Genomic DNA, 57,063 nt, shown 5'->3' with positions numbered 1-57,063 from the left:
GTCGAAGTACGCGGCGAAATGCGCCGTGAACTGGTCCAGCGCATGATGCTGCGCCTGCAACAGCTGAGCCCCGCTCAACTGGACCAGTTGCAACAGACCGCCGACGCTCGCGCCAAGGCCGAAGCCGAAGCGCTGGAAGCGGCACGCAAGGCTGAGGCGGAAACCCCGCAACAGTCGCCGTTGCAGATCCCGGCTCAATAAGCCTTGCGGGGCGCTTCGGCGCCCCGCTCGCCTGCGCCTATGAAACTCGCTCCCGCTCAACTCGGCAAACATCTGCAAGGCGCGCTCGCGCCCGTCTATATCATCAGCGGCGATGACCCGCTGCTGTGCCAGGAAGCCGCCGACGCCATCCGCTCTGCCGCCCGCCAGCAAGGTTTCGACGAACGCCAGGTGTTCGCCGCCGACGCCAGCTTCGATTGGGGTACGTTACTGCAGGCCGGGGCAAGCATGTCGCTGTTCGCCGAGAAACGCCTGCTGGAACTACGCTTGCCCTCCGGTAAACCCGGTGACAAGGGCGCCGCCGCGCTGATCGAATACTGCTCGCGGCCCGCCGAGGACACGGTACTGCTGATCAGCCTGCCGAAACTCGACGGCAGCGCGCAGAAAACCAAGTGGGGCAAGGCGCTGGTCGAAGGCCAGCAGACTCAGTTCGTGCAGATCTGGCCGGTGGATGTCAGTCAGTTGCCCAGCTGGATCCGCCAGCGCCTGTCCCAGGCCGGCCTGTCGGCCAGCCAGGACGCGGTTGAGCTGATTGCCGCCCGGGTCGAAGGCAACCTGTTGGCCGCCGCCCAGGAAATCGAAAAACTCAAGCTGATGGCCGAGGGTGGCCAGATCACGGTGGAAACGGTCCAGGCGGCCGTGGCCGACAGCGCACGCTTCGATGTCTTCGGGCTGACCGACGCGATCCTCAACGGTGAAGCCGCCCACGCCTTGCGCATGCTTGAAGGCCTGCGGGGCGAGGGCGTCGAACCGCCAGTGATTCTCTGGGCGCTGGCCCGGGAGTTGCGCCTGCTCGCGAACCTGTCGTTGCAATACAGTCAGGGCGTGCCGCTGGACAAAGCCTTCAGCCAGGCCCGGCCGCCGGTATGGGACAAACGCAAACCGTTGATGAGCAAGGCGCTGCAACGTTACTCGGCATCACGCTGGGCGCAATTGCTGCTCGAAGCCCAGCGCATCGACGCACAGATCAAGGGCCAGGCCGCAGGTTCACCGTGGATGAGCCTGAGCCGGTTGTCGCTGTTGATGGCCGGCCAACGGCTGTCATTACCCGCTGAATAAACCGGTACCTGTGGTGAGGGGACTTGCTCCCTCGCGACAAAATCTCTCCATCCAGACAACATAACCAGCACGGTCCAGGGACTGGACAAAAACCCAGCTCTGTCCCATGATTGCCTCGCGAAAAACCATCCCCAGGAGAGATCTGATCATGAGCAAAAAGCCATCCAGGCATGGCCCCAACAAGGCCAAGTCCATCGTCGCCCAGCCCCTGTTCCGCAGCCGCCAGGAACGACCCGCCAAGGGCAAAGGCAGCTACCGCCGCGAAGCCTTCCAGTCTGACAACTGGGAGGCTTCTTGCTTTCTGGCAGCCTGAAACACTCGAACAAGCTCTACAGCCCCTGCCCATGTTAAGGTCAGCACTTGATTCGTTTATCTGGACCCGTGCATGCCCCTTTGCCTTTCCCGTCGTTGGCCACTGCGCCAATTGATAGCTGCCGCAAGCGTTGCGTTATTGGTCGCCTGCGCTGAAAAACCCACCGCCGCCGACGCCCAACCGCTCAAGACCCTGCCTGCCGTGACCGCACCGGCCATCGTGCCGCCCGTAGTGCCGACCGGGGAGAACCTGGATATTGCGCCGACCCAGACCTTCGCCGAATGGCAAGCCGGGTTTCGCAAGGAAGCACTGGCCGCCGGGATCCGGGCCGACCTGTTCGACCGTGCCTTCATCGGCGTCAGCCCGGACATGAGCGTGATCAAGGCGGATCGCAGCCAACCTGAATTCAGCCGGCCGGTATGGGAATACCTCGATGGCGCCTTGTCACCTTTGCGGGTGCGCAAAGGCCAGGCCTTGCTCCAGCAGCACGCCGACATCCTGCAAAGCATCGAACAGCGCTACGGCGTTGATCGCCAGGCGCTGGTAGCGGTGTGGGGCATGGAGAGCAATTTCGGCCAGTTCCAGGGGACCAAGTCAGTGATCAATTCCCTGGCCACCCTCGCCTACGAAGGACGGCGCCCGGGCTTTGCCCACGCACAACTGATTGCCGCGCTGCAAATTCTGCAACAGGGCGATATCACCCCGGAAAAAATGCTCGGCTCCTGGGCCGGCGCCATGGGCCAAACCCAGTTCATTCCAACCACCTACAACACCCATGCAGTGGACTTCGATGGCGATGGGCGTCGTGATATCTGGGGCAGCGCCACCGACGCCCTGGCCTCGACCGCGCATTACCTGCAAAGCTCCGGCTGGCAGCGCGGCCAACCATGGGGATTCGAGGTCTCGCTCGGTGAAGGCTTCGACTACACCCTGGCCGATGGCACGATTCGCAAAGCCGTCTCCGAATGGGAGCGCCTGGGCGTTTCCGAATATGGCGGTTTGCCGATTGCCCCGGATGAGAAACAGCTCTCGGCTTCCCTTCTCCTGCCGGCAGGCCATCGCGGCCCGGCATTCCTGATATTCGACAACTTCCGAGCCATCCTCAAGTACAACAACTCATCGTCCTACGCCTTGGCGGTTGGGCTGTTGTCACAGCGCTTCGCCGGCGCAGGCCTGGTCTACGGCCAGTGGCCAAAGGAAGACCTTCCCCTGAGTCGCAGCGAACGTATCGAACTGCAGACCCTGCTGGGCAAGCACAACTACGATGCGGGCACGCCCGACGGCATTATCGGCGCCAACACCCGTAAGGCGATCCGCAGCGCCCAGCAGTCGTTTGGCTGGCCGGCGGATGGGTATCCGACGCACAAGTTGCTGGAGGCGTTGCGTAGTCGCTGAATCGATGTATGGCGGCTGACGCCATCGCGAGCAAGCTCGCTCCCACAGTGGCTGCGTTCCGTCAGGGAAACTCGGTCGAATGTGGGAGCGAGCTTGCTCGCGATGACTGACTTGCAGGCGCTACAAGACTAGCGGCTGACCACCACATCCTGCTCCAGCACCAACCTCTTCTCCCCCGCATCCAGCGTCACCAGCGCGCCCATCGGCAACGTCAGGTTCGGATCACAATGCCCGCTGCGCCAGCCGGACAACACCGGAATACGCAGTGGTTCGAAGGTCTGCTTGAACAAGCGGTTCAGCGCCTCGCCATCCACACCGGCGACATCCCCCAATAGCACGCCTCGCAGCTTCGCCAGGGTGCCTGCCAGCCGCAATTGGGTCAGCAGACGGTCGATGCGATAGAGCGGCTCATTGACGTCCTCGACCAGCAGGATTACACCTTCGGCATCAATTTCGTAGGGCGTGCCCATGGTTGCGGCGATCATCGACAGATTGCCGCCCAGCAGGCGCCCTTGGGCAATGCCGGGTTCCACGGTGGTCAATGGATAGGCTGCGGGATGGCTCAGTACGTCGCCCGCCTTCAATTGGCCGCGCAGCAGGCTGAAGAACGACGTGACGGTCGGGGGCTCCTTGTCGCCCAGCAGGTCGGCGTTGAGCAACGGTCCGTGGAAGGTCACGAAGCCGGCGTAACGGCTGATTGCCAGATGCAGTGCGGTGATGTCGCTGTAGCCGACGAAGGGCTTGGGGTTTCGTTTAATAAGCTCGAAGTCGATGCGATCGAGCAGGCGTGGGGTGCCGTAGCCGCCGCGCAGGCAGATGATCGCGTTTACCTCTGGGTCGGCGAAGGCGGCGTGCAGGTCGTTCAGTCGTGTATCGTCGCTGCCGGCCAGGTAGCCGTCTTTTTCGTAGACGCCGGGGAAAATTCGCAGATCATGGCCCCTGGCGCGCATCCATTGGATGGCTTTTTCGGTGTCCAATGGGGCTGGGCCGGCGGGGGCGATCACGGCGATCAGGCCTTCGGGCGGGAGGGCTGGGACGGGGTGATGGGGGGTTAGGGTCATGGGCTTCCCAGGTTGTTGCGTATTTAGTGTGTATATCCGTTTTCTTTGTTACGGCTAATGGCGGTTCCGCTCTTACAGCGGGTCACTTTTGAGAAGCGCAAAAGTAACCAAAACGCTCTTGCCCCACCACTCGGCACCTCGCCTGGGCTCGGTGTGCCCTCACTCCGGCATTGCTCCGTGGGCCCGCCGCGAAGGGCCATCCATGGCCCAGCGCGGCTATCCCGGCATCCATGCCGGGATGCCCACTGCGCAATGCCTGCGTTCGGCCAGCGTGGTTTAACGGGGCGCTCAGATCAAGATCAAGATCAAGAGCAGAAGCAAAAGCGGTCGGGGCTGGTATTTATGTGGCTGAACCACCGCCTTCGCGAGCAGGCTCGCTCCCACAGGAGAAACGCGATCCATCAGAAACCAGCTCGGCCCCAAAGGCCGCCTCGCTTGGCTTTTGCTTTTGCTTTTGCTTTTGCTCTGGACCGCCCCGTTAACCACGATGGCTGAACGAAGGTATTGCGCAGTGGGTAACCCGGCATGGATGCCCAGCCTAGGCGAGGCACCGAGTGGTGGGGCAAAGCCTTTTGGGTTACTTTTTTGGCGTCTGAAAAAAGTGACCCGCCGTAAGGGCGGAACCCTAAGCCGCCGTTACGCGTAAAACGGATCTACCCACCACCCAAAGCTAAAAATCAGGATCCCAAAAGCTCAGCCTTGACCAACTTAGCCTGCTCATCCGCATGATAAGAAGACCGCACCAACGGCCCCGAAGCAACGTTCTTGAAGCCCATCTTGTACCCCTCCTCCGCAAACCAGGCAAAGGTATCCGGATGCACAAAACGCTGCACCGGCAAATGGCTACGGGAAGGCTGCAGATATTGGCCCAGGGTCAGCATGTCGATGTCGTGCTCACGCATGCGCTTCATGACCTCGATGACTTCCTCATCAGTCTCACCCAGGCCCAGCATCAAGCCAGACTTGGTCGGAATATGCGGCATCATCTGCTTGAAACGCTGCAGCAGGGTCAGCGACCACTGGTAGTCCGAACCAGGACGCGCAGCCTTGTACAGGCGTGGCACGGTTTCCAGGTTGTGGTTGAAGACATCCGGCGGCTCGGCGGCGGTGATTTCCAGGGCAATGTCCATGCGGCCACGGTAATCAGGCACCAGGGTTTCCAGCTGCACGTTCGGCGACAGCTTGCGAATCTCGCGGATGCAGTCGGCGAAGTGCTGGGCACCGCCGTCACGCAGGTCGTCACGGTCCACCGAGGTGATGACCACGTATTTCAGCTTCAGGTCGGCGATGGCGATGGCCAGGCTTTCCGGCTCGTTGGTATCCAATGGCTTCGGACGGCCATGGCCGACGTCGCAGAACGGGCAACGACGGGTGCAGATGTCGCCCATGATCATGAACGTCGCGGTGCCCCCGGAGAAGCACTCGCCCAGGTTCGGGCAGGAGGCTTCTTCGCAGACGCTGTGCAGCTTGTGCTTGCGCAGCAGGGCCTTGATCCGGTCGACTTCCGGAGAGACCGGGATGCGCACGCGGATCCAGTCGGGTTTCTTCGGCAGTTCGGTGGTCGGGATGATCTTGACCGGAATGCGTGCAACCTTCTCGGCGCCGCGCAGCTTGACGCCGGCTTCTACCTTGGCACGCGGGGCCGGACGTTCGGTGACGTCCAGCGTCGGGATCATGGTTTGCACTGCATCAGTAGTCATATCAGTCGATTCCGCCCGTGAGGGTCGTCTGCTCAGCATAGTCGAGGTGTTTGACGAGCTGCGCGCGCAGCCGGGCACTTACCTCGGCAAATTCAATCGATCCTGTGTGATCGCGCAGCTGGGTCATTGCCAGCCCTGCATAGCCACAGGGATTAATCCGTCTAAACGGTTCAAGATTCATGTCCACGTTCAGCGCCAGGCCATGGAACGAACAGCCATGGCGGATGCGCAAGCCGAGCGAGGCGATCTTCGCCCCGTCGACGTAGACGCCCGGTGCATCCGGCTTGGCCGCCGCGGTCACGCCGTAGCTGGCGAGCAGCTCGATCAGGCATGTTTCCATGCGAGTGACCAGCTCGCGCACGCCGAACCCCAGCTTGCGCACATCCAGCAACAGGTAGGCAACCAGTTGGCCGGGGCCATGGTAAGTCACCTGCCCGCCCCGGTCGACCTTCACCACCGGGATATCGCCCGGCAGCAGCAAATGCTCGGCCTTGCCGGCCTGGCCCTGGGTGAACACCGGCGGGTGTTCCACCAGCCAGACTTCGTCGTCGGCGCTGGTGCCACGTTCGTTCGTGAAGCGCTGCATGGCGTGCCAGACCGGCTCGTAAGCCATACTGCCCAGCTCGCGAAAGCCCAGCGTGCCCGGCATCACAACACCATATGCACGAAACCGGTCGCTCGCAGCTCGCTGTTGATGTCGTAGAGCTGTTCCTGGCCGGTGGCAATGATGTGCAACTGGATGGTCGTGTATTTGCCGTTGGTACTCTGGCGTTCGGCCAGGGTGTTGTGGTCAACGGTGGCGTGTTTTTCAAGGATCGCGATGATCTTGTCCTTGAAGCCCACACCGGTATCGCCGATTACCTTGATCGGATAATCCGCGCAGGGAAATTCGATCTTTGGCGCTTTTACTTCGGAGTCTGTCATGGCGTAACGGCCTCGCAAGCCGTGATAACGAACATGGCCCCGCACCGGAAAGGAACGGGGCCATGCAGGTCAACACTCGAAATCAGTTGAACAAGCCGTAGAAGAATAGACGGATGCTATCCCACATGCGGCGGAAAATACCACCTTCCTCGACCGCGTCCAGCGCGATCAGGTCGGCGCTGTGCACCACCTTGTCGTCCAGCTTGACTTCGACCTTGCCGATCACGTCACCCTTGGCGATAGGCGCGGTCAGCTGAGGGTTCATGGTCATGCTGGCGGCAAGCTTCTTGAGCTGGCCTTTAGGCAAGGTCATGGTCAGGTCCTGCGCCAGGCCGGCTTTCACCTGGTTGCTGGTGCCTTTCCACACCTGGGCCTGGGCCAGTTCGGTGCCCTTCTGGTAGAAGGTCTGGGTTTCGAAGAAACGGAAACCGTAGGTCAGCAGCTTCTGGGTCTCGGCGGCGCGGGCCACTTCGCTGTTGGTGCCGAACACCACGGCGATCAGGCGCATGCCGTCACGAACCGCCGAAGACACCATGCAGTAGCCAGCCTCCTCGGTGTGGCCGGTCTTCAGGCCATCGACGGTCTTGTCGCGCCACAGCAACAGGTTGCGGTTAGGCTGCTTGATGCCGTTCCAGAAGAATTCCTTCTGGGAGTAGATGGCGTAATGCGCAGGGTCTTCGTGGATAATTGCCCGGGCCAGGATCGCCATGTCGTGAGCCGAGGAATAATGCTCGGGGTTCGGCAGGCCGGTCGGGTTCATGAAGTGGCTGTTGGTCATGCCCAGGTCGGCGACCGTCTTGTTCATCATGTCGGCGAACGCGTCTTCGCTGCCGGCGATGTGCTCGGCGAGGGCGACGCTGGCGTCGTTGCCGGACTGGATGATGATGCCGTGCAGCAGGTCGCTGACGGTCACTTGCGAACCGACCTTGATGAACATCCGCGAACCGCCGGTGCGCCAGGCGTTTTCGCTGACGGTCACCGGATCGTTTTCACCGATCTGGCCGCGACGGATCTCCAGCGTGGCGATGTACGCGGTCATCAGCTTGGTCAGGCTGGCCGGTGGCAGGCGCTGGTCACCATTGTTCTCTACCAGCACATTGCCGCTGCTGGCATCCATGAGGACATAGGCTTTGGCCGCCAGTTGCGGAGGCGAAGGCATCATCTCGACCGCGAACGCGGCCGGAGAAAGAAGCAGCGGGACTAGCAGGCAAAGGCGTTTGGCAAAGGTGGTGATGTTCATCCGTCTCTCGAAATCGCTAATGGGACTGCCCGAAGGCAAAAACTGAACTGGCAATTCTACAAGGATCTGCCGCGTATTTAAGTTGCTCACTCACAACCCCTGCCGGGCTTTTGTTATTCGTGGAGCCAACAACCTGACCCGCCCAAACCACGAGCGGGCCCTCAATCAATCATTCGGACGTGACCAGGCTCGGCGAACCGAGATTGGCCAGGCGCACGCTATTCTGTACCTGCTGGACCTCACCCGGAGAACCGATCGGCCCCAGGCGCACCCGATGCAGGGTCTGCTGGTTGCGCACGATCGAGCTGATGAACACCGGCGCGCTGACCATCGAGCTCAGCTTCGACCTCAACAGTTCTGCAGCGTCCGGGTTGGCGAACGCGCCCACTTGCAGATACTGGCCAGAGGCTGTTGCAGAAGCGTTTTTTTTTGCATCGATCTGCACCGGCACCACGGCCGCGGCGTGTTGCTGCGGCGGCGGCGTCCATTGCTCGACCGTGCCGGTGGAGGCCGTCACGGTCGGCGCGGCATTTTGCGCCACTTTTGGTTCGTTGAGCATCAAAGGCGCCGGACGGCCACGCTGGGCCCACCATTCCTGCGGATCGATGCCTTCGACCTTGACCCGGGCGGTGCCGGTTTCAGCGTAACCGAGCTTTTTCGCCGCTGCATACGACAAGTCGATGATGCGGTCGGAATAGAACGGCCCACGGTCGTTGACCCGCAGGATCACGCTCTTGTTGTTGTCCAGGTTGGTCACCCGCACATAACTGGGCAGCGGCAGGGTCTTGTGCGCGGCGCTCATGCCATACAGGTCGTAGACCTCGCCATTGGCGGTGTTCTGGCCGTGGAACTTGGTGCCATACCAGGAAGCCGTGCCCGAGGCGACATAGCGCTTGGAATCGGCCATCGGGAAATAGGTCTTGCCCAGCACCGTATACGGGTTGGCCTTGTAGGGGCCGGTGTGCAGGGTCGGTGTCGCGTCGGGAATGCGCGAGACATCGACATCCCACCACGGCGCGCCATCCTTGTGGGCCCGGTTGATGTCCAGGCCCGGTGTGGCCCGCACGACGTTGGGACTTTTCTGGGTCGGTGCGCGACTGGTCGAACAGCTCACGACCAGCAAAGACAGCGCCGCCAATGCCACCAGCTTGAGGGGCCTGGCTTTCAGGGGTTGATAGGTAGGCATTGCCCGCATTATTTGACGCCCCGTGCTTTGACCAGCTCTTCAGACAGTTGATATACGGCCATGGCGTACATCACGCTGCGGTTATAACGCGTAATCGCGTAGAAATTCTTCAGGCCCATCCAGTATTCGGGGCCCTGCTCGCCTTCCAGGCGCATCGCGGTGACCGGCATGTCGTCACGCAGCGCATCATGACTCGACCAGCCCAGCGCTCGCAACTCCCCGACGGTTTTTGTCGGCTCGATGCCCGTGGTCAGGCCTTGGTCCACCTGGTCGCCACGCACGTCCGCAAGGCTGACCACAGGCTCGCCGGCCTCCCAGCCATGCCGTTTGAAATAACTGGCAACACTGCCGATGGCATCGGTCGGGTTGGTCCAGATATTGATGTGGCCGTCGCCGTCGAAGTCCACCGCATAGGCGCGGAAACTGCTGGGCATAAATTGTGGCAAGCCCATGGCCCCGGCGTAGGAGCCCTTGAGGGTCAGCGGATCGACCTGCTCTTCGCGGGCCAGCAGGAGGAACTCGCGTAGCTCCTTGCGGAAGAACTCGGCGCGCGGCGGGTAATCGAAGCCCAGGGTCGACAAGGCGTCGATCACCCGGAAATTCCCGGTGTTGCGGCCGAAGAAGGTCTCGACGCCGATGATCGATACGATGACCTGGGCCGGTACGCCATATTCCTGCTCGGCGCGGGCCAGGGCGGCTTCGTGCTGGCGCCAGAAGTCCACACCCCGGGCGATACGCGCCTCGGTGATGAACATCGGCCGGTACTCGCTCCACTGCTTGACCCGCTCGGCGGGCCGGGAAATCGCGTCGAGGATCGACTGCTTGCGCTCGGCCTCGCGAAACACGCCCATCAGCTGTTCACCGGCAAAACCGTAGTCGCGAGTCATCTCACCGACGAATTCGGCCACCTGCGGCGAGCCTTCGTATTCGCCGGCCAGGGCCTGCGGCGCACAGCCCAGGAAGCCGACCAGGCCGACCCACGGCGCATATCGCGTCGACCAGCCACGCATTGCTTGCATTGAACTCTTCACCTTATTCAAACCTGCGCGATCCACTTGCGATGCGTATGGATCGACATCAAAACCCCAAACGCTGACAGTAGCGTCACCAGCGAAGTTCCTCCGTAGCTAATGAACGGCAACGGCACCCCCACCACCGGCAGCAGGCCACTGACCATACCGATGTTGACGAAAACATAAACAAAAAACGTCATGGTCAGGCTGCCCGCCAGCAACTTGCCGAACAGCGTCTGGGCCTGGGCGGTAATCACCAGCCCGCGCCCGATCAACAGCAGATAGATCAGCAACAGCACGCAAATGCCCACCAGGCCGAACTCCTCGCCCATCACAGCGATGATGAAGTCGGTGTGGCTTTCCGGCAAAAAGTCCAGGTGCGACTGGGTGCCCATCAGCCAGCCTTTGCCGAACACCCCGCCGGAACCGATGGCGGCCTTGGACTGGATAATGTTCCAGCCGGTGCCCAGCGGATCGCTTTCCGGGTCGAGGAAGGTCAGTACCCGCTGCTTCTGGTAGTCGTGCATCACGAAATACCACATGGCCACCGACACCGGCACGGCGGCGGCGATCACGCTGAGGATCCAGCGCCAGCGCAACCCGCCCATGAACAGCACGAACGCACCCCCGGCGAGGATCAGCAGCGAGGTGCCGAGGTCCGGCTGGCGGACGATGAGAATGAACGGAATGCCGATCAGCAACAGACTGATACACACATGCTTGAGCTGCGGCGGCAAGGACCGCTTGGACAGGTACCAGGCAATGGTCGCCGGCATGATGATCTTGAGAAATTCCGAAGGCTGGAAGCGGATCACCCCGGGGATGTTGATCCAGCGGGTGGCGCCCATGGCGTTGTGGCCCATGATGTCGACCACTACCAGCAAACCCACGCCGACCACGTAGGCCAGCGGCACCCAGCGCGCCATGAACCGTGGTTCGAGCTGGGCGATGACGATCATCGACACCAGGCCGATGCCGAACGAGGTGGCCTGCTTCGCCAGCAGGTCCCAGCTCTTGCCACTGGCCGAATACAGCACGAACAGGCTGCCGGCGGCCAGCGTCAGCAACAGGATCAGCAACGGACCGTCAATGTGCATGCGCTGCAGCAAGGTGGCGCGACGGCGCATCACATCTTCGCTGGAGAGGATACGGTCGAAATTATTCTTCACGGGCCGTAGCCTCCGCGCTGATGGGGCTTGCGAATTCGGGCTTGAGCTGGCCGTGCTCATCCAGCAGCCAGGCGTCCATGATCTGGCGCACCACCGGCGCGGCGACGCCGGAGCCGGATTCACCGTTCTCGACCATCACCGACACGACGATCTTCGGGTTCTCGGCGGGCGCGAAGCCAACGAACAAGGCGTGGTCGCGATGGCGTTCCTGGACCTTGGAGCGGTCGTACTTCTCGCCCTGCTTGATCGCTACCACCTGGGCGGTACCGCTCTTGCCGGCAATGCGGTATTGCGCACCGATGGCCGCCTTGCGCGCGGTACCCCGGGCGCCGTGCATGACCTGCTGCATGCCGTTGTTGACCTTCTGCCAGTCCGACGGGTTGCGCAGGATGATGTCCGGCATCGGGTCCGGGTCCACCGGTTTCTGGCCTTCGATGGTCTTCGCCAGGTGCGGCCGATACCATTTGCCTTTGCTCGCCACCAGCGCCGTGGCCTGGGCCAGTTGCAGCGGCGTGGCCTGCATGTAGCCCTGGCCGATCCCCAGGATCAGCGTTTCGCCGGGGAACCAGGCCTGGCGGCGGGTCGCCCGCTTCCATTCCCGGGACGGCATCAGGCCCGGGGACTCTTCGAACATGTCCAGGGAGACTTTCTGACCAAGGCCGAACTTGTTCATGTAGGACGACAACCGATCGATCCCCAGCTTGTGGGCCAAGTCATAGAAGTAGGTGTCGTTGGACCGCATGATCGCCGCTTCCAGGTCCACGTAGCCGTCTCCGGTGCGGTTCCAGTTACGGTACTTGTGGTCGTAGTTGGGCAATTGGTAATAACCCGGGTCATAGACCCGGCTCGACGCGGTCACCACTCCGGCATCCAGCCCGGCAATCGCCACGGCCGGCTTGATGGTCGAACCTGGCGGATAAAGGCCACGCAGCACGCGGTTGAACAACGGCCGGTCGATGGAATCGCGCAGCTCGGCGTAGGCCTTGAAGCTGATGCCGGTGACGAACAGGTTCGGGTCGAAACTCGGCTGGCTGACCATCGCCAGGACTTCGCCGGTGTTCGGGTCCAGCGCAACCACCGCGCCACGTCGTCCACCCAGCGCCGCTTCGGCGGCTTCCTGCAACTTGATGTCGAGGCTCAGGACGATGTCCTTGCCTGGAATCGGGTCGGTACGCTTGAGCACGCGCAGCACGCGGCCGCGAGCGTTGGTCTCGACCTCCTCGTAGCCGACCTGGCCGTGCAGCTCGGCCTCGTAGAAGCGCTCGATGCCGGTCTTGCCGATATGGTGGGTGCCGCTGTAGTTGACCGGGTCGAGGGTCTTGAGCTCTTTTTCGTTGATTCGCCCCATGTAGCCGACCGAGTGGGCGAAGTGCGGTCCCTGGGGATAATGCCGCACCAGCTGCGCCACCACCTCGACGCCCGGCAGGCGGAACTGGTTAACCGCGATCAGGGCGATCTGTTCTTCGGTCAGCTCGAACATGATCGGCACCGGCTCGAAGGGGCGCCGGCCCTGGCGCATGCGCTTCTCGAAGATCGCCCGGTCCTCGGGGGTCAGTTGCAGCACTTCGACGATCACGTCGAGGACTTTCTGCCAGTCACCGGACCGCTCGCGGGTCATGCTCAGGCTGAAGCTCGGCCGGTTATCGGCCACCACCACGCCATTGCGGTCGAAAATCAGCCCGCGGGTCGGCGGGATCGGCTGCACATGCACGCGGTTACTTTCCGACAGGGTCGAGTGGTACTCGTACTGGATCACCTGGAGGAAATACAGCCGCGCGATCAGCACGCCGATCAGCGTGACCACGGTAATGGCGCCGAACACGACGCGGCCCCGCACCAGGCGGGCGTCTTTTTCGTGGTCCTTGATGCGGATCGGCTGAGGCATGAGGGCAGGATTACTTGTGATAAGGGTGCCCGGACAGGACTGTCCAGGCACGATACAACTGTTCACCGATCAGGATCCGCACCAGCGGATGCGGCAACGTCAGGGGCGACAACGACCAGCGTTGATCGGCACGGGCGCAGACTTCCGGCGCCAGCCCCTCCGGACCGCCGACCATGAAATTGACCGTGCGCGAATCCAGCCGCCAGCGATCGAGCTCCACCGCCAGTTGCTCGGTACTCCAGGGCTTGCCATGAACTTCGAGTGTGACGATGCGCTCGTTCGGCCCGACCTTGGCCAGCATGGCTTCACCTTCCTGGCGGATAAAGCGCGCCACGTCGGCGTTCTTGCCGCGGGTATTGAGCGGAATTTCCACCAGTTCCAAAGCCAGCTCGGACGGAAGACGCTTGGCATATTCATGCCAGCCTTCTTCCACCCACCTGGGCATGCGAGAACCGACGGCGATCAGGCGCAGTCGCACAGCGATCCCTTATTGCTGGTCTTTGTTGAGCTTGGTGAAGTGCTCATGGGTGTTTTCCGGGCTGTGGTGCGCGGCGCTGGCCGAACGGCTCTGCTCGGCACCGGCCCACAGGCGCTCCAGGTCATAGAACTGGCGCGCCGAGGCGGTCATCATGTGCACGATGACGTCGTCCATGTCCAGCAGGACCCAGTCGCTGTCGCCCTTGCCTTCTTCGCCCAACGGCTTGACGCCCTGGGCCTTCACCGCTTCGCGGACCTTGTCGAGCATCGCGCCGATCTGGCGGTTCGAAGTACCGGTGGCGATGATCATGTAGTCGGTGATGCTCTGCTTTTCGCGAACGTCGATCACCTGGATGTCCTGGGCCTTGACGTCTTCCAGGGCCGCCACGGCCACCTTGACCAGTTCTTCACCGACCAGCGCCACGCCGGTTGGCGCTTCTACCGGCAGCGGGGCGCTCTTGAAAGTGCCCTTGCGCTTTACTTTGTTCAGGTCTTTGTCAGTCATATAAAACTCGTTTTGCTCGTATGTTCGGGCGCTTCGGTACACGTTGATTCGTGTCGGCGGAGCACGCCTTGTTCAGTTCGACGCACGGTACAGACCGTGCGCATCGATGTAGGCCAGGACCGCGTCGGGCACCAGGAAACGTACCGACTTACCGCTGGCCAGCAGTTGACGGATCTGGGTGGCGGATACCGCGAGCGGCGTCTGCCAGACGAATGCAATCTGTCCGCTCGGCCCCTTGAGGGCCAGCGGGTCGCTCACCGAGCGCGCCGCCAGCAGGTTGCGCAAGGCATCCGGCGGTTCGCTGTCGGCATCCGGGCGTTGCAGCACCAGGATGTGGCAATGCTGGAGCAACTCTTCCCAGCGGTGCCAAGTGGGCAGGCCGCAAAATGCGTCCCAGCCCAGAAGCAGGAAAACCTGGGCATCGGCGGCCAGCTCGGCGCGCATCAGCTCCAGGGTATCAATGGTGTAGGACGGTTTGTCCCGCTGCAATTCGCGGGCGTCCACCACCAACGGCGCCACACCGGCCACCGCGCACTCGACCATCGCCAGGCGATCCTGCGCCGACACCTGCGGCGTATCCCGATGAGGTGGCCGGGCGCTGGGCGTCAGGCGCAGCTCATCGAGGGCCAGGGCATCGGCGACTTCCAGCGCACCGCGCAAATGGCCGATGTGCACCGGGTCGAACGTACCGCCCAGGATACCGATGCGCTTTGGCGCGGTCGCCGTCACAGCGGGCGTAGTCATGGAGGCCAGTGGGTCGAGGTCGCCCAAGTCAGGCTGGCTCCTGTCCGCGCAACTGGCCGTCGCCGACCACGATGTACTTCTCGCAGGTCAGGCCTTCCAGGCCCACCGGGCCACGGGCGTGCAGCTTATCAGTAGAAATGCCGATCTCGGCACCCAATCCGTATTCGAAGCCGTCGGCAAAACAGGTCGGGGTGTTGATCATCACCGAGGCCGAGTCCACTTCAGCCACGAAGCGCCGGGTTTCGCCCTGGTGCTCGCTGACGATGGAATCGGTGTGGTGGGAACCGTGGCGATTGATGTGCTCGATGGCCTGGTCCAGCCCGTCCACCACGCGGATCGACAGGATCGGCGCGAGGTATTCGGTGTTCCAGTCCTCTGGCGTGGCGACTGCGGCCTCGATGATCGCCCGGGTGCGCTCGCAGCCACGCAGCTCGACGCCTTTTTCGCGGAACTGGGCCGCCATCGATGGCAGGAAATCCCCGGCAACGGCCTGGTCCACCAGCAGGGTCTCCATCGCGCCGCAGATGCCATAACGGTAGGTCTTGGCATTGAAGGCGATGCGCTGGGCCTTGGGCAATTCGGCGTGAGCGCTGACGTAGACATGGCAGATGCCGTCCAGGTGCTTGATCACCGGTACGCGGGCGTCGCGGCTGACTCGTTCGATCAGGCCCTTGCCGCCACGCGGGACGATGACGTCGACGAACTCGGGCATGGTGATCAACGCGCCGACCGCGGCGCGATCAGTGGTTTCCACCACTTGCACGACCGCCGCCGGCAGGTTGGCTTCGGCCAGCCCGCGCTGGATGCAGGCGGCAATCGCACGGTTCGAATGGATCGCCTCGGAACCGCCGCGCAGGATGGTCGCGTTACCCGACTTCAGGCACAGGCTCGCGGCGTCGATGGTCACGTTCGGCCGCGACTCGTAGATGATCCCGACCACACCCAGCGGCACGCGCATCTTGCCGACCTGGATACCCGATGGCCGATAGCTCATGTCGCGGATCGCCCCGACCGGGTCCGGCAGAGCCGCCACCTGACGCAGACCGACGATCATGCCGTCGATGCGTGCCGGAGTCAGCGCCAGGCGTTCGAGCATGGCCGGCTCGAGCCCATTGGCCCGGCCGGCGGCCAGGTCCAGTTCGTTGGCGGCGGACAGCTCGGCGCGCGCAGCGTCCAGCGCATTGGCGGCGGCCTGCAGGGCGCGGTTTTTCTGCGCGGTGCTGGCACGACCGATGATGCGCGACGCTTCGCGGGCGGCGCGACCCAGGCGGGTCATGTAGTCAAGAACGGACTCAGTCATGGTCTGTGTGGTCTTGGCAAAGAGGAAAGCGGCAGATTATAGCTGTCGTAACCCGCGACTAACAGCATGGACTGACAGCGGTGACCGGCGGAGAAGCAAAACCGGCATGAATCGCTAGTGTTTCCGTGAATGTTCAGCGGTAATTAAGCTTTCCATTGTTATCATCTCGCTACTTTTGGCCCTGTTCCGTCCATGACCATGACCGATTCGCCTCCGATGCCCACTGCTTTGCCACACGCTTTTTTTGACCGCGACGCCCAGGAGCTTGCCAAGGATCTGCTGGGCAAGGTGATTCGCCACAAGGTTGGCGACCTGTGGCTGAGCGCGAGGATCATCGAGACCGAAGCGTATTACTTCGCCGAAAAGGGCAGCCACTCCTCGTTGGGCTACACGGAAAAGCGTAAGGCTTTGTTTCTGGATGGTGGCCACATCTATATGTACTACGCGCGGGGCGGCGATTCTCTGAATTTCAGCGCCCAAGGCCCGGGCAATGCCGTATTGATCAAATCGGCGTATCCCTGGGTGGACGCCATAAGCGGCCCGGCAAGCCTGGCGCAGATGTTGTTGAACAACCCCGATGCCCAAGACCGGCCACGCACGCCGCAGAAACTTTGTGCCGGACAGACCTTGCTGTGCAAGGCGCTGGGCCTGAAAGTGCCGGACTGGGACGCCAGACGCTTCGATCCTGAACGGCTGCTGGTGGAGGATGTGGGGGTGCCGACGGTCAATGTGATCCAGACCACTCGCCTGGGCATCCCGCTGGGGCGAGATGAGCACCTGCTTTACCGCTTCGTCGACGCCGCCTATGCGCCATGGTGCACCCGCAACCCGTTGCGACGCGGGCAGGTCGAGGGACGGGATTATTTTCTGCTTTCGTGAATCGAAAATTGCCCTGTGGGAGCGAGCCTGCTCGCGAAGAGGACAGTCCTGCACCATTGATGTTGACTGATACGCCGCCATCGCGAGCAAGCTCGCTCCCACATTGGATTTCCTGTGGACGCAGATTTTGGCTACACCCGGAATTACCCTGTGGAAGCGAGCTTGCTCGCGATGGCGTCAGGCTTGTGAAGTGAAGGCTGGCTGACACGCCGCTTTCGCGAGCAGGCTCGCTCCCACAGTAAAAACATGCGGTTTGAACAATAAATGGAGTTGTCCTTATGGGCCCTTGGCTCGATAGTATTACCGGCTGGCTGACCGTCAACCCGCAATGGCTGGCGGTGGCGGTGTTTGTCGTTGCTTGTATTGAATGCCTGGCCATCGCCGGGTTGATCGTGCCGGGCACCGTGCTGTTATTCGCGATTGCGGTGCTGGCCGGCAGCGGCGCCTTGTCCTTGGGCGAGACATTGCTGCTGGGCCTTTTGGGGGGACTGCTGGGGGATCTGGTGTCCTATTTCCTCGGCCGGCATTTCCACCAGAACATCCGGCGCCTGCCGGGGCTGCGGCAACATCCGGAATGGATGAGCGCGGCCGAGAGCTACTTCCAGCGCTATGGCATCGCCAGCCTGCTGGTGGGGCGGTTTATCGGGCCGTTGAGGCCGATGCTGCCGATGGTAGCCGGGATGTGCGACATGCCGTTCCCACGCTTCGCCGCCGTCAGCGTGCTCGCCGCGGCGGGCTGGACCGTAGCCTACCTGCTGCCGGGCTGGGCCACCGGCGCGGCGTTCCGCCTGCCGTTGCCCGAAGGTTTCTGGCCGCAGGCCGGCGTGGTCATCGGCAGCATCGCCGTGATGCTCGGGCTGAGTGTCAATAGCAGCCTGCGTCGTCATCGCCATGCCTCAGCGATCATCGCAAGTGTCGGCCTGGCGATCCTGATCGGCCTGTTTGTCGGCTTTCGTTACCTCACAGCCTTCGACCAGGGCCTGATCGCCCTGGTGCAGGAGCATCGCAGCGCGACCCTGGACGAGATCGCCGTGACGTTCACGCTGATCGGTGAATTCCGCTACATGTTGATCGTCTGCAGCCTGGTGACCGTGTTGCTGCTGCTTGCACGACAATGGCGGCAGGCAATCTTTGCCGGCGGCACGATGCTGCTCACGGCCCTGGCCAACACTGGATTGAAACTGTTTTTCGCCCGCGTGCGCCCTGAGATCCTCAGCGAACCCTTGACCAGCTACAGCATGCCCAGCGGCCACGCCTCCGGCGCTTTCGCCCTGTTCCTGAGCCTGGCGATACTGGCCGGTCGCGGCCAACCACCGCGCCTGCGCCTGACCTGGCTACTGCTCGGCTCGTTGCCGGCGCTGGCGATTGCGTTGTCGCGGGTGTACCTCGGCGCCCACTGGCCGAGCGACATTGTTGCCGGGGCCGTGCTCGCCGCCACGGTCTGCGCCACTGTCCTGTGGCTGAGCCAGCGCCAGGAACCGTTGCGCGCCATGTCGCCGAAAGTCTGGTGGCTGGTCCTGCCGGCGCTGGCGGCGGCGTTCAGCTTCTTCGCCCTGCGGCACCTTCCGCATGCGATGTTGCGGTATGCCTACTAAAGCGCAGGCGCCGCCCCCCTGTGGGAGCGAGCCTGCTCGCGAAAGCGGAGTTTCATTCAGCACATCTGCCAGCTGATCCACCGCCTTCGCGAGCAGGCTCGCTCCCACAGAGGTCCGCATTGATCTGACGGTATCAGCACCTTAGGCAAACAGCTCACCCTGCAACTCATCCAGCAAGGCCTGGATCGCATCCAGGCGCTGCTGCGGGTCGTCGAGCTGCAGCAGGTCGATCTTGTCCAGTTCGTTGAATGGCAGCAAATAGGCCAGTTGATTGGCCAGTGACTGCTGACCGGTAGCCTCGGTGCCCATGTTCAGCGCCTCGACCATCGGGTGTTCCGCCAGGGCCCTGAGCAGCGCCACCAGGTCAGCATCCTCGTCCTGCAGCGGTTGCTCCGGCTCGTCTTCCAGCCACTCGATTTCAGCGACAGTCAGTTGATCCGGCTGGACACTGCTGGCATGCACGATGAAGCGCCGGCCGCCTTGCACACGAATCCCCAGCAGGCCGTTGTCCTGTTGGGAGAAGTCGGTAATCAGCGCCTCGCAGCCCACCCGGGCATAACCGTCGGGCGCGATACCGACCTCTTCGCCGTCAAAGATGCAGACCACCCCGAAGCCTTCGCCTTTTTTCATGCAGCGCCCGATCATATCGAGGTAACGCGCCTCGAATATCTGCAGGTCGAGGATGCAACCGGGAAACAGCACGGTGTTCAATGGGAAAAGCGGCAAGCTCATAACCTGTTCCTTAGACCGTCATCGACACCACCAGCGGCAGCAGCACCGCCGTGGCCACGCCCATCAGACTCATCGCCAGCGCCGCGAAGGCACCGGACTCCTCGCTTTCCTGCAAGGCCACCGACGTACCCACCGCATGGGCAGTCAGCCCCAGGGCGATGCCCCGGGCCTCAGGGCTATGGACACCGAGCCGGGTCAGAATACTCGGGCCGAGGATCGCGCCGAGCACCCCGGTGATCAGCACGAACACCGCTGCCATCGCCGCAACGCCGCCGATCTGCTCGGCCACCAGCATGGCGATCGGCGAGGTGACCGATTTCGGCGCCATGGTCATCAGAATCATGTGCTCGGCGCCAAAAGCCCATCCCAGCACCACCGCTGAGCCGGTGGCAAACACCCCGCCTATCACCAGCGTAGTAAAAATCGGCCAGAACAATTGCCGGATTCGCCGCAGGTTCAGGTACAACGGCACCGCCAGCGCCACGGTGGCCGGGCCCAGCAGGATGCTGAGAATCTCGGTGCTTTTGCGATATTCCGCGTAGCTGATGCCGCAGCCGACCAGCACGACAATCAACAGCACCATCGACATCAATACCGGCTGCAGGAACACCCAACGGGTCTTTTCGTACGCCGCCAGCACTAACTGGTAGGCGCCCAAGGTAATGCCGATGCCGAACAGTGGATGGTGAATCACCGACGTCCAGGCCCCCTGCCAATCGAACATCATCGAGCATCCTCCGGCTCGACGATATGGCGCCGGGCCAAACGTTGCATCAGCACGCCCGTCAGCGCCACGGAGAGCACCAGCGACAACACCAGCGCGCCAACGATGGCCCAGAAATCGGCAGCGATCGCCCGGGCATAGACCATCACCCCCACCGCCGGCGGCACCAGCAGCAACGGCAGATAACGCAGCAGGCTGCTGGCGGCAAGGTTCAACGGCTCGCTGACTTCGCCACGGGCGATCAGATAGCCCAGCAACAGCAGCAGCCCGATGATCGGCCCCGGCAGAATTGGCAGGAACAAATGATTGATGGCGGTGCCCAGCAATTGGAACAGCACCAGCCAGGTCAGGCCCCGTAGCAACATCCGTTCTCTCCCCTGTAACACGTGTTCAAGCATGCGCGCGCATTATAAACACGCCCGCGCTATGGGTCGGCATTCGTAAAAAGCATGGTCGATGACCTGCCCCGCCGGTCATGTTGATCTACAGTGGTTTGCGGGGACCCAGATCCCCGTTCCAGAAAAAATAGAACAGATGACCCAGGAGAGTCTCAATGCCCTACGTTCCCGTTGCAGAGCTCAAGGATTATGTCGGCAAGGAACTTGGATACTCCGACTGGCTGACCATCGACCAGGAGCGTATCGACCTGTTCGCCGAAGCCACCGGCGACTTCCAGTTCATCCACGTCGATCCGGTCAAGGCCGCGCAGACCCCGTTCGGCAGCACGATTGCCCACGGGTTCCTGTCGCTGTCGCTGATGCCCAAGTTGATGGAAGACATCCTGCTCCTTCCTGAGGGGGTGAAGATGGTGATCAACTACGGGCTGGACAGCGTGCGCTTCATCCAGCCAGTGAAGGTCGATTCCAAGGTCCGGCTCAAGGTCGACCTGGTGGACGTTACCGAGAAGAAACCTGGCCAATGGCTGCTCAAGGCCACCGCCACCCTGGAAATCGAAGGCTCGGAAAAACCGGCCTACATCGCCGAGCCGCTGTCACTCTGCTTCGTATAGGCCCTTGCGGTCGCGAAACCGCTCATGCAGTTTCGCATCGCTTCAACGCGCATAGCTGCGGCATACTCGTCGCCTGATTACCTGGATCCCGTTATGCGCGCACTTGTACCCCTGACCCTGACCCTCCTGCTCACCGCCTGCGGAAACGGCGAATCACCGCTGCCCCCAGACGCACGCCTACCCGATGGCGGACGCTATCGCGGCGATCTGGTAGACGGGCTGTTGCAGGGCCAGGGACGCATCGACTATCCCAACGGCAGCTGGTACGCCGGGCAGTTCGACAAGGGCCAGTGGCACGGCACCGGGGAATGGCATGGCAGCAATGGCGAGGTCTATCGCGGCCAGTTCCAGCATGGCCTGTTCCACGGCCAGGGCAGCCTGACCACACCGACCAGCAGCTACACCGGCGGTTTCAAGTTGGGCCGGCGGGACGGTGAAGGCACGCTCAAGGAAAACGGCGTGACCTACCGGGGCGAGTTCAAGGCCGACCGCTACTCCGGTCTCGGCCGCCTGGAACTCGACGACGGCAGCCAGTACCAAGGCCCGTTCGTCAACGGCAAGCCCAACGGCGAAGGCCAGCGCTTCGACGCCAGCGGCAACCAGTTCACCGGCCATTTCGTCGACGGCCAGCTCCAGGGCAAGGGCACGTTCAACAGCGCCGAAGGCGACGTCTACATCGGCGGCTTCAGGAATAACCAGCTCAACGGCCGCGGTCGCTACGAAAACGCCGATGGCGATGTCTGGATTGGCCAGTTCAAGGACGGTGCGCTGACCGGCAAGGGTGAACTGATCGGAGCCGATGGCAGCCACTACCGCGGGCGCTTCAATGACTGGCGCTTCACCGGCGAAGGTCGCCTGAACCTGCCCGACGGCAGCTTCTACATCGGCCAGTTCGAAGGCGACAGCTACCACGGGCGCGGCACGCTGGTGCTGACCGACGGCACCGTACAGAGCGGCACCTGGGCCAACGGCCAACGAATACGTGACGCCGACGGCAGGCTGTTGCCCGATGTGCTCGAACTCGGCCTGCTGGCCCAGGGTCGCCTGCTGGACGAGGCCCTCGCCAACATCCCGGCCTCGACGTCGGCGGTGGAACTGTACAGCCTGACCCTGGGCGGCGATGGCAAGCAAAGCGTGTTCCTGCGTGAGTCCGACTATGTCGCCAACATGCTCGCCAGCCGTTTTGGCGCATTCGGCCAGATTCGCCTGGTGAACCATCGCGATCACCTCGGCGACCGGCCCATGGCCACTCGCGAAAACCTGCGCCGTGCCGCCGCCACGCTGGCCGAACGCAGCGGCCCGGAAGACCTGGTGTTTATCTACCTGACCAGCCACGGCAGCAGCGAACATGAACTGGTACTCGACCAGCCGCGCATGGAACTGGCCGACCTGCCCGCCGACGAGTTGGCCGCGGTGCTGGCGCCGCTGAAGAATCGCGACAAGATCATCGTGATCTCGGCCTGTTATTCCGGCGGTTTCATCCCCGCGCTCAAGGACGAACGGACCCTGGTCATGACCGCCTCCCGGGCCGACCGAGTGTCTTTCGGCTGCTCCGAGGAGGCCAACTTCACCTACTTCGGCGATGCCTTGTTCGCCCAGGCGCTGAACCAGACCGACGATCTGGAACAAGCCTTCAAGCGGGCCAAGGGCATCGTTGCCGAACGGGAGCAGGCGGACAATTTCGAAGCGTCCGAACCACAGATGTGGGCGCCCCGGACCGTGCTTTCTCACTGGCAGCTGTTGCGCAAGCAACAGGCGCGAAAAGCATTGCAAAGTGCTGCGTTGAACGACGAGGCTAAAAAGAGCAACTAAGCTGAACCGTATCAAGGGGGAAACACTATGTACTTGACGCCTCAGCATGTTTTGCTCGCCGGCGCGACCGGATTGACCGGGGAACATCTACTGGACCGGCTGCTGAACGAGCCGACCATCACGCGGGTACTGGCGCCTTCCCGCCGGCCATTGGCCGAGCACCCGCATCTGGAAAACCCGGTTGGGGAACCGGCCGAACTGCTGCCACGGCTTGGCGGCCAGGTCGACATCGCCTTCTGCTGCCTCGGCACGACCATCAAGAAAGCCGGCTCCGAATCGGCCTTCCGCGCGGTGGACCTGGATCTGGTGGTGACCTTCGCCAAACGCGCGCGTGAATTGGGCGCACGGCACCTGGTGGTGATCAGCGCCCTCGGGGCCGACCCGAAATCTTCGATTTTCTACAACCGGGTCAAGGGTGAAATGGAAGCTGCGCTCCGCGCGCAGGATTGGCCGCAACTGACCATCTGCCGACCTTCGTTGCTGTTGGGCGACCGGGTTGAACCCCGCCTGGCCGAGCAATTGGCCGGCCCGTTGTCCAAGCTGATCCCAGGCAAATACCACGGCATCGAAGCCTGCCAACTGGCCCGGGCCATGTGGCGACTTGCGCTGGAGGAGCAGGATGGGGTGCGGGTAGTGGAGTCGGATGAGTTGCGCAAGCTGGGCAAATGATCATGTGGTGCCTGGCCGGGCGCCTTCGCGAGCAGGCTCGCTCCCACAAGGATCGCATTCAACTCGGCCCTGTGGGAGCGAGCCTGCTCGCGAAGGGCGCAGCACCGATCCAAAGCCAGGTATTCATCGTGGTGTCTATTACATCCCACCGGTCGCTTGAAACCCCACGCCAATCACCGTCAGCAACGACAACGGCAACAACAACGTATCCAGCAGCGCACTCCCCGGCAAATCGAGACCCGGATAGCTCGGCGCCTCGGCGCCAAAACGGTCCTTGGCGCAGCAACCGCCGTTGAGCGCGTACATGTCCAGCCGCGTCCCCGCATACACCACCGGCGCTCCCGGCTTGGCGGCGTCAAGGGTGCGCGCGGTGGCACAGCCAGTCAGCTGCAGGACCAGCAACACCGCCAGCAGCTTATTCATCGCTGCCCGGATGATGCTCGCCCCAACGTGGCAACATGTCTTGCGGCAGGTTCAGCAAGTTGAGGATCCGCGCGACCACAAAATCGATCAGGTCGTCAATGGTCTGCGGCTGATGGTAGAAGCCCGGCGAGGCCGGCAGGATGGTTACGCCCATGTTCGACAGCTTGAGCATGTGCTCCAGGTGAATGCTCGAATACGGCGCTTCCCGCGGCACCAGGATCAACTGACGGCGCTCCTTGAGCGTGACGTCCGCCGCCCGCTCGATCAGGTTGTTGCAGGCCCCGGTGGCGATCGCCGACAGCGTACCGGTGGAACACGGCACCACGACCATCGCCGCCGGCGCGCCGGAGCCCGAAGCCACCGGTGACATCCAGTCTTCCTTGCCATACACACGAATCTGCCCTGCCGCCGCACCGGTGTACTCGGTGAGAAAGGCCTGCATCATCTGCGTCTTGGGTGGCAACGTCACGTCGGTCTCGGTGGCCATCACCAACTGAGCGGCCTTGGAGATGAGGAAGTGCACCTCGCGATCCTCACGCACCAGGCAATCGAGCAGGCGCAAGCCGTACTGGGCGCCGGAAGCGCCGGTCATTGCCAGCGTGATGCGTTCGGGGCCGTTGCTCTCCAAGCGAGTATTCATTTCAGTGCCTCGGCGAGTTTGCCGTGCAGGCCGCCGAAGCCGCCATTGCTCATGATCACCACATGGGTGCCGGGCTGGGCCTGGCTCTTCACGCGCTCGATGATGCCCTCCAGGGAATCGCTGACAATCGACGGCACCGTGCACAGCGCAGCCGTGGCGCCGAGGTCCCAACCGAGGTTGGCCGGCGCGTACCAGATCACCTGGTCGGCATCGACCACGCTTTCCGGCAGGCCGTCGCGGTGAGCGCCGAGTTTCATGGAATTGGAGCGCGGCTCGATGATCGCAATCAGCGGCGCATCGCCGATGCGCTTGCGCAGACCGTCGAGGGTGGTGGCAATGGCGGTCGGATGGTGGGCGAAGTCGTCATAAATGGTGATGCCGTTCACCTCGGCGACTTTTTCCATCCGCCGTTTCACACTCTTGAACGCACTCAACGCGGCGATGCCCATGGGCGGCACCACCCCGACGTGCCGGGCCGCCGCCAGCGTCGCCAAGGCGTTGGCCACGTTGTGCTGGCCGGTCATGTCCCATTCGACCACGCCTTGGGACTGTCCTTCGAACATGACTTCGAACGCCGAACCGTCATCCTTGAGCAGCTTGACCTGCCACTGACCGCCCGCACCGGTGGTCTGCACCGGGGTCCAGCAGCCCATTTCAATGACCCGCTGCAAGGCCGGCTCGGTGGTCGGATGGATAACCAGGCCTTCACTTGGGATGGTCCGCACCAAATGGTGGAATTGGCGCTCGATGGCCGGCAGATCGGGGAAGATGTCAGCGTGGTCGAACTCAAGGTTATTGAGGATCGCCGTGCGCGGACGGTAGTGGACGAATTTCGAGCGTTTATCGAAAAACGCGCTGTCGTACTCATCGGCCTCGATCACGAAGAATGGCGTGCCACCGAGGCGCGCCGACACCGAAAAATTCTGCGGCACGCCACCGATCAGGAAACCCGGGCTCATGCCCGCATGTTCCAGCACCCAGGCGAGCATACTGCTGGTGGTCGTCTTGCCGTGAGTGCCGGCGACGGCCAGGACCCAACGGCCCTGCAGCACATGATCGGCCAGCCATTGCGGCCCCGACACGTACGGCAAGCCTTTGTTGAGCACGTATTCCACCGCCGGGTTGCCACGGGACATGGCGTTGCCGATAACCACCAGGTCCGGCGCCGGGTCCAGTTGCGCCGGGTCGTAACCTTGGGTCAGCTCAATGCCCTGAGCCTCCAGCTGTGTGCTCATCGGCGGGTAGACGTTGGCGTCGGAACCGGTCACATGATGGCCCAGTTCCTTGGCCAGGACCGCCATCGAACCCATGAAAGTGCCGCAAATACCGAGAATATGGATGTGCATAGTCGACCTCGTAAAACATGGCCGCAGGTTAGCGTAGGGAGGGGGAAATCGCACCTTGTGTTTCGAACTTATCCGCGCCAGAACACCGCAGATTCCTGCTGGAGCACAGGTTTTTGTGGCGAGGGAGCTTGCTCCCGCTGGGCTGCAAAGCAGCCCCCAAGCTTCCTTCACTCTGAAACCAAAGGCGACTGCTGCGCAGCCGAGCGGGAGCAAGCTCCCTCGCCACAAAAGCAGTCCGTGGCTCAGCGGGCAATCGCGTGCTTGCGCAGCTTGCGGTAGAGGGTATTGCGGCTAATCCCCAGCTGTTCGGCGGTGTGGGTCATGTGCCAACGCTGACGTTCCAGCGCATCGAGCAACGCTAGGCGCTCGGCATCTTCCAACGGATGCTCGGTCGGGGTTTCGACCACCGCAACCGGGCGTTGGCGAATCATCGCCGGCAGATCCTCCAGCCCAATCCGCCCGCCGTCGCACAGCGCCGCAAGAGTCCGCAGCACGTTGCGCAACTGCCGCACGTTGCCCGGCCAGTCGAACGCCAGCAGCGCCTGGCGCGCCGGTTCATCGATGGACACCGTCTCGGCACCGCTCTCCTCGGCCAGAAGGAAATCCAGCAACTGGGATTTGTCGCTGCGCTCGCGCAATGCCGGAAGCGGGATTTCCAGGCCGTTGAGGCGGTAGTACAAATCCTCGCGAAAACTGCCGTCGGCCACGCGGTCGAGTAATTGCCGGTGAGTGGCGCTGATGATGCGCACGTTCACCGCCTCGGGTTCGCCGCCGATGGGTACTACCTGACGATCCTCCAGCACCCGTAGCAAACGGGTCTGCAAGGCCAGGGGCATATCGCCGATCTCATCGAGAAACAGCGTGCCGCCGTCGGCCTGTTGCAGCTTGCCGCGCATGCCTTCCTTGCGCGCGCCGGTGAAGCTGCCGCCGCGATAACCGAACAACTCGCTCTCGATCAGACTTTCCGGAATCGCGGCGCAATTGAGCGCGACAAAGTTTTTCCCGGCGCGCTGGCTGGCGTGGTGCACGGCCTTGGCAAACGCCTCCTTGCCGGAACCGGTTTCGCCCTGGATCAGCAGCGGCACATCGCGCTCGAACACCCGCAAAGCCTTGCGAAAATGTTCCTGCAACGCCGCGTCCCCCAGGCAGATGCCCGGCAGACGGGCGGGCTCGACAGCCTTGAGCGCAGGCGCGACCGCAGCCGGCACGCTACGAGCTTGCCCACGCAGGACCGCGAACAAGTGCCGACCGTCACGGGTGCGCAGCGGCCAACTGGCACTGGCCTGGGCGCTGGCCCGGCCCAGCAACTCATCCAGCGAACAGTCGAAGAAGTCCTCGACCCGCTGGCCGAGCAAGCCACCGCGAAGGTGCCCGAGCAGGTTCAGCGCGCTCTGGTTGACTGCACAGATGCGTCCTTCGCCGTCGAACGCCATAAGCCCTTCGCTGAACAACCCCACGGACTCGGCCTGCAGATGAAAGCGCAGCAGCCATTGATTATCGAAACAGCGAAGGAAATAACAGCTCTCGATCATCTTCGCCGAGAGATTGACCAGGGCCATGGTGTGAAACTGGCTCTGGCGCGATACGTCCGGCCGCGCCGAAGACACGTCGAGCACCGCCAGCAGCTCGCCATGGGGGTCGAACACCGGGCTCGCCGAGCAGGTCAGGCCGGTGTGGCGGCCGCGAAAATGTTCTTCCTGGTGGATGGTCAGGGCCTGGCGTTCCACCAGGCAGGTACCGATGCCGTTGGTGCCTTCACAGGCTTCGCTCCAGTCGGCGCCGAGCCAGAGGCCGGCCCGTTCGAAAATCTTCCGTTCGCTGGGGGCGGTGACGCAATTGAGGATCACGCCCCGGGCATCGGTCAACAGCACCGCATGGCCGGCGCCGGACAGTTGCTGGTGCAAGCTGGTCATTTCGGTACCGGCGATATGCAGAACCTGCTGCAAGCGCTCGCGGCTTTCCAGCAACCGGCCATGTTCGAGCACGGTCGGCGCCAGGTTCTGCGCCGGGTCGAGGTGATAGTCCTCGAGGCAGCGCAGCCAGGAACGGGCAATCGACGGATCGCTGCCAGGCCCCTGCAAATGGGCCTTGCCCTGGGTGACCGTGAGGACTTGCCGGGCATGGCGACTCAAATGGTTGCTGTGCATTTCTTATTGTTCTCCCGAAGGACCCTTTGGACCTGCCGACCCCTTCCCCGTGGCGGGGGACCTTGCTCCCGCTGGGCTGCGCAGCAGACCCAAAACCTGAGCACGCGGTGCATCAGGCTGACCGAGTTGGCTTTGGGGGGACCGCTTCGCGGTCCAGCGGGAGCAAGCTGCCTCGCCACGAAAAGCGGTCCGTCCATAGACTTGGCTTCGACGCCAGCATCCTCCAGCCCACCGACCTTTGCAATGCTGGCGCGACCTGCCAGTCACAGACTGTCTCGCCGATGGCACAAACTGTCACACCCGCCGTATCGCAACCGTGACACAGCCCCTCCGTTTGTCCGACCAGCTCCTCCCAAAGTCTTGATTTCCGGGCCCCACAAGGCAATGGCCCGACCTTTGCTCTAGGCTTGAGTACCAGCGCGTTTTTTGCGCGGCTCCCTAATAAGCACAAAAGCCAAGGAGAACTCATCATGCGTTACGCTCACCCCGGTACTGAAGGCGCTATCGTTTCGTTCAAGGCCAAATACGGTAACTACATCGGCGGCGAGTTCGTCGCGCCTGTCAAAGGCCAGTACTTCACCAACACTTCCCCGGTCAATGGCCAGCCCATTGCAGAATTTCCGCGTTCCACCGCCGAAGACATCGACAAAGCCCTCGACGCTGCCCACGCGGCCGCTGATGCCTGGGGCACCACGTCGGTCCAGGCGCGTTCGCTGATCCTGCTGAAAATCGCCGACCGCATCGAACAGAACCTCGAAACCCTGGCGATCACCGAATCCTGGGACAACGGCAAGGCCGTGCGCGAAACCCTCAACGCCGACATCCCCCTGGCCGCCGACCACTTCCGCTACTTCGCCGGATGCCTGCGAGCCCAGGAAGGCGCCGCCGCCGAAATCGACGGCAACACCGTGGCCTATCACATCCATGAACCGCTGGGCGTGGTCGGGCAGATCATCCCGTGGAACTTCCCGCTGTTGATGGCCGCCTGGAAACTCGCGCCGGCCCTGGCCGCTGGCAACTGCGTGGTGCTCAAGCCCGCCGAACAGACCCCGCTGGGCATCTGCGTGCTCATGGAGCTGATCGGCGACCTGCTGCCGCCGGGCGTGCTGAACGTTGTGCAAGGTTTCGGCAAGGAAGCCGGCGAAGCCCTCGCCACCAGCAAACGCATCGCCAAGATTGCCTTCACCGGCTCGACACCGGTCGGCTCGCACATCATGAAATGCGCCGCCGAAAACATCATCCCGTCCACCGTGGAACTGGGCGGCAAGTCGCCGAACATCTTCTTCGAAGACATCATGCAGGCCGAGCCGAGCTTCATCGAAAAAGCCGCCGAAGGCCTGGTGCTGGCGTTCTTCAACCAGGGTGAAGTCTGCACCTGCCCATCCCGGGCACTGGTGCAAGAGTCGATCTACGACGAATTCATGCAAGTGGTGATGAAGAAGATCCAGCAGATCAAGCGCGGCGACCCGCTGGACACCGACACCATGGTCGGCGCCCAGGCGTCCGAGCAGCAATTCGACAAGATCCTGTCTTACCTGGAAATCGCCCGAGGCGAAGGCGCCGAGCTGCTGACCGGCGGCAAGGTGGAAAAACTCGAAGGCAACCTGGCGAGCGGTTATTACATCCAGCCGACCCTGCTCAAGGGCACCAACAAGATGCGCGTGTTCCAGGAAGAAATCTTCGGCCCGGTGGTGAGCATCACCACCTTCAAGGATGAAGCCGAAGCCCTGGCGATCGCCAACGACACCGAGTTCGGCCTCGGCGCCGGCCTCTGGACCCGCGACATCAACCGCGCCTACCGCATGGGCCGGGCGATCAAGGCGGGTCGCGTCTGGACCAACTGCTACCACCTGTACCCGGCGCATGCCGCGTTTGGCGGCTACAAGAAGTCCGGCGTGGGGCGTGAGACGCACAAGATGATGCTCGATCATTACCAGCAAACCAAGAATCTGCTGGTGAGCTACGACATCAATCCGTTGGGGTTCTTCTAAGCCAGAGAGGGCGAGACAGGCTTTCCTGCTTCGCCCTCTGGATTGCTTTCGCGAGCAGGCTCGCTCCCACAGGGATCTGTGGATAACTCTTCTTTGGGTTGGCATAGATCCACTGTGGGAGCGAGCCTGCTCGCGAAGGCGGCGGTCCAGCTTGCATCCATGCTGCATGCAACACACCGGTTCCAAGAGCAGCCCCGCTCCAACAGGGCCAAAAAACAATAAAAACAGGTAAACCCTTATGCCAAGCGATCATGCAAACCCGCAACCGGCAACGGCCTCGGTCGACTTTGAAAAAGTCGGCTCCGAATATTTCCAACAACGCGAGCTGAAAAAAGGCGCGGCAGGCTGGGTCCTGCTCGTGGGGCTGGGGGTGGCATATGTCATCTCCGGCGACTACGCCGGCTGGAACTTCGGCCTGGCCCAGGGCGGCTGGGGCGGGATGTTCCTCGCCACGCTGCTGATGGCCGCGATGTACCTGTGCATGTGTTTTTCCCTCGCCGAACTGTCCTCGATGATCCCCACCGCTGGCGGCGGCTACGGCTTTGCCCGCAGCGCATTCGGGCCCTGGGGCGGATTTCTCACCGGCACGGCGATCCTGATCGAATACGCCATCGCCCCGGCGGCGATTGCCGTGTTCATCGGCGCTTATTGCCAATCGCTGTTCGGGATTGGCGGCTGGATGATCTACCTGGCGTTCTACATCATCTTCATCGCCATCCACATATTCGGGGTCGGCGAAGCCCTCAAGCTGATGTTCATCATCACTGCTGTCGCCGCCTTGGCGCTGGGGGTTTTCCTGGTGGCGATGGTGCCGCACTTCAACGTCGCCAACCTGCTGGACATCCCGGTCACCGAGGCCAAGGGCGCCAGCCCGTTCTTGCCCTTCGGCTACGTCGGCGTCTGGGCAGCCATTCCTTATGCGATCTGGTTTTTCCTCGCCGTCGAGGGCGTGCCACTGGCCGCAGAAGAAACCAAGAACCCCAAGCGCGACCTGCCGCGCGGCCTGATTGGCGCCATGCTGGTGCTGGTGGCGTTCGCCCTGCTGATCCTGGTGATCGGCCCCGGCGGCGCAGGCTCCAACGCGCTGATGGCGTCCGGCAACCCACTGGTGGAAGCCCTGGCCAAGGCCTATGGCGGCTCGACCTGGATGGGCAGCTTCGTCAACCTCGTCGGCCTGGCCGGTCTGATCGCCAGTTTCTTCTCGATCATTTACGCCTACTCGCGGCAGATCTTCGCCTTGTCCCGCGCCGGCTACCTGCCGCGCAAACTCTCGGAAACCAATAAAAGCAAAGCACCGGTGTTGGCGCTGGTGATTCCCGGCATCATCGGTTTCGGCCTGTCCCTGACTGGCCAGGGCGACCTGCTGATTCTGGTGGCGGTGTTTGGCGCGACCATTTCCTACGTGCTGATGATGGCCGCGCACATCACCCTGCGCATCCGCCGCCCCAAAATGGACCGGCCATACCGCACGCCGGGCGGCATCTTCACCTCGGGCGTGGCGCTGGTATTGGCTTGCATCGCCGTAGTGGCGGGCTTCCTGGTGGACCCACGAGTGGTGATCGGCGCCGCGATCATCTATGGAGTGTTAATTGCTTACTTTGCTTTCTACAGTCGGCATCACTTGGTAGCAGGCACGCCCGAAGAGGAATTCGCGGCCATTCAAAAAGCCGAAGAAGCCCTGCACTAAGCCGTAACGTGCCGAAAACCACGGCGCCGCCCAGCGGCGCCGTCACGGAGAACCTGTATGGCCAGCTTTGCACACACGGTCGGCGCCCAGACCTACCGCTTCGACAGCCTCAAAGACCTGATGGCCAAGGCCAGCCCGGCGCGTTCCGGGGACTTCCTGGCCGAGATCGCCGCGCTCAACGATGGCGAGCGGGTGGCCGCGCAAATGGCCTTGGCCGACTTGCCACTCAGCCATTTTCTGCAGGAAATGCTGATTCCCTACGAGGCCGACGAGGTCACCCGGCTGATCGTCGACACCCATGACAAACAAGCCTTCGCCGCCGTCAGCCACCTCACGGTCGGCGGCTTTCGCGACTGGCTGCTCAGCGACGCCGCCGACGAACACAGCCTGCGGGCGCTGGCTCCCGGGCTGACGCCGGAAATGGTCGCCGCCGTCTCGAAGATCATGCGCGTGCAGGACCTGGTACTGGTTGCACAGAAAATCCGCGTGGTCACCAAGTTCCGCGGCACCCTTGGCCTGCGCGGGCGCCTGTCCACTCGCCTGCAACCGAACCATCCGACCGACGAACCCGCCGGCATCGCCGCGAGCATCCTCGACGGCCTGCTCTTCGGCAATGGCGACGCCATGATCGGCATCAACCCGGCCACCGACAGCACGGCCTCGATCTGCGCGATGCTGGAAATGCTCGACGCCATCATCCAGCGCTACGACATCCCGACCCAAGGCTGCGTGCTGACCCACGTCACCACCTCCATCGAGGCGGCAAACCGCGGCGTGCCGCTGGATCTGGTGTTCCAGTCCATCGCCGGCACCGAAGCGGCCAACGCCAGTTTCGGCATCAGCCTGAGCCTGTTAAAAGAAGGCTACGAAGCCGGGCTCAGCCTGAAGCGCGGCACCCTCGGCAACAACCTGATGTATTTCGAAACCGGCCAGGGCAGCGCGCTGTCGGCCAACGCCCACCACGGCGTCGATCAACAGACCTGCGAGACCCGAGCCTACGCCGTGGCGCGCCATTTCAACCCGTTCCTGGTGAACACGGTGGTCGGCTTCATCGGCCCGGAATACCTGTACAACGGCAAACAGATCATCCGCGCCGGCCTCGAAGACCATTTCTGCGGCAAGCTGCTGGGCGTGCCGATGGGTTGCGACATCTGCTACACCAACCACGCCGAAGCCGACCAGGACGACATGGACACCCTGCTGACCCTGCTGGGCGTGGCCGGGATCAACTTCATCATGGGCATCCCCGGCTCCGACGACATCATGCTCAACTACCAGACCACCTCGTTCCACGACGCCCTCTACGCCCGCCAGACACTGGGCCTGAAACCGGCGCCGGAATTCGAGCAATGGCTGGCGAACATGGGCATCTTCACCCAGGCCGATGGTCGGGTGCGGTTCGGTGACAACCTGCCGCCGGCGTTTCGTCACGCCTTGGCGCATTTGGGATGAGCTGCATTTATGAGTGAGTTGCCCATGGATAAAAAACCTGTCGAGCCACAAAACCCCTGGCTGAATCTGCGCAACCTGACCCCGGCACGCATCGCCCTGGGCCGCACCGGCACCAGCCTGCCGACCTCGGCGCAACTGGACTTCCAGTTCGCCCACGCCCAGGCCCGCGACGCCGTGCACCTGGCGTTCGATCACCAGGGCATCCGTGCACAACTCACGGAGCGCGGCCACGAAAGCCTGTTGCTTCACAGCGCGGCGGCAGATCGAAACAGCTATCTGCAGCGTCCGGACCTGGGCCGACGGCTCGACGATGCTTCCGTACAGATCCTGCAGGACTACGCGGCGGCCCATCCGGGCGGCGTGGATTTGGCTATCGTGGTGGCTGACGGCCTGTCGGCGCTGGCGGTGCATCGCCATACGCTGCCGTTCCTGGCGCGACTGGAAGAACAGATCACCGCTGAAGGCTGGTCTGTGTCGCCAATCGTTTTGGTAGAACAAGGCCGGGTGGCCGTGGCCGATGAAGTGGCCGAACGGCTCGGCGCCAAGATGTCGGTGATCCTGATCGGCGAACGCCCCGGCCTCAGCTCCCCCGACAGCCTGGGACTTTATTTCACCTACGCCCCCAAGGTTGGCCTGAACGATGCCTATCGCAACTGCATTTCCAATGTCCGCCTCGAAGGCCTGAGCTACGGCATGGCGGCGCATCGCCTGATCTACCTGATGCGCGAGGCCTGTCGCCGACAGCTTTCGGGAGTCAATCTGAAGGACGAAGCCCAGGTTCACACTCTAGAGGCGGAAAATGGTGCCAATATGAAAGGTAATTTCCTACTGGCGCCGCCCCCAAGCTGATCCGTTTGGCCAATTGCGTTTTTGATCCGCTTTCAGGCAGCATCTTGGCACGGTAGTCCGCCGTTGTTGTCGGACGCCATGTCGACCCTTGCAGACGAGACCTACCATGCGGATTATCCAAGCGACGCTGGAACACCTGGACCTGCTGACCCCATTGTTCGTCAAATACCGGGAGTTCTATGGCTCGCTGCCCTATCCGGACTCGTCCCGGGCGTTCCTCGAAAAACGCCTGCGCCGCAAGGAATCGGTGATCTACCTCGCCCTGCCGGATGACGACGACAGCCGGTTGCTGGGGTTCTGCCAGCTCTACCCAAGCTACTCGTCGCTGTCGCTCAAGCGCGTATGGATCCTCAACGACATCTACGTCGCCGAAGACGCCCGCCGCCAGCTCGTCGCCGACAACCTGATCCGCACCGCAAAAAAAATGGCCAAGGAAACCAACGCCGTGCGCATGCGCGTCTCCACCAGCAGCAACAACGACGTGGCGCAGAAAACCTACGAATCGATCGGCTTCAAGGAAGACACCGAGTTCAAGAACTACGTGTTGCCGATCAGCGAAGGGCTTTGATCCATCTGGGCTGCCCGCAATAGCCCTGGCCTGAGGCCTGACTCAGCCCCCCGTGGCGAGGGAGCTTGCTCCCGCTGGGCTGCGCAGCAGCCCCAATCCAACTGACACAGCACGCCCGTCCTGTGGCGAGGGGATTTATCCCCGCTGGAGCGCGAAGCGGTCCCGACAGCAGGCAACTCGGTTAACCTGGTGACCGCGTGCTCAGGTTTTGGGGCTGCTGCGCAACCCAGCGGGGATAAATCCCCTCGCCACAGGTACTCAATCTCGTCACAAGCTGTTCGCCAGTCTCGAAATCCCCAGCTACAAACTCCCCCCGCTCATCACCCTCCACCCCGTATAATTCCGATCTTCCCGGCTTGTAAGAAAAAGCTGCACACGCTGTAGTCTTACTCCAAGCCAGACCCACCAGCCCGCCGAGCCGGGCCGCCACCAAGGTGTCATTCATGGATTTCAACCCACTCGACCTCATTCTGCATCTCGACGTCTACCTCGACATGCTGGTGACCAACTACGGGACGTGGATCTACGCCATCCTGTTCCTGGTGATCTTCTGTGAAACCGGCCTGGTGGTGATGCCGTTCCTGCCAGGCGATTCCCTGTTGTTCATCGCTGGCGCCGTGGCAGCCGGTGGCGCCATGGACCCGCTGCTGCTCGGGGGCCTGTTGATGCTCGCGGCAATCCTCGGCGACAGCACCAACTACCTCATCGGTCGCACCGCCGGCGAGAAGCTGTTCAGCAACCCGAACTCGAAAATCTTCCGCCGCGACTACTTGCAACAGACCCACGACTTCTACGACAAACACGGCGGCAAGACCGTGACCCTGGCGCGCTTCCTGCCAATCATCCGCACCTTCGCGCCCTTCGTCGCCGGCGTCGGCAGAATGCCCTACCCGCGTTTCTTCGGCTTCAGCGTCCTCGGCACTGTGCTCTGGGTCGGTGGCCTGGTGACCCTCGGCTACTTCTTCGGCAACGTGCCCTTCATCAAGCAGAACCTGTCGCTGCTGGTAGTGGGCATCATCCTGCTGTCGCTGCTGCCGATGATCATCGGCCTGGTGCGCAGCAAAATGAGCCAGCGCGGCTCGAAAGCCGAGACGCGCTGATCGGCCATGTGGTCTCTCAGCACCTGGCGTCGCCGCCGCACCCTGGCCAAACACCCCGTTGCCGACGAAACCTGGCAGCGGGTGCGCCATCAACTGAGCTTTCTCGACGGTATCAGTGCCGAGGAAGACCGATGGCTGCGTGACGCCAGCGTGCTGTTCCTGCACGACAAACACCTCACCGCCCTGCCCGGCGTCGAACTGCACCAGGAACAACGCCTGTTGCTTGCCGCCCAGGCGCAACTGCCGCTGATGCACCTCGGCGAGTTGAACTGGTACCAGGGCTTCCACGAAATCGTTCTCTACCCGGACGACTTCCTCAGCCCCCAGCGCTACCGCGACGCCAGCGGCATCGAACACGAGTGGGACGGCGAACACAGCGGCGAAGCCTGGCCCCAGGGCCCGATCATCCTGGCCTGGGACGGCGTGATGGCGAGCGGCGGCTGGGAAGGCTACAACCTGGTGATCCACGAACTGGCGCACAAACTCGACATGCTCAACGGCGACGCCAACGGCCTGCCCCCGCTGCACGCCGACATGCGCGTCAGCGACTGGGCGCAAGCCATGCAAGAGGCCTTCGACGACCTCAACCGCCAACTCGACCTGAACCCCGACGCAGAAACCGCCATCGATCCCTATGCGGCGGAAAACCCGGCGGAGTTCTTCGCCGTCACCAGCGAATACTTCTTCAGCGCCCCGGACCTGCTGCATCAGGCCTACCCAAAGGTGTACGAACAGCTCAAGGCGTTCTACCGCCAGGATCCGTTGGCCCGGCTGCGGCAACTTCAGGCCGAAGATCCGGTCTATCAGGCGTCATACTAAGGTCTCTAGGGTTTGTACGAAAAGTCGCCGAGCGGCGATCAGGCAAGGCGAAAACAGGCGAGGAACGGCCGGGGTCGCGCTCGACTTGACGGTTGTCAATGAGCATTCCGAGCCTGTTTTCAACGCAGCATGATCGTCGCGCAGGCATTTTTCGTACAAAGCCTAAGACCCTGGTAGCGTGGCAACAGCGGCCGAATATGCCTATAATCGCCGCCACTTTTTGGTCAATCCGACCAGTCATCTGGTCAACTAACGGGGGCACCGCCCAATGAGCTACAGCAAGATTCCGGCTGGCAAAGACCTGCCGAACGACATCTACGTCGCGATCGAAATCCCGGCCAACCACGCCCCGATCAAATACGAAATCGACAAAGACAGCGATTGCCTGTTCGTTGACCGTTTCATGGCCACCCCGATGTTCTACCCGGCCAACTACGGTTACATCCCCAACACCCTGGCTGACGACGGCGACCCCCTCGACGTACTGGTCGTGACCCCTTACCCGGTTGCGCCAGGCTCGGTCATCCGCGCCCGTCCTGTCGGCATCCTGAACATGACCGACGACGGCGGCGGCGATGCCAAAGTCATCGCGGTACCACACGACAAACTGTCGCAACTGTATGTCGACGTGAAGGAATACACCGACCTGCCAGCCCTGCTGATCCAGCAGATCGAACACTTCTTCGAGAACTACAAAGACCTCGAAAAAGGCAAGTGGGTCAAGATCGAAGGCTGGGCCGGCGCCGACGCCGCCCGCGAAGCGATCACCAAGTCGGTTGCCGCCTACAAGGGCTGAAACTGCAAGTAAAAGAACCCCGGTATGCACCGGGGTTTTTTTATGCCTTAATGCCGCTTAATACGTGAAAGTATTAACATGGCCGTCCAATTGTTTATTTATGTTTAACCTGCCTAGTTACATTCAGGCAAACGGAAAGATCATCTTATAAATCGGAACGACATGTTTATTGCTGAAAACACAGTCGGCCCTAAACTTTCCGTTTATGAAAATCATATCCAGCGGCGATCGCTTCAGAGCCCTTCTCAAAGAAGCCAACATCCGATCTGTCGACTTCGCCAGGCTTTACGGCGTGAAGTCGCAGCACGTAAACAACTGGTTCAACCGCGGCATCCCGCCGGGGCGCATCCACAACATTGCCCGCATGCTGACCGTCAGCTCTGAATGGCTCGCCAGCGGTGAAGGCCCGAAAACCCCGTTGGGACTCGGCCCGGGCATTACCTACGACGCCGCGGAAACCCAGGGCGTCTACAGCGTGCCGGAAACCCTCGACATCGAACTGCCCTTCCACAAGGAAGCGCCCATCGCCCCCGGCGAAACCACAACGCACATCATCGAAGACCCCGACCAGTCCATCCGTCTGCCCCGCAGCCACCTCGAATCCCTCGGCATCAACCCCAACGACGTCATTTGCATCACCATGGTCGGCGACAGCATGGCCGAACGCATCGAAGACGGTTCCACCGTCGCCATCGACCGCGGCCTGACCCAAGTCGTCGACGGCCAGATCTACGCCCTCGAACACGACGGCATGCTCCGCATCAAATACCTGCACCGCATCCCCGGCAACCGACTGCGCCTGCGCAGCCAGAACAGCGCCGCCTACCCCGACGAAGTCTTCAGCGCCGAACAGATCGAAGCCCAGAACATCCGCGTGATCGGCTGGGTCTTCTGGTGGTCCACCCTCTCGAAAAAACGACCGCAGGTGTTCGACTGATCCACTCAAGAGCAGGGGCTGTGGCCACAGTCTTCGTGGTGAGGGGATTTATCCCCGCTGGGCTGCAAAGCAGCCCCCTGCTTTCTATCAGAATCACCCTAACCCAATGATTCCACGCCACTTACCACTGGGATTCCGAAGCAAACCCGCGTATCCTGCGCCCCACATTTGCGAGCCCAAGCCTCGCACCGACAAGGCAGATCACTTTCTGACCAAGTCCCACAGCCGGCCGCAAGAGCCGGATGTACGTTTTGAAGGCTGGTAAGGTTTGTCAAAAACGAACTGAATCAGTCAACGAGAAGCCGGCCATAAGCCGGCTTTTTAATGTCTGGTGGAAATTCATACACAGTGTTCGCGATGCTGACACTTTCTCTGTCGATGAGTAATAAAGACCCAAAGTAAGCATTTTCATTTTTTACTGAGTGAAATTTCCGAAAGGACACAACCCGCTTGCGCCTCATAAATGCGCAGCTTAGTCTTCGATCGTCACTGCCAACAAAATGATCAGACCTTATAGCCCGCCACTGACTGGGCAACGAACGTCTTCATCTGCATGACGCTTATGATTTCTGCCTGTCGCCCCCTGAATCATGAGAGAAAAGCATGAGCGAACACCCTGTTAGCCTAAGCATGCCCCCGGAAGGTTATGGCGACTGGCTGGCTGACCTCAAGAGCCGTATTCACAATGCGCAGCAGCGCGCCTCATTGGCAGTGAATCGCGAACTGGTTTTGCTCTATTGGCAGATCGGTCAGGATATTTTGATCCGGCAAACACAACAGGGTTGGGGAGCCAAGGTAATCGACCGGTTGTCTCGAGACTTACGTAGCCTTTCCCGATATGAAAGGCTTCTCCCCACGTAACCTCAAGTACATGCGTGCCTTTGCTGAGGCGTGGCCTGACGCAGTGTTTGTGCAAGGGGTGCTTGCACAATTGCCTTGGTACCACCAATTGGCGCTGCTGGACAAACTGCCAAACCCTGAAACCCGCTGCTGGTATGCCGCCGAAGCCATCAAGCACAACTGGGGTCAAACATGTCACCGATTTCCTGCTGGAACTAGGCGCAGGCTTTGCCTTCGTCGGTCAACAGGTGTTGCTGGATGTAGGCGGCGACGAGTTCTTCATCGACCTGTTGTTCTATCACCTCAAGCTACGCTGCTACGTGGTGATCGAACTCAAGGCAGGCAAGTTCAAACCCGAACATCTGGGGCAGCTAAGTTTTTACCTCACCGCAGTGGATGCCCAGCTCAAACACCCTCAGGACGGCCCGACCATTGGTCTTCTGCTGTGCAAAAGCAAGAATAAGGTAGTGGCTGAATATGCGCTGCGTGATAGCGCACGTCCCATCGGTGTAGCTGAATACCAATTGGTGGAGTCTCTGCCCGCGGAACTACAAACCAGCCTGCCTAGCATTGAACAGATCGAGCGAGAGCTGGCAAGCGGCAAGTCCATGGAAGACGATTCGTAATGAAGTTGCTCCCTTCAATCCCTCAACCCCTCCAGGCCTCAACCGTCAACGGCAAGTCATTCAGCTCAACAGGTTGTTTCACGCTCTGAGCGCTCGTCGTTTCGTGGTATTCGGATGTAAAAAGGCCTTGCCAAGCAAGACCTTTTTTACGCCTGGCGGGCAGCCAACCCCCCGCCCTACCTCATCTCAACGACATCTAAAGCCCGGTTCGCCAACAACTCACTTAGCTCAATCAACTGCAAGATCCCCAACGCGACATGCCGTCGCGAGCCTTCCAGGTCGAACGCCAGATCATTGATCATCGCATTGGCAGAAGCCGGGCTTTCGCTCAGGTTAGCGAGCAGGCACTCCATATCCACATCAGGTGCGACGGTAAATAAGGCGTCGGGCTTGTCGGACGTTTCATCATCGATTTTCTTGTTGCGAGCAGACTTAGCGCGAGACTCATGTCCCTCTGTAGCTGGGGAGTTCGGTGTAATTTTGGCAATTGACTTAGGTTCCTGTAAGTGACGCTGCAACCACCTCGCGACTAAACGAGAGGGCGGCAGCTGTGCGCAGGTTAGTCGACCGGTGAACCTAAGAATCCCGGCGCGCCCGGGGGCGCCCTGCGCACAGCCACCATCATTACAGGAACAGCAAAGCCTGTCCGACGGGGACTTGGTACGCCTTAGGTTGAGACGGGCGACTAAACCCGATCACTGATGAGCAGTGACAGGACCCAAGCTACCGACCAACCCCAAGCCGCACAAGCCGGCCGATTCTGGCGTAGTCGTAGGCAAAGGCGCAAGGCTGCGTCGGCCCCCTTCCAGATCCCACGAGCCTGATAAACACCCTCGGCTGAGTCGCCTCCATTTCAGCGCTTCGGCTTGCCCACTGACGACGTAGTGCCAATTAAAGAAACGCCCTACACGCGCTGCTTCTTTTCCTGACTTATTTCCTTCGCCGCCCCCGGCAAAGTCTCGCGCCTACCCTGCGCCGCGAGATGCCTGCATGCCCTTCTACGAGAAAATCCTAGCCCAGGGCAACGTCATTGGCTCGCTGGTAATGGCGGCCATGGACTCGGACCAACCCGATGTCGAGCGGGTGCTGAAGGATTTCCGCCAGTGCCTGAACGACTACGACACCTGGGCGGAAGATTTCTGGGCCGGCTGGACGCTGGACATCGAGCAGGCGTTCAAGGTGGGCGGCGAGGTGGCGCTGGCGCCTGCAAGAACCGGCGGCAAGCAGGTCAGCTCTATGGTGGCGCGGTGTCCGGCGCAGGGCCCTTTGACGCTGGTGCATATGTTCCAGGCCTCGCGTTTCGTGCCGATCGGCGACACGCCGGTGATGCTGGAGCCAATCCTTGGCGGCGAGCCGGGGAAGGAAACGTTTGGCGAGGCAGTCCGTCACGACATCGGCCCCAGCGGCATCCTGGAAATACCTGAATGCGACCGCGGTCGGCGTTATCGCATCACCTTTTTTCCTGATCTATCGACCGATCACGTCACGGCACTGTACGCGTCCTACCAGCAGGTGATCGTCGAGCTCGAAGGCTGGCTGAAAGCCGAGTGGAACGAGTTTCAACCACTGTGGAAGGAATTTTCCGAAAGCAGTTTCCTCAAGCGCGTCGACGTATTGCAGCAGGCTCAGTTGCGCGGCTTTGAAAACGCGCTGCATGGGCTATGGGACGACATCAAGCAGGTCTTCGATCTGTTGGCGGACCTGCAGGCCAATAGCGAAAAGTTGCTGGAGTACCTCACCGAGCTCGAGCTTGAGCAGCTGCTGAAAGCCCCGGCAGAGGCTATAGCCAAAGCCTTGATGATCTTGAGCGACGAGCCGTTGCTCTTGGTCTACACGGCGGCCTTCACCAGTTGGCTGCGGATGTTGCCGCCGCAGTACATGGCTGAAGTCATGGGGGAAATACGCGCCGCCATTCTGATCAACTTTCTGTTGGCGCGTTTTACCGGCGGCCTGGGTCTGGGTCTGCGCCTGACCGGCAAAGTGTTGCGCCATGTCCGCTCGGAACGCGCCCGCGAGTGGTTGCAGGTATCCAGCCAGCGATTGGGCCAACTCGGCGGCGGCAGCCTCGACAAACACGCCGATGTACTGAAACCGCTGGTGATCGGTGGCCGAGGGCCGTCGGTGGGGCCGGCGCCCGTCACGCCGTTGCAGATCACCACGGGGGATTCCGCGCCGCTGTCGGTCAGACACCCGGCTCCGATCGTGCGGGAAAAGTCCCAGGCCGCTGCACGACTGAGCAAGTACGAACCCCACGACGACGCCCCGACCCCATCGAAGAACCCCAACGGCGACCCCGCCGACAGCGCCGCCCAGACCCGCACCGACGGCTGCCCGGTGTCGATGGTCACCGGCGAAGAACTGCTGACCCTGGAGGACGGCACCCTCGACGGGCGCTTGCCGTTCATTTTCACCCGCCTCTATCGCACCAGCGCCGCCGAGCTGGACATCGGCCTCGGCCGTGGCTGGAGCCATGGCCTGGCCCATCGCCTGGTGATCGAGGGTGAGCAGGTGATCTGGATCGACCAGGAAAACCGCCGCACCAGCTTTCCTCGCCCCAGCCTTCAGCGCCCGGCGATCCACAACAGCCTGGCCCGCGCGGCGATCTACCTGAGCCGCGAGCCGGACGAACTGATCATCGCCCAGCCCGGCGAAGACGCCCCTTTCCTGCACTTTCGCGACGGGCATCTGACAGCGCTGAGCGATCGGTACGACAACCGCCTGACCGTCCAGCGCAACATCTACGGCGACATCAGCCGCCTGGACAACGGCGCCCGGCGCGGCCTGCGGTTGCGCTACGAGCATCGCCACCTGGTCGCCATCGACTATCAGAGTTTTGACCCGCAACAGCATCCGGACGAAGCCTGGCGCACCGAACAGACGCTGGTGACCTACCGCTACGACGGCCGTTTCCGACTGATCGAGGCGACCAATGCCGCTGGCGAAAGCGAGCGCTACGACTACGACGACCAGCACGTCATCCTCCAGCGGCAACTGGCCGGCGGCGCGAGTTTCTACTGGGAATGGCAAGGCCTCGGCCCGGCGGCGCGCTGCGTGCGGCACTGGGCGTCCTTCGCGCAGATGGACAGCCACTACAGCTGGGGCGAAGACGGCAGCGTCACGGTCCGGCATCTGGACGGCAGCCAGGAAGTATACGTTCACGATGACCGCGCACGGTTGGTGCGCCAGGTCGATCCCGCTGGTGGCGAACAGCTCAAGGCCTATGACGAGCAGGGTCGGCTGACCGCCGAGCAGGATCCGCTGGGCGCGGTCACCGAATACCGCTACGACGAAGCCGGACGGCTGGTGGCGCTGATTCCGCCTGAAGGCGAGCCGACGTCCTACGAATACCGCAACGGTTTCCTGCACGCCCGACAGCGCGGCAAAGCCGTGTGGACCTACCGGCGTAATGCCCAGGGCGATGTGGTCGAGGCCATCGATCCGGATCGTCACAGCACCCGATACGCCTATGACGCCCAGGGGCAACTGCTCTCGATCCGCTACCCGGACGGCGGCACCCATCATTTTGTCCGCAATAGCCAGGGCCAGCTGACTGAAGAAACCCTGCCCGACGACAGCCAGCGGAGTTTTTCCTACGACACGTTGGGGCGGCTGCTGACCCGCAAGGACGAACATGGCGCGATTACCCACTACCAGTGGGATGCCGTCGGCCGCTTGCTGGAAACCACCCTGCCCACCGGCGCCACCCGCGCCTGGAGCTACAACGCCTACGGCAAGGTCACCGCCGAACGCGACGAACTGGGGCGCATCACCCGCTACGAATACGCCGACGACCTGCACCTGATCAGCCGGCGGCTCAATCCCGATGGCAGCGAACTGAAGTATCGCTACGACTCGGCGCGGCTGTTACTCACCGAAATCGAGAACGAATCCGGCGAAAAATATCAGCTGGCCTACACGCCCAACGGATTGATCCGACAGGAAACCGGCTTCGACGGCCAGCGCACCGGCTATGCCTACGATCTCAACGGCCACCTGCTGGAAAAGACCGAGTTCGGTGCCCATGGCAGCCAGCAGCTCACCGCTTACCAGCGCGACAGCGCCGGCCGCCTGTTGCGCAAGACCTTGCCCGACGGCAAACCGGTCGAGTACCGCTACGACGCCCTCGGCCGGCTGGTCAGCGTCGACGACGGCCACTGGCCGCTGACCTACGAATACGACAACCAGGACCGCCTCGTCGCCGAACACCAGGGCTGGGCCACCCTGCACTATCGCTACGACGAGGCCGGCCGGCTGACCTACTGCCGCCTGCCCGACCGCAGCACCCTCAACTACCGCCACCTCTACGGCGGCGCGCTGCTGGCCATCGACCTCAACGGCGAGTGCCTGACCGAACACCGCTTCACCGGCACCCGCGAGCGCCAGCGCCAGCAAGGCCTGCTGCTCAGCGACTACAGCTACGACGAACAGGGCCGCCTCAAGGCCCAGACCGTATGGCAGACCCAGCAGAAGCAATTGTTCTGGCGCGACTATTCCTACAGCGCCAATGGCAACCTCGCCACGCTGTCCAACAACCGAAACCGACGCGCCTACCACTACGACCCGCAAGATCGCCTGCTGCGTATCGACTACGCCCACAGCCAGCCCCCCGAGCACTTTTCCCACGATCCGGCCGGCAACCTGCTGCTGCACGACCGCCCCGGCCCGACCACCCTCAAGGGCAACCGCCTGCTGATGGAGGGCGATTGCCACTACGACTACGACGCCTACGGCAACCTGGTCCGCGAGCGCCGCGGCAAAGCCCGGTGCCTGGTCACCGAATACCGCTACGACAGCCAGCACCGCCTGATCGGCCTCACCACCCCGGACGGCAACGAAACGTCCTACCGCTACGACGCCTTCGGCCGACGCATCGAAAAGACCGTGGACGGCCAGACCACCGAATTCATCTGGCAAGGCGACCAGCTCATCGCCGAAAGCAGCGACCATCATTACCAAAGCTACGTCTACGAGCCCGGCACCTTCCGCCCCCTCGCCCTGCTCGAAGGCCAAGGCCCGAAAAACGCCACGCCCTTCTACTACCACAACGACCACCTCGGCACACCGCAGGAACTGACCAGCCACCAGGGCGAAATCGTCTGGGCGGCGCGCTACACCGGCTACGGCAAACTCACCAAACTCGCCCACGGCGCCGGCAAACAACTGACCCAACCGCTGCGTTTCCAAGGCCAGTACCACGACCTGGAAAGCGGCCTGCACTACAACCGGCATCGCTACTACAATCCGGACACGGGGCGGTATCTGACGGCGGATCCGAGCAAGCTGGCGGGTGGGCTCAATGGGTATCGGTACACCCTGAACCCGACGGGGTGGGTGGATCCGTTGGGGTTGGACGACTGTCCGGGTGATGGGTGTAAAAAGCCCGTCGTTGGAGAGCAGGATCCGGCGGCGAAGGTTGCGGTTGGCCAAACAGAACCTAAGCTACCTGTTCCTAAAAAAGAAGAGGATTTTCTGTATCGCGGTGACGAGCGAAATCCCGAAGATATTTTTGAGAATGGGTTTAAAAGCAAAGGTAACAGTAAGGACCTTTTTCTGCACTCTATAGACAGTGATTGGCCTCCTAGTTATTACATTAGTACGTCCCCGTCTAGAAATGTGGGAAAGAAATTTGCCACCAACGATCATACAAGAATAGGGTACTTGTATACACTGCAAAAAATTCCGGGACACGATCTAAAAAAGGAGCTAGGGGCCGCATACATATTCGGAGCTGAAGAAGAGATTGCAATTCCAGACCGAATAAAAAATGAAGATGTGCTCGGAGCCACTTTGATACTTGAAAATGGAAAAGAGTTCGGCTATTCCATACCCAACCCCAACAGGAGAATAAAGAAATGATTTCCAAAGTAGAGGTATACATATCCAGAGGAAAAACAAAAGAAAAAACCCATCTTGTGTGCGACTCAAAAAAAATTACAATAACTTTCACCACAGAAGGCGATATTGAAAAAACTTATGCGGGCAGCAATTTTTATAAGTGCTTTTCGAGTCTTCGGCGAGACAATCCGGATGTGATTTTTTTCTGTAAGGGTTCTAAGACGAATGTTCACCCCTCCGGCATGTCAGCGCAGATGTCTTTGGGGCTAAAAGCATATGAACTCAGCATGGGTATCGCTCCAACACTCGACGATTTGGTTTATATATTTGATTATGATGATAGCAACTTGGCTAGCAACCCGGACAAACAAGAAGCTTTTTTCAAGGAGTGGATTGAATCTCGTTTATTGTAGTTTTTAACACATTGACATCCCGAACTTTAGATAGGATAAAAGATTCTCAGAACAATTTACGCAAAAAATACAGAAGCCACCTCGCATAGAAACCTTTAATACGTAACAACCAAGACAGGTTTACTGGTGTGCATTTCAGATAGGAAACCCCTTAAATTGACCATCCGAACAATAACCATTGAGCTTCAGGGCAGGCTTAAAAAAGCAATCTTTGAATACAACAGAGCCGGTATAGCCTTGACAGTAAAAATCCCGAGCAAACCAGAGAAAACATTCACTGACGTTGATTACTACTGTTGCTTAGGCAAGGTAAGACAAGATTTCCCCGACGTTAAATTTCTGTGCAAGGGTTCAAAAATCAACGTATATCCTTCGCGCATGTGCTCGCAAATGGCCATGGGATTAGTAGCTTACGAAGTCTGTTGGGGGAAAGCCGCAGACAGCGAGAACATAGTCCAAATTTTTGATTACGAGGACAAAAACCTAGCCACAGATATCAATGCTCAGTTGGATTACCACAAGCGCTGGATGCTATCTCTACGCAACGGCTTGTGACACCAGTAATGGATATTTAAATATTCAAAGCAAACGCTCTGAATTGATCAACACGAAAATGTTACCAACCTTGCCATGGGGGTCAGATCAGTTGAATTGACTCCAGCTCATACACCGCCATCGCGAGCAAGCTCGCTCCCACAAGGGAGCACCTAAATCCAGATGCCCACTCCAAGCCAATCATCGCGTTCGATTGTGCAAAAACGGAACCCAATCCCAACGCGCCCCTCAATCCCATAGAGACCACGTATCACTCGGAGCGCCCCGTCATGAACCACCCCACCCTGACCTTCGCCCAACTCCACCCCGGCGACCGCTTCACCCAGCCCGCCGATCACCGCCTGTTCACCAAACTCACCGACAACACCGCCCGTGAGCACAGCGTGCATTCGATCAATCTGAAGGAGGAAGGCTTCGGCTACACCGAAGATCCCATCGAAACGTTGTCCGGGGATGCCCCGGTCGAGTACGTCCCGGTCGGCGGGCCGCTGCGTGCTGGAGGCTAGCGTTTATAAAAAATCATAAACACCGTGCCATGAGCCATTGCTCTTTGCCCCAAGCCTCGAAGCGCTCCAGCACTTCCCAGCCCTGCCTGGCGTAATAGTCCCGTTGGCTGTGGGTGTGTAGGAACAAGGTGGTATAGCCTGCCTCTTTCGCATGGCTACAGATGCCGTCGATCAACTGCGCCGCAAGCCCTCTGCGGCGGGCATTCGGGCTGGTGAATACGCAAGCAAGCCAAGGGCCGAGGTCGGGGCGCTCAGGTAGATCGTCTCCCGCCAGCGAGGCGCCGCCCAACAACTGGTCGTGTTCCAGGGCGATCAGGCATTTCCAGCGGCCATCGCGTTGCCCCGCTGCAAACTCTTCCTCCCAACTGGCGAGCGACTGCTGCGCAAATTCGTAGTTGAACTCTCGATAAAGCCACTCAGCCATCAGGTTGCATTTATCCATGTGGTTGATGAGCCAATCCACTCGCAGCATTTCAGCAGTCCTTTTGTAGTCGGTTTTCCAGCGCAAACACCCGCGCAGATGCCTACCCGCGCGCATTCCCAGTAAATACCCACCTGCAAGGCCTCAACCTATCGTAATCTCGCATCTGCACAAGCACAGCCCCGAATTCGGCCGAGATCCCATTTCAAATGCCTTCCATCTATCAACTCAAACCCGCCTTTCAGAATTTGCTTCGCCCCACCGTCCAACGTCTTTACAACAAGGGTGTCACCGCCAACCAGGTCACGCTTCTGGCGGGTGCTGTGTCGGTGTTGGTGGGGGCGGTAATTGCGTGGTTCGCCAGTCATCCGTGGGTTTTTATCCTGGTGCCTGTGTGGATGTTCCTGCGCATGGCCTTGAACGCGGTGGATGGCATGCTGGCGCGGGAGTTTGGCCAGCAATCGAATCTGGGCGCGTACCTCAATGAGCTATGCGATATCATCGCCGACGCTGCCTTGGTCCTGCCTTTTGCCCTTTTTGCCGATACCAGCCTGTTGCTCGTGTTGTTGGTCACGCTGTTGGCGTTGTTCAGCGAATACGCCGGCGTGCTGGGGGCGATGGTCGGGGCTTCGCGGCGGTATGACGGGCCGATGGGCAAGAGTGATCGCGCCTTTGTGTTCGGCGTGCTCGCGACCGGTATTGCCCTGGGTTGGCTCGGGGCGCTGTGGGTTGATGGTGTGATGGCGGTGGTTGCCGCCCTGCTGGTTTATACCTTGGTCAATCGGGTCCGTCATGGCCTGAGTCAGGTGTCGGAAAACGCTCCCTCAGCATAAGGAAGTTGCAATGCGCGAAGCCCAGGAACTGACGTTCACCACCCACGATGGCGTGGAGTTGTTCTACCGGCACTGGCCGGCTGTCGAGGCCGCGACGGGTGAACCCCGTCAGGCTGTGTTGTTGTTTCACCGCGGCCATGAACACTCCGGGCGCATCGCGCATCTGGTGGATGAGCTGGATCTGCCCGGGTTCGAGTTTTTCGCCTGGGACGCACGCGGCCACGGCCAGTCGCCTGGCGAACGCGGCGACAGCCCGAGTTTTGCCACCAGCGCGCGGGATGTGCAGACCTTTTGTGACCACATCGGCGCAACGCACCAGATCGACGAACAGAACATCGCCGTGGTGGCGCAAAGCGTCGGTGCGGTGATCGCATCCACCTGGGTCCACGATTACGCACCGCGCATTCGCTCGCTGGTGTTGGCGTCGCCGGCCTTCAAGGTCAAGCTCTACGTGCCGTTTGCCCGTCCGGGCCTGGCATTGATGCGCAAGTTCCGTGGCAACTTTTTCGTCAACAGCTACGTCAAGGCGAAGTTCCTCAGTCATGACCCGGAGCGGGTGGCGTCCTACGACAGCGATCCGCTGATCACCAAGGCCATTTCGGTGAATGTGCTACTGGGCCTGTACGAAGCCGCCGATCGGGTTGTCGCCGACGCGCAGGCAATCCAGGTGCCGACGCAGCTGTTGATCTCCGGTTCCGACTTTGTGGTGCATCGCAAACCCCAGGAGCAGTTCTTCGAGCGGCTGGGCAGCCTGCAAAAGGAAAAACACATCCTGCCGGGTTTCTTCCACGACACCCTCGGCGAGAAAAATCGCGCACCGGCGATTGCCAGTGCCCGACGCTTCATCCTGCAAAATTTTGCCCGACCGCTGGAGCGCCCTTCCCTGCTGGACGCCGATCGCCTGGGCGTGACCTGCGCCGAAGCCGAAACCCTGGCCACGCCGTTGCCCCACAACTCGTTGCGCGATCTTTACTGGCGCATGACCCGCGCCAGCATGCGTTTTGGCAGTAAGTTGTCCGCCGGGGTGAAGCTGGGCTTCGACACCGGATTCGACTCCGGCAGTACCCTGGATTACGTCTATCGCAACCGGCCCACCGGCACGTCTGCGCTGGGCAAGATGATCGACCAGAACTACCTGAACTCCATCGGCTGGCGTGGCATTCGCCAACGCAAGTTGCACGTCGAAGAATTGCTGCGCCTGGCGATGGGCAAATTGCGCGAGCAGGACCGCGAAGTGCGCATCGTCGACATCGCCGCCGGACACGGCCGTTACATTCTCGAGGCGCTGCAAGGCGTCAGCCCGTTGCCGGAGTCGATCCTGCTGCGCGACTACAGCGACATCAACGTGCGCGACGGCAGTGCGCTGATCGTTGAAAAAGGTTTGGGCGATATCGCTCGATTCGTCAAAGGCGATGCCTTCGACCGTCAGGATCTCGCAGCCCTGGAACCCAAGCCGACCCTCGCCGTGGTGTCGGGCCTGTATGAGTTGTTCGCCGATAACCAGATGGTCGCTGGCTCTCTGGCCGGCCTGGCCGAAGCGGTCGAGCCCGGTGGTTTCCTGGTCTACACCGGTCAGCCGTGGCACCCGCAGCTGGAATTGATCGCCCGCGCCCTGACCAGCCACCGCGCGGGCCAGGCCTGGGTGATGCGTCGGCGCACTCAAGCGGAAATGGACCAACTGGTTGAGGCGGCGGGTTTCCGCAAGATCACCCTGCGGGTCGATGAGTGGGGCATCTTCAGCGTTTCGCTGGCTCAGCGAGTCCAGTAATGAGCGCGGTCATTGCTCCGGTCCGCGAACCCGCGCTGCTGAAACCGGCGGTGCTCTGGCTACTGTTGCTGGCACCGCTGTTCTTCAGCACCTACGGCTTCGCCACCTGGGTAACGTCCCAGCGTGACGATGTCGGCACGCTGGTGTTCGCTTGGGAAAGCCACATGCCGTTCCTGGCCTGGACCATCGTGCCGTACTGGTCGATCGACTTGTTGTACGGCCTGTCCCTGCTGCTGCCCAACAGCCGCGACGAACTCAAGCGCCACGCCCTGCGCCTGCTCACGGCTCAGGTGATAGCCGTCAGTTGCTTCCTGCTCTGGCCGCTGACGTTCACCTTTCCGCGGCCGGAAATGGACGGGGTGTTCGGCTGGATGTTCGACGTGCTGGCCGGCTTCGACAAGCCATTCAACCAGGCGCCGTCCCTGCACATCGCGCTGCTGGTGGTGCTCTGGGTCTGCTATCAACGTCACCTGCAAGGCTTCTGGCGCTGGTTGATGCACGGCTGGTTCGCCTTGATTGGCGTGTCGGTACTGACCACTTACCAACACCATTTTGTCGATGTCCCCACCGGTGCGTTGGCCGGTTGGTTGTGCGTCTGGCTGTGGCCGTTGGACCGACCGAGTCCACTGCGAAGTGCACGCCTGACGCGCGACCCGGCGCGCCTGCGACTGGCCTTGCGTTATGGCGTGGGCGCCGCAGTGTTCTTCACGTTGGCGTTCGCCTTCGGCGGCGCGTGGCTCTGGCTGATCTGGCCGGCGGTCGCGGTGCTCATGGTGGCGTTGAATTACCTGGCGTTTGGCGCCAGTGGCTTCCAGAAGCGTGAAGATGGCCGGCTGAGCCCGGCGGTGCGCTGGTTGCTGGCGCCCTATCTGGCGGCGGCGTGGATCAATTCCCGCGTGTGGACGCGCAAACATCCGCAGCCGGACCAGGTGGAGGATGACGTCTGGCTCGGTCGGATTCCTACGTCGGCAGAACTGCGGGACCACTCGTTCAACGCCGTGCTCGACCTTTGCGCGGAACTGTCCATGGACAGCTCAGCCATCGCCTATCGCACCTTGCCGGTGCTCGACCTCAGCGCACCGACCGCCGAACAATGCCTGAGCGCCGCGCAAACCCTCGAACACCTGCGCCAGCACGGGCCGGTACTGGTCTGCTGCGCCTTGGGTTATTCGCGTAGCGCCACCGTCGTGGCGGCGTGGTTGCTGCACAGCGGTCGGGCCGACAGTGTCGAGGCGGCCATCGCCCGGATCCGCCGTGCGCGCCCGGGTGTCGTATTGCACCCGGCTCATCGCCAGGCGCTGGAACAGATGTCCACAGGTTCAGGGAGTCGTCATGAGCAGTGACATGGAACTGCATACCGTGGCGAGCCTGCTGCGCCGCGGTCATTCGCTGGACCAGCTCTCCACCGGACTGACCTTGCTCGCGGCGCTGATCGGCCTGGGCCAATGGCTGGTGGGCAGCGTCGATCCATGGCTGCTGTTGCTGAGCTTCGGCGTGTTCGTCCTCGGCCTGCAGGAAAAATATCTGGCGTTTCGCGTGGCCTTTGATGCCGATCTGTTTCAGATCGTCGCGGATGCCGACAAGCCGCTGACCGAACGCACCCAGGCGCTGGACGCCGCCCTCGCCAACCTCGGCCTGCAACCGGTCGAGCGTGGGGGGCGGTCATGGCCCGAGCGCAGCCACGGTTCCATGCGCCTGCTTCGCCGCCAAGCCTGGCTGGTGGCGACGCAAGCGGTGTTGACGGTGAGCTTCGTACTGGCGAGCCCCTGGTTGGTCTACTCGGGCCTGGGTGTTTAAAAACAGCAAGTGAATGGCTTTTGTGGCGAGGGGATAAATCCCCTCGCCACAGTGATGTATTCCGGCCAGTAAGCGTTGTGCAGATATTTATGTTTCTCAGGACAAGGAATCCTCATGTTCGAACCCGTGGTCGCCAACCTCATCACCTCCGCCGCGCGGATGGTCACCGGTGCTCGCAGCCTGTGGCTCGGCTGCGCGCCCACGCCGGTGCAGCGGATCTATTTCGCCAACCACAGCAGCCACGGCGACTTCGTGCTGCTCTGGGCCTCGCTACCGCCGGCGCTGCGCAAACTGACTCGGCCCGTCGCTGGCGCCGACTATTGGCAAACCAGCCCGATGCGCCGCTACATCATCAACCGGGTGTTCAACGGCGTGCTGGTGGATCGCGAGCGCAAGGACCCTTCCTACAGCCCATTGCAGCCAATGCTCGATGCGCTGGAGAACGGCGACTCGCTGATCATCTTCCCCGAGGGCACGCGTAACCCGGATGAAGGCCTGCTGCCGTTCAAGAGCGGGATCTACCACCTGATGAAAAGCCACCCCGGGGTCGAGGTGATCCCGGTGTGGATCGCCAACCTCAACCGCGTCATGCCCAAGGGCCGCGTACTGCCCTTACCGCTGCTGTGCACCACCAGTTTCGGCGCGCCGCTGTGCATCGAAGAAGGCGAAAGCAAAGAGCAATTCCTTGAACGCAGCCGCGCCGCACTGCTGGCGCTGGCCCCGGAGCACGTCTGACATGGATCGATATACCCTGATGTTGTTTGGCGGGATCGGCGCGATTCTGCTGCTGGCTTCGCTGGTCGGTTTCATTCTCAAGCTGCGGACCAAAGGCGCACCGAACTCGGTCATCGAGAACCTCAATGCGCGGATAAACGCCTGGTGGATCATGGTGCTGGTGATCGGCATCGCGTTCTGGCTGGGTAACGCGGCGGTGATCCTGTTGTTCTACGCCGTGTCGTTCTACGCGCTGCGGGAATTTCTCACCCTGACGCCCACCCGGCGCAGCGATTACCCAGCCTTGGTGGCGGCGTTCTACCTGGCGCTGCCGCTGCAATATTTGCTGATCTATTACGACTGGTACGGGCTGTTTTCGATCTTCATTCCGGTGTACGTGTTCCTGCTGCTGCCGATCCTCGCGTCCCTTGGCGGCGACAGCACGCACTTCCTGGAACGCGCCTCCAAAGTCCAGTGGGGCTTGATGATCGCGGTGTTCTGCATCTCCTTCGTACCGGCGTTGCTGACCTTGGACATTGCCGGTTTCGAAGGGCGCAACCTGCTCTTGATCGCCTATTTGGTAATCGTAGTGCAACTGTCGGATGTGTTGCAGTACGTGTGCGGCAAGTTGTTCGGCAAGCACAAGATCGCACCGAACCTGTCACCGTCGAAAACCGTCGAGGGCTTTGTCGGTGGCATTTTCCTGGCCTCGCTGATTGGCGGCGCGTTGTGGTGGATCACCCCGTTCAACCCATGGCAGTCGTTCCTCATTGCCTTGCTGATCAACCTGCTGGGGTTTGCCGGCGGCATCGTCATGTCGGCGATCAAGCGCGACCGAGGCGTCAAGGATTGGGGGCACATGATCGAAGGCCACGGCGGCATGCTCGACCGCTTGGATTCGGTGTGCTTCGCCGCACCGATCTTCTTTCATCTGGTTCGGTACTGGTGGACCTGAAAAAGCCCATCGGATAAAGGTCTGGAAATGCAGAGGCCAGGGGGGCAACCCTCTGACTCTCTTTATGCCGCCTGCGCCAGTCGGAGTCATGCCCGATGTCATCCTCTATCGGATGACGCGTGATTCAGCAGGATCTCGCGCTTTCACACCTTAAGCTCATGTTACAATCCGCCAACGAAAAACTATGGTAGCCATATCTACTGGCCGGACATTCCTCTCGAATGTTCAGTTACGCAGCGCAGTCATAGCCTTGCGCCACCACCGTATCGCTACCGAGACAAAGAATCGATGAGAAGCAATACCTTTCGCCATTACCGACAAGCGACTACTCGGTTTATATCCCCCATGTCTGGCTCTTTGACGAAACGCTGTCAACAGGTTGCAATCTTCGAATAACTGCATTCATGAGTTTTGAGTGCATATTAAAAACAAATTTATACACAGGTCCATGGGCGATTTTTTATGAACACCAAGCATCAAGTTACTTAACGGTCCGCTATCAGGAAAGGACAGGCGGCCAGTCTTCAGACTATTGCGACACTGGGGTAAACAGTGCCTTTTGAGCGTACAGCGGTACGGGCAAAAGAAGACAGAGGAAAGACAGAGAGTCCATGGATAGTACGAAAAAAAATACAGGCACACATAACGCTCTGCCTAGAATCGGCTGGTGCGTCGCATCATTGTCCGCCGACATTGCCAGCGTCCGCTACAGAGCCGTTCTACCGCTGTTGGCATTGGAAGAAAAACAATACCACTGCACGTTGTTTACCCATACAACCAAAATTGATCTTGATGACCTTGACGTCCTGGTCATCGTCAAAAATTTTACCGTCGAGAGCTTTCTCCTCGCCCAGGAGGCCCGCGCCAAGGAAGTGACGGTCATCCTTGACCTCTGCGATAACATATTCATCGAAGCGTATGGCAAGAACAGCAAGACTCGAGCGTCGGACATGTTCATGGCGATTGCTAAACATGCAAGTGCCATTGTCGCCACTACTGAGCCGCTGGCGGCGATCATAAGAGAGCAGATAAGCTACACCGTACCTGTTTATGTTATTCCTGACGGCGTGGAGGCCGATGCCTCCGCGTGTGCACGGCGCCTGGCGCGAACTCAGGAACAGGCGTCAACGCTTCTCGCGAACTCGTTATCGCAACAAGCTAATAAAGTGCGAAGTCGTATCAGCGCCCTGCGCACGGTCTCGTTCAAAGGATTGCTCAAGGCTCAGCTCACACGATTCAGAAATGGGTTGAGCTGGCGTTTCTGGATGCATCAAGGCCGTAAGGCCTATGGCATCTTGCGCTCGGCTGCCACCCAATGTGTGCGCAAGTTATCAAGACCTGCAGCACCCAGATCCAACCCGACCGTTAGCGACGACGCCACGGGCGGCGCCAACAAATTGAGCATTCTCTGGTATGGCAACCACGGGGCGCCCCATGCGCGCTTCGGAATGCTGGACCTTCTTGAGATCCGTGGCGCGCTGGAGCAGGCTGCGATCGAGTTTCAGGCTGAGTTGGTTGTGGTCAGCAACAACCGCAGCAAATATGAAAAGTACATAAAACCCATGGCCATCCCTTCGCGCTATCTGGAATGGTCAAGTGCCGTTGTCGAACAGTGCCTGGCCGAGGCGCGGGTGGTGGTTGTTCCGAACATGCGCGATGCCTTCAGCCTGTGCAAATCGGCAAACCGTACCGTTCATGCGCTGACCCGTGGCGTACCGGTTGTCGCGACTGCCACGCCCGCCCTGGCCCCCCTCGCCGGTAGCATCGTGGTCGACGACTTCCTGCAGGGGCTGCGGCGCTATCTTTCCAGCATCCCCCACGCCAAGGCGGATGTGGCAAAGGGGCTGGAGCTCATCGAGAAACATTTCAGCCCCGAGGTCATTGGCACTGCGTGGAGCGACGTGCTCAAGGCGGCGGTTCTTACTCAAGGCGAACAGCAGACACCTGCCGATCCGGAACTCATCGTCGCCCTGCACCTGATCCAGGACCTGGACCTTGCGCTGCCAGTCATGCTCGCAGCAAAAGCACGAGGGATTGGCGTAGCCGCCTGGTGCAGCATCTCGCTGTTGAAAAAGTCGCCTCGCGTTGCCGCAAGCACTCACGCCCACGATATCCCCCTGGTAGCGATTGCCGAAGGCGAAGGGGCGGCGCAACCTCCCTTCCCGGCGAATGCAAAGGTTCTGCTCAGCGTCGCGGAAACAAACCTGGGGCCACACCGCTTCACCCACGCGCTGACACAAAAGGCAAAACGCGCAGGCCTGTTTACTGCAACCATGCAACACGGCCTGGAGAATGTGGGGCTGACCTACAGCGATGAAGTCCACTTCATCGAAAAAATCATGTTCGCCGCAGATCGTATCTACCTGTGGGGTAGCGACGACACCTTGCACCCGAATATCCGCCCGGAAACCCGCGCCAAATGTGTAAGCGCAGGTTGCCCCAAACCGGCGATCGAACCGGCAGCCAATTTGAGTAACCTGCTGAATGAGGAAGCTGTTGTCATAGGCGTGTTCGAAAACCTGCATTGGCATCGCTATTGCGACGAATACCGCCAGTTCTTCCTTGATGGCGTGACCGATCTGGCAGCCCGGTTCCCGGCGATTACCTTTCTGGTGAAACCGCACCACGCCGGCCTATGGCTGACGTCACGATTCAAGGGTGACAAACCAGCAGCGGCCAATATCGTCATTGCAGATCCGAAGGACCCAGCCTGGGAAGCCTACACTGCCGGCAGCCTGCTCGGACGCATGAAAGCGGTCATCACTACACCTTCCACCGTTGCACTGGATGCAGCTCGACGTAGCTTGCCCACTGCAATCGTTGCTCACACTCTGGAACTCGACAACTATTTCCCACTCCATCAAATTCGCCACGCCGAAGACTGGAGTCACTTTGTCCTCGCCACGCTGGATGCCTCGGCTCTCTCGGAACGGATAGCAGCCTCCGCTCAGTATGTTGAACGCATGATTCTCGAGGGCGATGCGGCAGAGCGCATTGTGGACGACCTTTTGACCCATCAGAATATTTCCCGGAAAGCAAGCATATGACCAAGCGCGTACTCATCACCGGCGGGGCCGGCTTCATTGGAAGCAGACTGGTCAAGGCTCTTCTGCGCCAGGATCCCGATCAACAGATCTGGGTGTTCGACAACCTGCATCCGCAAGTACACGGTGACAATCCCGCATCGCCCGTTTTCCCCGAAGGCGTGCACTTCGTACTGGGTGATGTCGCCGATGCAGAAGCGCTCAACGCGGTCGTTGAAAAGTCGCAGCCGGAACTGGTGTACCACCTGGCAGCAGAGACAGGAACAGGTCAGTCCTACGATGAGCCGACCCGTTACTGCGCTGTCAATGTCCTGGGTGCCACCCATCTGATTGAAGCGCTTCGCCGCGTCGATACTACCCGCCGGGTGGTTCTGGCCGCTTCCCGGGCCGT

At 61.2% G+C, this 57,063-nt stretch carries 52 protein-coding genes and 1 pseudogene (2 of these 53 only partly in view); 31 read left to right on the top strand and 22 right to left on the bottom strand.

Annotation, left to right across the window (positions count from 1 at the left end; genetic code table 11):
- From lptE to J3P96_RS03815, 4 genes are all read left to right on the top strand, one after another.
- Positions 1-201 carry the final stretch of an LPS assembly lipoprotein LptE gene (lptE, locus tag J3P96_RS03830; protein ID WP_434655437.1) on the top strand. Its footprint begins 405 nt before the window's first position, so only the last 201 of its 606 coding nucleotides appear in the window; the start codon falls outside the window, past its left edge; its stop codon occupies positions 199-201.
- Positions 202-240: 39 nt separating this feature from the next.
- Positions 241-1,278 carry a DNA polymerase III subunit delta gene (gene holA, locus J3P96_RS03825; RefSeq protein ID WP_434571617.1) on the top strand — a complete coding sequence of 346 codons (1,038 nt, stop codon included), beginning with the start codon at positions 241-243 and terminating at the stop codon, positions 1,276-1,278.
- A 148-nt stretch (positions 1,279-1,426) separates the two neighbouring features.
- Complete coding sequence (gene arfA, locus J3P96_RS03820) at positions 1,427-1,591, top strand: alternative ribosome rescue factor ArfA (RefSeq protein WP_030140368.1); 165 nt, start codon at positions 1,427-1,429, stop codon at positions 1,589-1,591.
- Positions 1,592-1,663: 72 nt separating this feature from the next.
- Entirely contained in the window at positions 1,664-2,986 is a 1,323-nt protein-coding gene (locus tag J3P96_RS03815) for a lytic murein transglycosylase (protein ID WP_434655435.1), read from the top strand.
- A 128-nt stretch (positions 2,987-3,114) separates the two neighbouring features.
- Here J3P96_RS03815 and J3P96_RS03810 read toward each other — a convergent pair whose 3' ends face one another.
- The 13 genes from J3P96_RS03810 to J3P96_RS03750 all read right to left on the bottom strand — a co-directional run bounded on the left by J3P96_RS03810 (position 3,115) and on the right by J3P96_RS03750 (position 16,190).
- The gene (locus J3P96_RS03810) at positions 3,115-4,047 is read right to left on the bottom strand and encodes a S66 peptidase family protein (RefSeq protein WP_434655434.1); all 933 of its coding nucleotides are present in this window, start codon (positions 4,045-4,047) and stop codon (positions 3,115-3,117) included.
- Between the two features lie 677 nt (positions 4,048-4,724).
- Positions 4,725-5,747 carry a lipoyl synthase gene (gene lipA, locus J3P96_RS03805; protein WP_014340371.1) on the bottom strand — a complete coding sequence of 341 codons (1,023 nt, stop codon included), beginning with the start codon at positions 5,745-5,747 and terminating at the stop codon, positions 4,725-4,727.
- 1 nt (position 5,748) lies between these two features.
- Complete coding sequence (gene lipB, locus J3P96_RS03800) at positions 5,749-6,396, bottom strand: lipoyl(octanoyl) transferase LipB (protein WP_305498585.1); 648 nt, start codon at positions 6,394-6,396, stop codon at positions 5,749-5,751.
- Positions 6,396-6,671, bottom strand: a complete 276-nt coding sequence (locus tag J3P96_RS03795) for a DUF493 domain-containing protein (protein WP_434627963.1) — start codon at positions 6,669-6,671, stop codon at positions 6,396-6,398. Before J3P96_RS03795 ends, lipB begins: the two co-directional genes overlap by 1 nt.
- Positions 6,672-6,753: 82 nt before the next feature.
- Positions 6,754-7,911 carry a D-alanyl-D-alanine carboxypeptidase family protein gene (locus J3P96_RS03790; RefSeq protein WP_434571608.1) on the bottom strand — a complete coding sequence of 386 codons (1,158 nt, stop codon included), beginning with the start codon at positions 7,909-7,911 and terminating at the stop codon, positions 6,754-6,756.
- Between the two features lie 169 nt (positions 7,912-8,080).
- Positions 8,081-9,106, bottom strand: coding sequence for a septal ring lytic transglycosylase RlpA family protein (locus tag J3P96_RS03785; RefSeq protein ID WP_434655431.1), 1,026 nt, complete (start codon positions 9,104-9,106; stop codon positions 8,081-8,083).
- A complete protein-coding gene (gene mltB, locus J3P96_RS03780; protein ID WP_305498581.1) occupies positions 9,106-10,116 on the bottom strand; it encodes a lytic murein transglycosylase B in 1,011 nt (336 codons plus the stop codon). The genes J3P96_RS03785 and mltB overlap by 1 nt, the downstream gene beginning before the upstream one ends.
- A gap of 17 nt (positions 10,117-10,133) precedes the next feature.
- Positions 10,134-11,237 (bottom strand): rod shape-determining protein RodA, encoded by a 1,104-nt coding sequence (rodA, locus tag J3P96_RS03775; protein WP_305501174.1) that lies wholly within the window; start codon positions 11,235-11,237, stop codon positions 10,134-10,136.
- Between the two features lie 31 nt (positions 11,238-11,268).
- On the bottom strand, positions 11,269-13,164 hold the full coding sequence (gene mrdA / locus J3P96_RS03770; RefSeq protein ID WP_305498579.1) for a penicillin-binding protein 2: 1,896 nt from the start codon (positions 13,162-13,164) through the stop codon (positions 11,269-11,271).
- A 10-nt stretch (positions 13,165-13,174) separates the two neighbouring features.
- Positions 13,175-13,642, bottom strand: a complete 468-nt coding sequence (gene rlmH / locus J3P96_RS03765; RefSeq protein ID WP_226303388.1) for a 23S rRNA (pseudouridine(1915)-N(3))-methyltransferase RlmH — start codon at positions 13,640-13,642, stop codon at positions 13,175-13,177.
- Between the two features lie 9 nt (positions 13,643-13,651).
- Positions 13,652-14,146, bottom strand: a complete 495-nt coding sequence (gene rsfS, locus J3P96_RS03760; protein ID WP_434571605.1) for a ribosome silencing factor — start codon at positions 14,144-14,146, stop codon at positions 13,652-13,654.
- A gap of 72 nt (positions 14,147-14,218) precedes the next feature.
- A complete protein-coding gene (nadD, locus tag J3P96_RS03755; RefSeq protein WP_434574088.1) occupies positions 14,219-14,890 on the bottom strand; it encodes a nicotinate-nucleotide adenylyltransferase in 672 nt (223 codons plus the stop codon).
- A 28-nt stretch (positions 14,891-14,918) separates the two neighbouring features.
- Positions 14,919-16,190, bottom strand: coding sequence for a glutamate-5-semialdehyde dehydrogenase (locus tag J3P96_RS03750; RefSeq protein WP_434655428.1), 1,272 nt, complete (start codon positions 16,188-16,190; stop codon positions 14,919-14,921).
- 198 nt (positions 16,191-16,388) lie between these two features.
- On the opposite strand from J3P96_RS03750, the gene J3P96_RS03745 reads away from it, so the two are divergent.
- Both J3P96_RS03745 and J3P96_RS03740 read left to right on the top strand, forming a co-directional pair.
- Positions 16,389-17,069: a DNA-3-methyladenine glycosylase gene (locus J3P96_RS03745; protein WP_434655426.1), complete on the top strand. Its 681-nt coding sequence runs from the start codon at positions 16,389-16,391 to the stop codon at positions 17,067-17,069.
- Between the two features lie 278 nt (positions 17,070-17,347).
- Positions 17,348-18,664, top strand: coding sequence for a bifunctional DedA family/phosphatase PAP2 family protein (locus tag J3P96_RS03740; RefSeq protein WP_434655424.1), 1,317 nt, complete (start codon positions 17,348-17,350; stop codon positions 18,662-18,664).
- A 141-nt stretch (positions 18,665-18,805) separates the two neighbouring features.
- Here the strand turns inward: J3P96_RS03740 and J3P96_RS03735 are convergent, their stop codons facing one another.
- The 3 genes from J3P96_RS03735 to J3P96_RS03725 are packed head-to-tail and all read right to left on the bottom strand — an operon-like array spanning position 18,806 to position 20,485.
- A complete protein-coding gene (locus J3P96_RS03735) occupies positions 18,806-19,396 on the bottom strand; it encodes an LON peptidase substrate-binding domain-containing protein (protein ID WP_434655422.1) in 591 nt (196 codons plus the stop codon).
- Positions 19,397-19,406: 10 nt separating this feature from the next.
- Positions 19,407-20,123, bottom strand: coding sequence for an LrgB family protein (locus J3P96_RS03730; protein ID WP_305498569.1), 717 nt, complete (start codon positions 20,121-20,123; stop codon positions 19,407-19,409).
- Positions 20,120-20,485: a CidA/LrgA family protein gene (locus J3P96_RS03725; RefSeq protein ID WP_434571594.1), complete on the bottom strand. Its 366-nt coding sequence runs from the start codon at positions 20,483-20,485 to the stop codon at positions 20,120-20,122. The genes J3P96_RS03730 and J3P96_RS03725 overlap by 4 nt, the downstream gene beginning before the upstream one ends.
- 188 nt (positions 20,486-20,673) lie before the next feature.
- On the opposite strand from J3P96_RS03725, the gene J3P96_RS03720 reads away from it, so the two are divergent.
- The 3 genes from J3P96_RS03720 (at position 20,674) to J3P96_RS03710 (ending at position 23,610) form a co-directional block, all read left to right on the top strand.
- A complete protein-coding gene (locus J3P96_RS03720; RefSeq protein WP_434655420.1) occupies positions 20,674-21,129 on the top strand; it encodes a MaoC family dehydratase in 456 nt (151 codons plus the stop codon).
- A 93-nt stretch (positions 21,130-21,222) separates the two neighbouring features.
- Positions 21,223-22,941, top strand: a complete 1,719-nt coding sequence (locus J3P96_RS03715) for a C13 family peptidase (protein WP_434655418.1) — start codon at positions 21,223-21,225, stop codon at positions 22,939-22,941.
- A 27-nt stretch (positions 22,942-22,968) separates the two neighbouring features.
- Positions 22,969-23,610, top strand: a complete 642-nt coding sequence (locus tag J3P96_RS03710) for an oxidoreductase (protein WP_434655417.1) — start codon at positions 22,969-22,971, stop codon at positions 23,608-23,610.
- 138 nt (positions 23,611-23,748) lie between these two features.
- Here J3P96_RS03710 and J3P96_RS03705 read toward each other — a convergent pair whose 3' ends face one another.
- From J3P96_RS03705 to J3P96_RS03690, 4 genes are all read right to left on the bottom strand, one after another.
- Positions 23,749-24,033 (bottom strand): YceK/YidQ family lipoprotein, encoded by a 285-nt coding sequence (locus tag J3P96_RS03705; protein ID WP_434571586.1) that lies wholly within the window; start codon positions 24,031-24,033, stop codon positions 23,749-23,751.
- Positions 24,026-24,673 (bottom strand): flavin prenyltransferase UbiX, encoded by a 648-nt coding sequence (gene ubiX, locus J3P96_RS03700; RefSeq protein ID WP_305498563.1) that lies wholly within the window; start codon positions 24,671-24,673, stop codon positions 24,026-24,028. Before ubiX ends, J3P96_RS03705 begins: the two co-directional genes overlap by 8 nt.
- Positions 24,670-26,019, bottom strand: a complete 1,350-nt coding sequence (gene mpl, locus J3P96_RS03695; protein ID WP_434655415.1) for a UDP-N-acetylmuramate:L-alanyl-gamma-D-glutamyl-meso-diaminopimelate ligase — start codon at positions 26,017-26,019, stop codon at positions 24,670-24,672. Before mpl ends, ubiX begins: the two co-directional genes overlap by 4 nt.
- A 242-nt stretch (positions 26,020-26,261) precedes the next feature.
- The gene (locus J3P96_RS03690; RefSeq protein ID WP_434571582.1) at positions 26,262-28,166 is read right to left on the bottom strand and encodes a sigma-54-dependent Fis family transcriptional regulator; all 1,905 of its coding nucleotides are present in this window, start codon (positions 28,164-28,166) and stop codon (positions 26,262-26,264) included.
- A gap of 470 nt (positions 28,167-28,636) precedes the next feature.
- On the opposite strand from J3P96_RS03690, the gene exaC reads away from it, so the two are divergent.
- From exaC to J3P96_RS03640, 10 genes and pseudogenes are all read left to right on the top strand, one after another.
- A complete protein-coding gene (exaC, locus tag J3P96_RS03685) occupies positions 28,637-30,157 on the top strand; it encodes an acetaldehyde dehydrogenase ExaC (protein ID WP_434655411.1) in 1,521 nt (506 codons plus the stop codon).
- 238 nt (positions 30,158-30,395) lie between these two features.
- Complete coding sequence (eat, locus tag J3P96_RS03680) at positions 30,396-31,844, top strand: ethanolamine permease (protein WP_434655408.1); 1,449 nt, start codon at positions 30,396-30,398, stop codon at positions 31,842-31,844.
- 57 nt (positions 31,845-31,901) lie between these two features.
- A complete protein-coding gene (locus tag J3P96_RS03675; protein WP_434601929.1) occupies positions 31,902-33,296 on the top strand; it encodes an ethanolamine ammonia-lyase subunit EutB in 1,395 nt (464 codons plus the stop codon).
- Between the two features lie 24 nt (positions 33,297-33,320).
- Positions 33,321-34,145 carry an ethanolamine ammonia-lyase subunit EutC gene (gene eutC / locus J3P96_RS03670; RefSeq protein WP_434655405.1) on the top strand — a complete coding sequence of 275 codons (825 nt, stop codon included), beginning with the start codon at positions 33,321-33,323 and terminating at the stop codon, positions 34,143-34,145.
- Positions 34,146-34,251: 106 nt separating this feature from the next.
- Positions 34,252-34,713, top strand: coding sequence for a GNAT family N-acetyltransferase (locus J3P96_RS03665; RefSeq protein WP_186641436.1), 462 nt, complete (start codon positions 34,252-34,254; stop codon positions 34,711-34,713).
- 443 nt (positions 34,714-35,156) lie between these two features.
- A complete protein-coding gene (locus tag J3P96_RS03660; protein ID WP_305498554.1) occupies positions 35,157-35,813 on the top strand; it encodes a DedA family protein in 657 nt (218 codons plus the stop codon).
- A 6-nt stretch (positions 35,814-35,819) separates the two neighbouring features.
- The gene (locus tag J3P96_RS03655; protein WP_434571575.1) at positions 35,820-36,632 is read left to right on the top strand and encodes a zinc-dependent peptidase; all 813 of its coding nucleotides are present in this window, start codon (positions 35,820-35,822) and stop codon (positions 36,630-36,632) included.
- Between the two features lie 268 nt (positions 36,633-36,900).
- A complete protein-coding gene (ppa, locus tag J3P96_RS03650; protein WP_024780093.1) occupies positions 36,901-37,428 on the top strand; it encodes an inorganic diphosphatase in 528 nt (175 codons plus the stop codon).
- 205 nt (positions 37,429-37,633) lie between these two features.
- Positions 37,634-38,365 (top strand): LexA family transcriptional regulator, encoded by a 732-nt coding sequence (locus tag J3P96_RS03645; protein WP_434655403.1) that lies wholly within the window; start codon positions 37,634-37,636, stop codon positions 38,363-38,365.
- Positions 38,366-38,968: 603 nt separating this feature from the next.
- Positions 38,969-39,831, top strand: a pseudogene (locus J3P96_RS03640) (PDDEXK nuclease domain-containing protein).
- Between the two features lie 176 nt (positions 39,832-40,007).
- Here the strand turns inward: J3P96_RS03640 and J3P96_RS03635 are convergent.
- Positions 40,008-40,319: a DUF6124 family protein gene (locus J3P96_RS03635; RefSeq protein ID WP_434658084.1), complete on the bottom strand. Its 312-nt coding sequence runs from the start codon at positions 40,317-40,319 to the stop codon at positions 40,008-40,010.
- Between the two features lie 502 nt (positions 40,320-40,821).
- On the opposite strand from J3P96_RS03635, the gene J3P96_RS03630 reads away from it, so the two are divergent.
- From J3P96_RS03630 to J3P96_RS03615, 4 genes are all read left to right on the top strand, one after another.
- The gene (locus J3P96_RS03630; protein WP_434655402.1) at positions 40,822-45,687 is read left to right on the top strand and encodes an RHS repeat-associated core domain-containing protein; all 4,866 of its coding nucleotides are present in this window, start codon (positions 40,822-40,824) and stop codon (positions 45,685-45,687) included.
- Positions 45,684-46,079 (top strand): hypothetical protein, encoded by a 396-nt coding sequence (locus J3P96_RS03625; protein ID WP_434655401.1) that lies wholly within the window; start codon positions 45,684-45,686, stop codon positions 46,077-46,079. The genes J3P96_RS03630 and J3P96_RS03625 overlap by 4 nt, the downstream gene beginning before the upstream one ends.
- A 156-nt stretch (positions 46,080-46,235) precedes the next feature.
- A complete protein-coding gene (locus J3P96_RS03620) occupies positions 46,236-46,634 on the top strand; it encodes a hypothetical protein (RefSeq protein WP_434655398.1) in 399 nt (132 codons plus the stop codon).
- Positions 46,635-46,903: 269 nt separating this feature from the next.
- Positions 46,904-47,140: a hypothetical protein gene (locus tag J3P96_RS03615; RefSeq protein WP_434655396.1), complete on the top strand. Its 237-nt coding sequence runs from the start codon at positions 46,904-46,906 to the stop codon at positions 47,138-47,140.
- Between the two features lie 13 nt (positions 47,141-47,153).
- Here J3P96_RS03615 and J3P96_RS03610 read toward each other — a convergent pair whose 3' ends face one another.
- Positions 47,154-47,612, bottom strand: a complete 459-nt coding sequence (locus J3P96_RS03610; protein ID WP_434658082.1) for a GNAT family N-acetyltransferase — start codon at positions 47,610-47,612, stop codon at positions 47,154-47,156.
- A gap of 158 nt (positions 47,613-47,770) precedes the next feature.
- Here J3P96_RS03610 and J3P96_RS03605 point away from each other — a divergent pair, with 158 nt between their 5' ends.
- The 8 genes from J3P96_RS03605 to J3P96_RS03570 all read left to right on the top strand — a co-directional run.
- On the top strand, positions 47,771-48,394 hold the full coding sequence (locus J3P96_RS03605) for a CDP-alcohol phosphatidyltransferase family protein (RefSeq protein ID WP_434655394.1): 624 nt from the start codon (positions 47,771-47,773) through the stop codon (positions 48,392-48,394).
- A 10-nt stretch (positions 48,395-48,404) separates the two neighbouring features.
- On the top strand, positions 48,405-50,162 hold the full coding sequence (locus J3P96_RS03600; RefSeq protein ID WP_434655391.1) for a bifunctional alpha/beta hydrolase/class I SAM-dependent methyltransferase: 1,758 nt from the start codon (positions 48,405-48,407) through the stop codon (positions 50,160-50,162).
- Positions 50,162-51,505: a phosphatase PAP2/dual specificity phosphatase family protein gene (locus tag J3P96_RS03595; RefSeq protein ID WP_434655388.1), complete on the top strand. Its 1,344-nt coding sequence runs from the start codon at positions 50,162-50,164 to the stop codon at positions 51,503-51,505. The genes J3P96_RS03600 and J3P96_RS03595 overlap by 1 nt, the downstream gene beginning before the upstream one ends.
- Positions 51,495-51,959: a hypothetical protein gene (locus tag J3P96_RS03590; protein ID WP_434655385.1), complete on the top strand. Its 465-nt coding sequence runs from the start codon at positions 51,495-51,497 to the stop codon at positions 51,957-51,959. Before J3P96_RS03595 ends, J3P96_RS03590 begins: the two co-directional genes overlap by 11 nt.
- Before the next feature lie 114 nt (positions 51,960-52,073).
- Entirely contained in the window at positions 52,074-52,694 is a 621-nt protein-coding gene (locus J3P96_RS03585) for a lysophospholipid acyltransferase family protein (RefSeq protein ID WP_305498533.1), read from the top strand.
- A 1-nt stretch (position 52,695) separates the two neighbouring features.
- Complete coding sequence (locus tag J3P96_RS03580) at positions 52,696-53,628, top strand: phosphatidate cytidylyltransferase (protein ID WP_135847378.1); 933 nt, start codon at positions 52,696-52,698, stop codon at positions 53,626-53,628.
- A gap of 611 nt (positions 53,629-54,239) precedes the next feature.
- Positions 54,240-56,675 (top strand): hypothetical protein, encoded by a 2,436-nt coding sequence (locus J3P96_RS03575; protein WP_434655382.1) that lies wholly within the window; start codon positions 54,240-54,242, stop codon positions 56,673-56,675.
- Positions 56,672-57,063 carry the 5' end (the start) of an NAD-dependent epimerase/dehydratase family protein gene (locus J3P96_RS03570; protein WP_434655380.1) on the top strand. Its footprint extends 703 nt past the window's final position, so only the first 392 of its 1,095 coding nucleotides appear in the window; the start codon lies at positions 56,672-56,674; the stop codon falls past the right edge of the window. Before J3P96_RS03575 ends, J3P96_RS03570 begins: the two co-directional genes overlap by 4 nt.

The sequence above is a fragment of the Pseudomonas sp. R3-56 genome (assembly GCF_051132075.1).
In the GTDB taxonomy this organism is placed as follows: Bacteria; Pseudomonadota; Gammaproteobacteria; order Pseudomonadales; family Pseudomonadaceae; genus Aquipseudomonas.
This window is presented reverse-complemented; position numbering and strand designations above follow the sequence as displayed.

Bases quoted from the DNA above. Each gene is read 5' to 3' on its own strand.
- holA (WP_434571617.1), top strand. From the start codon at position 241: ATGAAACTCGCTCCCGCTCAACTCGGCAAACATCTGCAAGGCGCGCTC.
- arfA (WP_030140368.1), top strand. From the start codon at position 1,427: ATGAGCAAAAAGCCATCCAGGCATGGCCCCAACAAGGCCAAGTCCATC.
- J3P96_RS03815 (WP_434655435.1), top strand. From the start codon at position 1,664: ATGCCCCTTTGCCTTTCCCGTCGTTGGCCACTGCGCCAATTGATAGCT.
- J3P96_RS03810 (WP_434655434.1), bottom strand. From the start codon at position 4,047: ATGACCCTAACCCCCCATCACCCCGTCCCAGCCCTCCCGCCCGAAGGC.
- lipA (WP_014340371.1), bottom strand. From the start codon at position 5,747: ATGACTACTGATGCAGTGCAAACCATGATCCCGACGCTGGACGTCACC.
- lipB (WP_305498585.1), bottom strand. From the start codon at position 6,396: ATGCCGGGCACGCTGGGCTTTCGCGAGCTGGGCAGTATGGCTTACGAG.
- J3P96_RS03795 (WP_434627963.1), bottom strand. From the start codon at position 6,671: ATGACAGACTCCGAAGTAAAAGCGCCAAAGATCGAATTTCCCTGCGCG.
- J3P96_RS03790 (WP_434571608.1), bottom strand. From the start codon at position 7,911: ATGAACATCACCACCTTTGCCAAACGCCTTTGCCTGCTAGTCCCGCTG.
- J3P96_RS03785 (WP_434655431.1), bottom strand. From the start codon at position 9,106: ATGCGGGCAATGCCTACCTATCAACCCCTGAAAGCCAGGCCCCTCAAG.
- mltB (WP_305498581.1), bottom strand. From the start codon at position 10,116: ATGCAAGCAATGCGTGGCTGGTCGACGCGATATGCGCCGTGGGTCGGC.
- rodA (WP_305501174.1), bottom strand. From the start codon at position 11,237: ATGCGCCGTCGCGCCACCTTGCTGCAGCGCATGCACATTGACGGTCCG.
- mrdA (WP_305498579.1), bottom strand. From the start codon at position 13,164: ATGCCTCAGCCGATCCGCATCAAGGACCACGAAAAAGACGCCCGCCTG.
- rsfS (WP_434571605.1), bottom strand. From the start codon at position 14,146: ATGACTGACAAAGACCTGAACAAAGTAAAGCGCAAGGGCACTTTCAAG.
- nadD (WP_434574088.1), bottom strand. From the start codon at position 14,890: ATGACTACGCCCGCTGTGACGGCGACCGCGCCAAAGCGCATCGGTATC.
- J3P96_RS03750 (WP_434655428.1), bottom strand. From the start codon at position 16,190: ATGACTGAGTCCGTTCTTGACTACATGACCCGCCTGGGTCGCGCCGCC.
- J3P96_RS03745 (WP_434655426.1), top strand. From the start codon at position 16,389: ATGACCGATTCGCCTCCGATGCCCACTGCTTTGCCACACGCTTTTTTT.
- J3P96_RS03740 (WP_434655424.1), top strand. From the start codon at position 17,348: ATGGGCCCTTGGCTCGATAGTATTACCGGCTGGCTGACCGTCAACCCG.
- J3P96_RS03735 (WP_434655422.1), bottom strand. From the start codon at position 19,396: ATGAGCTTGCCGCTTTTCCCATTGAACACCGTGCTGTTTCCCGGTTGC.
- J3P96_RS03730 (WP_305498569.1), bottom strand. From the start codon at position 20,123: ATGATGTTCGATTGGCAGGGGGCCTGGACGTCGGTGATTCACCATCCA.
- J3P96_RS03725 (WP_434571594.1), bottom strand. From the start codon at position 20,485: ATGTTGCTACGGGGCCTGACCTGGCTGGTGCTGTTCCAATTGCTGGGC.
- J3P96_RS03720 (WP_434655420.1), top strand. From the start codon at position 20,674: ATGCCCTACGTTCCCGTTGCAGAGCTCAAGGATTATGTCGGCAAGGAA.
- J3P96_RS03715 (WP_434655418.1), top strand. From the start codon at position 21,223: ATGCGCGCACTTGTACCCCTGACCCTGACCCTCCTGCTCACCGCCTGC.
- J3P96_RS03710 (WP_434655417.1), top strand. From the start codon at position 22,969: ATGTACTTGACGCCTCAGCATGTTTTGCTCGCCGGCGCGACCGGATTG.
- J3P96_RS03705 (WP_434571586.1), bottom strand. From the start codon at position 24,033: ATGAATAAGCTGCTGGCGGTGTTGCTGGTCCTGCAGCTGACTGGCTGT.
- ubiX (WP_305498563.1), bottom strand. From the start codon at position 24,673: ATGAATACTCGCTTGGAGAGCAACGGCCCCGAACGCATCACGCTGGCA.
- mpl (WP_434655415.1), bottom strand. From the start codon at position 26,019: ATGCACATCCATATTCTCGGTATTTGCGGCACTTTCATGGGTTCGATG.
- J3P96_RS03690 (WP_434571582.1), bottom strand. From the start codon at position 28,166: ATGCACAGCAACCATTTGAGTCGCCATGCCCGGCAAGTCCTCACGGTC.
- exaC (WP_434655411.1), top strand. From the start codon at position 28,637: ATGCGTTACGCTCACCCCGGTACTGAAGGCGCTATCGTTTCGTTCAAG.
- eat (WP_434655408.1), top strand. From the start codon at position 30,396: ATGCCAAGCGATCATGCAAACCCGCAACCGGCAACGGCCTCGGTCGAC.
- J3P96_RS03675 (WP_434601929.1), top strand. From the start codon at position 31,902: ATGGCCAGCTTTGCACACACGGTCGGCGCCCAGACCTACCGCTTCGAC.
- eutC (WP_434655405.1), top strand. From the start codon at position 33,321: ATGGATAAAAAACCTGTCGAGCCACAAAACCCCTGGCTGAATCTGCGC.
- J3P96_RS03665 (WP_186641436.1), top strand. From the start codon at position 34,252: ATGCGGATTATCCAAGCGACGCTGGAACACCTGGACCTGCTGACCCCA.
- J3P96_RS03660 (WP_305498554.1), top strand. From the start codon at position 35,157: ATGGATTTCAACCCACTCGACCTCATTCTGCATCTCGACGTCTACCTC.
- J3P96_RS03655 (WP_434571575.1), top strand. From the start codon at position 35,820: ATGTGGTCTCTCAGCACCTGGCGTCGCCGCCGCACCCTGGCCAAACAC.
- ppa (WP_024780093.1), top strand. From the start codon at position 36,901: ATGAGCTACAGCAAGATTCCGGCTGGCAAAGACCTGCCGAACGACATC.
- J3P96_RS03645 (WP_434655403.1), top strand. From the start codon at position 37,634: ATGAAAATCATATCCAGCGGCGATCGCTTCAGAGCCCTTCTCAAAGAA.
- J3P96_RS03630 (WP_434655402.1), top strand. From the start codon at position 40,822: ATGCCCTTCTACGAGAAAATCCTAGCCCAGGGCAACGTCATTGGCTCG.
- J3P96_RS03625 (WP_434655401.1), top strand. From the start codon at position 45,684: ATGATTTCCAAAGTAGAGGTATACATATCCAGAGGAAAAACAAAAGAA.
- J3P96_RS03615 (WP_434655396.1), top strand. From the start codon at position 46,904: ATGAACCACCCCACCCTGACCTTCGCCCAACTCCACCCCGGCGACCGC.
- J3P96_RS03610 (WP_434658082.1), bottom strand. From the start codon at position 47,612: ATGCTGCGAGTGGATTGGCTCATCAACCACATGGATAAATGCAACCTG.
- J3P96_RS03605 (WP_434655394.1), top strand. From the start codon at position 47,771: ATGCCTTCCATCTATCAACTCAAACCCGCCTTTCAGAATTTGCTTCGC.
- J3P96_RS03600 (WP_434655391.1), top strand. From the start codon at position 48,405: ATGCGCGAAGCCCAGGAACTGACGTTCACCACCCACGATGGCGTGGAG.
- J3P96_RS03595 (WP_434655388.1), top strand. From the start codon at position 50,162: ATGAGCGCGGTCATTGCTCCGGTCCGCGAACCCGCGCTGCTGAAACCG.
- J3P96_RS03590 (WP_434655385.1), top strand. From the start codon at position 51,495: ATGAGCAGTGACATGGAACTGCATACCGTGGCGAGCCTGCTGCGCCGC.
- J3P96_RS03585 (WP_305498533.1), top strand. From the start codon at position 52,074: ATGTTCGAACCCGTGGTCGCCAACCTCATCACCTCCGCCGCGCGGATG.
- J3P96_RS03580 (WP_135847378.1), top strand. From the start codon at position 52,696: ATGGATCGATATACCCTGATGTTGTTTGGCGGGATCGGCGCGATTCTG.
- J3P96_RS03575 (WP_434655382.1), top strand. From the start codon at position 54,240: ATGGATAGTACGAAAAAAAATACAGGCACACATAACGCTCTGCCTAGA.